Source organism: Streptomonospora sediminis (assembly GCF_054778995.1).
In genome coordinates this window covers 1-49,609 of the sequence record NZ_BAAGYZ010000134.1, presented here as the reverse complement: position 1 = coordinate 49,609, position 49,609 = coordinate 1, and the positions used below count along the sequence as shown (strand labels likewise).

At 71.9% G+C, this 49,609-nt stretch carries 40 protein-coding genes and 1 pseudogene; 23 read left to right on the top strand and 18 right to left on the bottom strand.

All coding sequences use genetic code 11. The features are described 5' to 3' along the window. Nucleotides 1–552 precede the first annotated feature (552 nt). A complete protein-coding gene (locus ACYVD5_RS26115; RefSeq protein ID WP_461003804.1) occupies nucleotides 553–2,385 on the top strand; it encodes a hypothetical protein in 1,833 nt (610 codons plus the stop codon). A gap of 191 nt (nucleotides 2,386–2,576) precedes the next feature. Here the strand turns inward: ACYVD5_RS26115 and ACYVD5_RS26110 are convergent, their stop codons facing one another. Together ACYVD5_RS26110 and ACYVD5_RS26105 are read right to left on the bottom strand one after the other, a co-directional pair. Then, complete coding sequence (locus ACYVD5_RS26110; protein ID WP_461003803.1) at nucleotides 2,577–4,298, bottom strand: hypothetical protein; 1,722 nt, start codon at nucleotides 4,296–4,298, stop codon at nucleotides 2,577–2,579. Then, a complete protein-coding gene (locus ACYVD5_RS26105) occupies nucleotides 4,291–5,010 on the bottom strand; it encodes an ATP-binding cassette domain-containing protein (protein ID WP_461003802.1) in 720 nt (239 codons plus the stop codon). The genes ACYVD5_RS26110 and ACYVD5_RS26105 overlap by 8 nt, the downstream gene beginning before the upstream one ends. A 204-nt stretch (nucleotides 5,011–5,214) precedes the next feature. On the opposite strand from ACYVD5_RS26105, the gene ACYVD5_RS26100 reads away from it, so the two are divergent. Further along, a complete protein-coding gene (locus ACYVD5_RS26100) occupies nucleotides 5,215–6,792 on the top strand; it encodes an SMI1/KNR4 family protein (RefSeq protein ID WP_461003801.1) in 1,578 nt (525 codons plus the stop codon). A gap of 117 nt (nucleotides 6,793–6,909) precedes the next feature. Here the strand turns inward: ACYVD5_RS26100 and ACYVD5_RS26095 are convergent, their stop codons facing one another. Together ACYVD5_RS26095 and ACYVD5_RS26090 are read right to left on the bottom strand one after the other, a co-directional pair. Further along, nucleotides 6,910–8,166, bottom strand: a complete 1,257-nt coding sequence (locus ACYVD5_RS26095; protein WP_461003800.1) for a cytochrome P450 — start codon at nucleotides 8,164–8,166, stop codon at nucleotides 6,910–6,912. Between the two features lie 77 nt (nucleotides 8,167–8,243). After that, nucleotides 8,244–8,783, bottom strand: coding sequence for a GbsR/MarR family transcriptional regulator (locus tag ACYVD5_RS26090; RefSeq protein ID WP_461003799.1), 540 nt, complete (start codon nucleotides 8,781–8,783; stop codon nucleotides 8,244–8,246). Nucleotides 8,784–9,029: 246 nt separating this feature from the next. Here ACYVD5_RS26090 and ACYVD5_RS26085 point away from each other — a divergent pair, with 246 nt between their 5' ends. After that, on the top strand, nucleotides 9,030–9,497 hold the full coding sequence (locus ACYVD5_RS26085; protein ID WP_461003798.1) for an NUDIX hydrolase: 468 nt from the start codon (nucleotides 9,030–9,032) through the stop codon (nucleotides 9,495–9,497). A 184-nt stretch (nucleotides 9,498–9,681) separates the two neighbouring features. Next, nucleotides 9,682–10,497 carry a class I SAM-dependent methyltransferase gene (locus ACYVD5_RS26080; RefSeq protein ID WP_461003797.1) on the top strand — a complete coding sequence of 272 codons (816 nt, stop codon included), beginning with the start codon at nucleotides 9,682–9,684 and terminating at the stop codon, nucleotides 10,495–10,497. A gap of 167 nt (nucleotides 10,498–10,664) precedes the next feature. Here ACYVD5_RS26080 and ACYVD5_RS26075 read toward each other — a convergent pair whose 3' ends face one another. Next, nucleotides 10,665–11,441, bottom strand: coding sequence for a DUF2306 domain-containing protein (locus ACYVD5_RS26075; RefSeq protein ID WP_461003796.1), 777 nt, complete (start codon nucleotides 11,439–11,441; stop codon nucleotides 10,665–10,667). Between the two features lie 90 nt (nucleotides 11,442–11,531). On the opposite strand from ACYVD5_RS26075, the gene ACYVD5_RS26070 reads away from it, so the two are divergent. Beyond that, nucleotides 11,532–12,185, top strand: a complete 654-nt coding sequence (locus ACYVD5_RS26070) for a MerR family transcriptional regulator (protein ID WP_461003795.1) — start codon at nucleotides 11,532–11,534, stop codon at nucleotides 12,183–12,185. Nucleotides 12,186–12,229: 44 nt separating this feature from the next. Here the strand turns inward: ACYVD5_RS26070 and ACYVD5_RS26065 are convergent, their stop codons facing one another. Continuing rightward, the gene (locus ACYVD5_RS26065) at nucleotides 12,230–12,475 is read right to left on the bottom strand and encodes a hypothetical protein (RefSeq protein WP_461003794.1); all 246 of its coding nucleotides are present in this window, start codon (nucleotides 12,473–12,475) and stop codon (nucleotides 12,230–12,232) included. Between ACYVD5_RS26065 and ACYVD5_RS26060 the strand changes: the two genes are divergently transcribed. Next, nucleotides 12,474–13,274 carry a helix-turn-helix domain-containing protein gene (locus tag ACYVD5_RS26060; RefSeq protein WP_461003793.1) on the top strand — a complete coding sequence of 267 codons (801 nt, stop codon included), beginning with the start codon at nucleotides 12,474–12,476 and terminating at the stop codon, nucleotides 13,272–13,274. The two genes, ACYVD5_RS26065 and ACYVD5_RS26060, sit on opposite strands and share 2 nt — an antisense overlap. Before the next feature lie 110 nt (nucleotides 13,275–13,384). On the opposite strand, the gene ACYVD5_RS26055 is transcribed toward ACYVD5_RS26060, so the two are convergent. Then, complete coding sequence (locus ACYVD5_RS26055; RefSeq protein ID WP_461003792.1) at nucleotides 13,385–14,209, bottom strand: FadR/GntR family transcriptional regulator; 825 nt, start codon at nucleotides 14,207–14,209, stop codon at nucleotides 13,385–13,387. A gap of 462 nt (nucleotides 14,210–14,671) precedes the next feature. Between ACYVD5_RS26055 and ACYVD5_RS26050 the strand changes: the two genes are divergently transcribed. Continuing rightward, complete coding sequence (locus ACYVD5_RS26050) at nucleotides 14,672–15,808, top strand: trans-sulfuration enzyme family protein (protein WP_461003791.1); 1,137 nt, start codon at nucleotides 14,672–14,674, stop codon at nucleotides 15,806–15,808. A 32-nt stretch (nucleotides 15,809–15,840) separates the two neighbouring features. Beyond that, nucleotides 15,841–17,442 (top strand): Na+/H+ antiporter NhaC, encoded by a 1,602-nt coding sequence (nhaC, locus tag ACYVD5_RS26045; protein ID WP_461003790.1) that lies wholly within the window; start codon nucleotides 15,841–15,843, stop codon nucleotides 17,440–17,442. Nucleotides 17,443–17,481: 39 nt separating this feature from the next. Here nhaC and ACYVD5_RS26040 read toward each other — a convergent pair whose 3' ends face one another. Further along, nucleotides 17,482–18,660 carry a low temperature requirement protein A gene (locus tag ACYVD5_RS26040; RefSeq protein WP_461003789.1) on the bottom strand — a complete coding sequence of 393 codons (1,179 nt, stop codon included), beginning with the start codon at nucleotides 18,658–18,660 and terminating at the stop codon, nucleotides 17,482–17,484. Between the two features lie 622 nt (nucleotides 18,661–19,282). Between ACYVD5_RS26040 and ACYVD5_RS26035 the strand changes: the two genes are divergently transcribed. Then, nucleotides 19,283–22,369, top strand: coding sequence for a glycosyl hydrolase (locus ACYVD5_RS26035; protein ID WP_461003788.1), 3,087 nt, complete (start codon nucleotides 19,283–19,285; stop codon nucleotides 22,367–22,369). A 71-nt stretch (nucleotides 22,370–22,440) separates the two neighbouring features. Here ACYVD5_RS26035 and ACYVD5_RS26030 read toward each other — a convergent pair. Then, a pseudogene (locus ACYVD5_RS26030) lies at nucleotides 22,441–22,665 on the bottom strand (helix-turn-helix domain-containing protein); the annotation flags it as partial. A gap of 119 nt (nucleotides 22,666–22,784) precedes the next feature. Here ACYVD5_RS26030 and ACYVD5_RS26025 point away from each other — a divergent pair. From ACYVD5_RS26025 to ACYVD5_RS26010, 4 genes are all read left to right on the top strand, one after another. After that, complete coding sequence (locus tag ACYVD5_RS26025) at nucleotides 22,785–23,585, top strand: hypothetical protein (protein ID WP_461003805.1); 801 nt, start codon at nucleotides 22,785–22,787, stop codon at nucleotides 23,583–23,585. A 381-nt stretch (nucleotides 23,586–23,966) separates the two neighbouring features. After that, nucleotides 23,967–24,374 carry a peptidase inhibitor family I36 protein gene (locus ACYVD5_RS26020; RefSeq protein ID WP_461003787.1) on the top strand — a complete coding sequence of 136 codons (408 nt, stop codon included), beginning with the start codon at nucleotides 23,967–23,969 and terminating at the stop codon, nucleotides 24,372–24,374. A gap of 81 nt (nucleotides 24,375–24,455) precedes the next feature. Beyond that, nucleotides 24,456–25,319 carry a hypothetical protein gene (locus ACYVD5_RS26015; RefSeq protein ID WP_461003786.1) on the top strand — a complete coding sequence of 288 codons (864 nt, stop codon included), beginning with the start codon at nucleotides 24,456–24,458 and terminating at the stop codon, nucleotides 25,317–25,319. A 376-nt stretch (nucleotides 25,320–25,695) separates the two neighbouring features. Then, nucleotides 25,696–26,601, top strand: coding sequence for an NADP-dependent oxidoreductase (locus tag ACYVD5_RS26010; protein ID WP_461003785.1), 906 nt, complete (start codon nucleotides 25,696–25,698; stop codon nucleotides 26,599–26,601). Nucleotides 26,602–26,690: 89 nt separating this feature from the next. On the opposite strand, the gene ACYVD5_RS26005 is transcribed toward ACYVD5_RS26010, so the two are convergent. Both ACYVD5_RS26005 and ACYVD5_RS26000 read right to left on the bottom strand, forming a co-directional pair. Then, complete coding sequence (locus ACYVD5_RS26005; RefSeq protein WP_461003784.1) at nucleotides 26,691–27,242, bottom strand: GNAT family N-acetyltransferase; 552 nt, start codon at nucleotides 27,240–27,242, stop codon at nucleotides 26,691–26,693. A 99-nt stretch (nucleotides 27,243–27,341) separates the two neighbouring features. Next, the gene (locus ACYVD5_RS26000) at nucleotides 27,342–28,331 is read right to left on the bottom strand and encodes a sugar-binding transcriptional regulator (RefSeq protein WP_461003783.1); all 990 of its coding nucleotides are present in this window, start codon (nucleotides 28,329–28,331) and stop codon (nucleotides 27,342–27,344) included. 138 nt (nucleotides 28,332–28,469) lie between these two features. Here ACYVD5_RS26000 and ACYVD5_RS25995 point away from each other — a divergent pair, with 138 nt between their 5' ends. The 9 genes from ACYVD5_RS25995 (at nucleotide 28,470) to ACYVD5_RS25955 (ending at nucleotide 39,604) form a co-directional block, all read left to right on the top strand. Continuing rightward, nucleotides 28,470–29,891, top strand: a complete 1,422-nt coding sequence (locus tag ACYVD5_RS25995) for an MFS transporter (RefSeq protein ID WP_461003782.1) — start codon at nucleotides 28,470–28,472, stop codon at nucleotides 29,889–29,891. Continuing rightward, a complete protein-coding gene (locus ACYVD5_RS25990) occupies nucleotides 29,884–31,350 on the top strand; it encodes a sulfatase family protein (protein WP_461003781.1) in 1,467 nt (488 codons plus the stop codon). The genes ACYVD5_RS25995 and ACYVD5_RS25990 overlap by 8 nt, the downstream gene beginning before the upstream one ends. 24 nt (nucleotides 31,351–31,374) lie before the next feature. Then, nucleotides 31,375–32,388 (top strand): formylglycine-generating enzyme family protein, encoded by a 1,014-nt coding sequence (locus ACYVD5_RS25985; protein WP_461003780.1) that lies wholly within the window; start codon nucleotides 31,375–31,377, stop codon nucleotides 32,386–32,388. Nucleotides 32,389–32,860: 472 nt separating this feature from the next. Then, the gene (locus ACYVD5_RS25980) at nucleotides 32,861–33,802 is read left to right on the top strand and encodes a sulfotransferase family protein (protein WP_461003779.1); all 942 of its coding nucleotides are present in this window, start codon (nucleotides 32,861–32,863) and stop codon (nucleotides 33,800–33,802) included. A 251-nt stretch (nucleotides 33,803–34,053) separates the two neighbouring features. Continuing rightward, complete coding sequence (locus tag ACYVD5_RS25975) at nucleotides 34,054–34,410, top strand: hypothetical protein (protein ID WP_461003778.1); 357 nt, start codon at nucleotides 34,054–34,056, stop codon at nucleotides 34,408–34,410. 573 nt (nucleotides 34,411–34,983) lie between these two features. Further along, nucleotides 34,984–36,492, top strand: a complete 1,509-nt coding sequence (locus ACYVD5_RS25970; RefSeq protein ID WP_461003777.1) for a sodium:solute symporter family protein — start codon at nucleotides 34,984–34,986, stop codon at nucleotides 36,490–36,492. Nucleotides 36,493–36,579: 87 nt separating this feature from the next. After that, nucleotides 36,580–38,004: a UbiD family decarboxylase gene (locus tag ACYVD5_RS25965; RefSeq protein WP_461003776.1), complete on the top strand. Its 1,425-nt coding sequence runs from the start codon at nucleotides 36,580–36,582 to the stop codon at nucleotides 38,002–38,004. Between the two features lie 36 nt (nucleotides 38,005–38,040). Next, nucleotides 38,041–38,994 carry a LysR family transcriptional regulator gene (locus ACYVD5_RS25960; protein ID WP_461003775.1) on the top strand — a complete coding sequence of 318 codons (954 nt, stop codon included), beginning with the start codon at nucleotides 38,041–38,043 and terminating at the stop codon, nucleotides 38,992–38,994. Further along, nucleotides 38,981–39,604: a UbiX family flavin prenyltransferase gene (locus ACYVD5_RS25955; protein WP_461003774.1), complete on the top strand. Its 624-nt coding sequence runs from the start codon at nucleotides 38,981–38,983 to the stop codon at nucleotides 39,602–39,604. Before ACYVD5_RS25960 ends, ACYVD5_RS25955 begins: the two co-directional genes overlap by 14 nt. A gap of 82 nt (nucleotides 39,605–39,686) precedes the next feature. Here the strand turns inward: ACYVD5_RS25955 and ACYVD5_RS25950 are convergent, their stop codons facing one another. The 6 genes from ACYVD5_RS25950 to ACYVD5_RS25925 form a co-directional block, all read right to left on the bottom strand. After that, on the bottom strand, nucleotides 39,687–41,084 hold the full coding sequence (locus tag ACYVD5_RS25950; RefSeq protein ID WP_461003773.1) for a benzoate/H(+) symporter BenE family transporter: 1,398 nt from the start codon (nucleotides 41,082–41,084) through the stop codon (nucleotides 39,687–39,689). Beyond that, nucleotides 41,081–42,400, bottom strand: a complete 1,320-nt coding sequence (locus tag ACYVD5_RS25945) for a 2Fe-2S iron-sulfur cluster-binding protein (protein WP_461003772.1) — start codon at nucleotides 42,398–42,400, stop codon at nucleotides 41,081–41,083. Before ACYVD5_RS25945 ends, ACYVD5_RS25950 begins: the two co-directional genes overlap by 4 nt. Continuing rightward, the gene (locus ACYVD5_RS25940; RefSeq protein WP_461003771.1) at nucleotides 42,397–43,326 is read right to left on the bottom strand and encodes an FAD binding domain-containing protein; all 930 of its coding nucleotides are present in this window, start codon (nucleotides 43,324–43,326) and stop codon (nucleotides 42,397–42,399) included. Before ACYVD5_RS25940 ends, ACYVD5_RS25945 begins: the two co-directional genes overlap by 4 nt. A gap of 9 nt (nucleotides 43,327–43,335) precedes the next feature. Beyond that, nucleotides 43,336–44,115, bottom strand: a complete 780-nt coding sequence (locus ACYVD5_RS25935; RefSeq protein WP_461003770.1) for an enoyl-CoA hydratase/isomerase family protein — start codon at nucleotides 44,113–44,115, stop codon at nucleotides 43,336–43,338. A gap of 65 nt (nucleotides 44,116–44,180) precedes the next feature. Next, nucleotides 44,181–46,670 (bottom strand): xanthine dehydrogenase family protein molybdopterin-binding subunit, encoded by a 2,490-nt coding sequence (locus ACYVD5_RS25930; protein WP_461003769.1) that lies wholly within the window; start codon nucleotides 46,668–46,670, stop codon nucleotides 44,181–44,183. A 3-nt stretch (nucleotides 46,671–46,673) separates the two neighbouring features. Next, on the bottom strand, nucleotides 46,674–48,251 hold the full coding sequence (locus ACYVD5_RS25925) for a class I adenylate-forming enzyme family protein (protein WP_461003768.1): 1,578 nt from the start codon (nucleotides 48,249–48,251) through the stop codon (nucleotides 46,674–46,676). 86 nt (nucleotides 48,252–48,337) lie between these two features. Here ACYVD5_RS25925 and ACYVD5_RS25920 point away from each other — a divergent pair, with 86 nt between their 5' ends. Beyond that, a complete protein-coding gene (locus tag ACYVD5_RS25920; protein WP_461003767.1) occupies nucleotides 48,338–48,967 on the top strand; it encodes a PadR family transcriptional regulator in 630 nt (209 codons plus the stop codon). Nucleotides 48,968–49,043: 76 nt separating this feature from the next. On the opposite strand, the gene ACYVD5_RS25915 is transcribed toward ACYVD5_RS25920, so the two are convergent. Continuing rightward, entirely contained in the window at nucleotides 49,044–49,442 is a 399-nt protein-coding gene (locus tag ACYVD5_RS25915; RefSeq protein ID WP_461003766.1) for a VOC family protein, read from the bottom strand. Nucleotides 49,443–49,609: the final 167 nt, after the last annotated feature.

Here is a 49,609-nt window from a genome sequence, read left to right as displayed (position 1 = left end):
GATCTTCGGCGCCCTTCGCCATGCCCGCAGCCGGTTCGGGAAACTCCCATCAACGATCTAGCCCCCTCGTTCGCTGATGGCGGCGGCTCTCCTTGGCCCGCCGCACCCCTCCCTCTCACCCCCGCCGTGCGCGCCCGGCCGGCCGCTGTCGTTCGGCGGGAGGGGTCCGGTGGCCGCGGGGCTGCGGTGGTCCTGGATATGGTCAAGGTACGGGTGAGAGTGCGGGAGGTGGCCCAGCGTTGGGTTTCAGGAGGCCGCGCGCGCGAAGGCGGCCGCGGCGCCGCTCCGCGGGGTTGCGCGGCAGGCGGAAACGGAGGGCCGCGCTGAACGGCCCGCGTGATCCGCGCCATCCGGCGTGCCGGCCAGACCCGAACGGCGGCTTCCAACAGCGGTGACCGCGCTCGCCGGGAACGGGCCCCGATGCCGCGGCTCCGGCAACGGACCCCCGATCCTGACCGGAGAGCGGCGGCCGGCCGATCCGGACGCGCACACCGGTTCGCGCCGGGCCTGGAACTCGCATTTCCCAACCTCGTCCCCCCGATAGGTGAAGTGATGACCGACTTCGCAGAGTTCTACGAGTTCGATACCGCGGTGCTCGCCGCCGACGAACGCGGTGACCCCGCGGCGGCCTGCGAGCTGGTGCTCGCGGCCGGCGACTTCCGGCGGACGGTGCGGCACCTGCGCACACTGCCCGAAGACGCCCGCCGCCGGCTGGCGCACACCTGCGTCGAGCTGTACAAGACCGCCGAATCCCAAGAGCACCGGGACCGCATCCGCGCCATGCACGCCGGACTGCTGGCGCGCCGCGTGGACCTGCTGGAAACCGACGGGTTCGAGGCATCCGTGCTGGCCACCATGCACAGCGGCGAAAGGGCGTACAACGAGAAGCGGGAGGCCATGGAGGGCGTGCTCGCGTCCGCGGAGTTCCCGCGGCTGGTCGAGCGCCTTCGGGCGTTTCACCCGGAGCACCGCAGGCCGCTCGCTGACCATGTGCTGCAAGGTCTCTACGAGCGCAGTCAGGAGCCGCAGCAGCGGGAACGGATCCTATGGCTGAGCACGGCGCTCGCGGATCGGCCGGAATTGATTGTGCACAGGAAACGGCACCAGGTGCAGGATCTGGTGCGGGAGGCGGTCGAGGGCGGCGCCCCCGCAGCAAACGCAGCGGTATTCGAGAGTTCTTCCCTCACCCGGGTGGCGAGAAGGCTGGTGAGGCTGCCCCGCGATGTCCGCCTCCGGCTGGACCGCCACTGCGCAGGGATGCTGGAGGCGGCGGATACCCAGGAGCGGCGCGAATCGGTCATCTGGATGCGCGCCGCGCTGACCTCGGGCCCGCTGAAGTACTTCGGCTACGACGAACTGGAGCCCATGCTGTCGGCCGCCGCCGAACGCGGTGACGCGGCGGCGGCATGCGAGGCGGTGGTTGCGGATACCGACTTCGCCGGAGTCCTCAACGAGCTTGCGCGCCTACCGAAAGGTGTCCGGCGTTCGCTGGTCGAGGCCTGCGTTGACCTGCACGGATCGGACGCCGACGCTGACCGGCGTTTCCGGATTCTGCGGATGCACGCGTTCCTGGCACGGTCGCTGGGCAAACCCGACGACCGCCTGGCGGCCGCGCGCCAGGAGGCGCTGCGGTTCGACCCCGGGGACACGCTCCGGCGGTGGCGCAGCATCGACATGGTGTGGGTGGAGCTGAGCTGCGGCCGGGATCTCCCGGGTGGTCTCCGCACCGAACTGCGGCGCGAGCGCTACGAAGGCGGCTCCTGGATAACCAAGGACCTGCGGAAGATGGGTGCGCTGCTCACCGGCCAGCACCCGGTACTCAACCCGGGCGAGCCGTGGTCCGACCAAGCCCTCGCCGACCTGGCGCACCTGCCCGCCGTATGGACCGACCTGGTACGGCACACGCTCACGGCGGCAATGGCCCGGCCCAATACCGCCTGGGAGACGAAGGCGCGCACGCTGCTCGCCGAAGTCGATGGGGAAGAGTTCCGCGACCTGGCGCTGAGCTGGCTCGCCGCGATCCAGGACCCGCGCAAGCTGCCCGCCGCCACGCGCCGTCCGCCGGGCTACGACGCGTACAACCACCAAGCCGCCCGCGGCCTGGTGTGGCTGGTGTCGTTCCTGCCCGAGCACCCGCATACGGCGCACGGCCTGAGCGCGCTGCTGGAGAAGGCGGTGCAGGACGTGCCGGACATCGGGCCGGGCATGCCCAAGCTCGCCAACGCGTGCGCGATGGCGCTGTGCACGCTGGAGGGCAAGGAGGCGCTCGCAGAGGCAGCCCGGCTCGCGGCGCAGGTGGCCTACAAGCCGACGCGCAAGCTCCTTGAGGAAGGGCTCAACGCGCGCGCCCAAGCACTGGGGGTCAGCCGCGCCGACCTCGGGTAAGCGGCGGCGCACGGGTGCCGGTGCGCCGCCGGATCGCGCGGGCGGCCCACCGGCACCGGGGGCCGCCCGGCCCGCGCAGGCAGGCGCAGTCCGGTATCCCCTCGACCGACCGTCCACAGCCTCGGGAAACCGGCCGCTCAGGCGGCCGACCGCCTTGCCGGTCAGCGCCGGCCGGAGCCGGTCAACGCCGGTCAGACCGCGCCGGCCAGCGCTCCGCGCGCCCGGTGCTGCGCCCACCAGGCCAAGCAGCCCGCGCCGGCGAGCAGCCAACCCGCCGCGGCCCACGGCCCCGCCAGTGCACCCGCCGCGACGGGCCAGGCCAGAGCCACCAGCCCGGCCAGGCCCGCCGCGTGCCACAGGAGCATCTGCATCGGGGCGCTGTTGCCGAACGGTGTGTCGTAGCCCACCATGAGGTGGGCGGGCAGCGTCCCCCGGTACAGGCCCACGAGTGCGGCGGCCACCGCGGCGGGAACCAGGAGCACGGCGCGGATCGCGGCCCCGCCGTCCGCGCCCCACGCGGCCGCGGCGCCGGCACCCGCCACCGCGGTCACTGCGGCGAGCAGGACCGCGGGCACGAGCCCGTGCAGCAGGCCCAGCACACCCGCTGTGTGCGGGAAGTACCGCGCAAGCCGCGGATCGGTGACCTCGGCCCGGGCCGCTCCCAAGAGCTGCGCTGCGGCGAAGTAGTGCAGCGCCGGAACCGCAGCGCTCAACACCAGGGCGACCGCGGGCACCGGTTCGATCGGCAGGTGCGCCACCAGGACCGCGACCGCGGAGAGCAGGCAGGCGCGCAGCAGCGGGACCGGCGACCGCAGGGCGTGGAGCGCGTCGCGCCAGGGCACGGTCAGCCACGCCCGCCGCGGCGGGGGCAGCCGGATCCGGTAGCGGCCGCCCGTGTGCGCGCCGCCGAACGCCGTGTGCAGCCAGTTGGCGTCGATCAGCCAGAAACCGCTGCGCACGCCCGCTGCCGTAGCTGCGTGTGCGCGGAGCCGCCACCGGGGGATCTGCGGGACGGTGCGCATCGACCAAGCGAGCGTGCCCGCTGCCGCCGCGGCGAGCGGCAGCAGCGCCGGCCACGGCGCCGCGGCCCCCGGTACGGCCGGCGGCAGCACGGCCTGCGGCGCCCACCCCCAGGGCCCGGACCACAGGGCGAGGCCGGTCGCGAACGCGGGCGCCGGATCGGCCCACGCCTGGGCGCCCGCACCGCACAGCACGAGCAGCGCCAGGTAGTACACCGGGCGCAGGAAGCGCAGCGGCCCTGCGCCGTACACGGTGGCGGCGGCGCCCAGTGCGGCGGTCAGCACCCCGGTAAGTGCTCCGGCCAGTGCCGCTCGCCCCAGGGCCGCGACCGCGGGTGCGGCGCCGGCGGGCGCGGGGACCGCGCTCTGCCACAGGCCGATGAGCAGGACGAGCCCGAGCGCGGAGCCCAGGGCGGCCCGCGCCGCCACCGCGCGCCACAGCGCAGGTCGCAGTACCGCCGATCGGCTGATGGGCAGGGTGAGGACCCAGTCGACGGCGGCGGGTTCGATGCGCACGGCTCCGCGGACCGTGGCGTCGTAGACCGCGCTCCACAGCACGACCAGCAGTGCGGCGGTGGCCCAGAACGGGAGGGCCGCCATCGCATCCGGTGCCCACTCCGGCAGGGCGGCGGCGGAGCGCAGCGTCTGGAGGACCGCCGTGATGAGCGGTACCAGCACCAGGGCCCCGCCGAAGACCGCCAGGTAGACCGCGTATGCGATGTCGCCCTTGCGCTGCCGCAGCCGGGCGCGGCGCCGGTTCCGGAGCAGGTCCAAGACTGCTGCGGTGCGCCGGTGCAGGTCGGGCGCCGCCGGGTCGGCTCCGGCGGCTCGGGCGGTGGCTCCGGTGGCACCGGTGGTTCCGGTGGCGGCGGACTGCGGCGTTGGGCTACGCATCGCCGCCCCTGTCGCCGGCGGCGCCGCCTGCGCCGCCGCCCTGGCCGCTCCCGCCGTTCTGCTGCCTGCCGTCCTCCAGGGTGACGGTCCGGTCGGCCAGCCGCTCGGCAAGGGAACCGTGGTGGGTCGCCAGTAACAGGACGCCCCCGTCGTCCTTGATTGCGTGCAGGGTTTCACCCAGCCACGAGCGGGCGGCGCGGTCGAGGTGGCTCTCCGGCTCGTCGAGGACGAACACGCGCCGGGCCGGCGGCAGCAGCATGGCCGCGATCGCGAGCAGCTGCTGCTGGCCCTTGCTCAGGGTGCGGGGGTTCGCGTCGGCGTGGGCGCCGAGGCGGCACTGGTCAAGTGTCGCCGCGATCCGGGCGCTGCCCCCGCGCCCGAGTCCGTGCCCCGCGGCCACCAGCTCCAGGTGTTCGCGCACGCTGAGGTCGGGGAAGCAGCTGAAATCTTCGAGCACGAACACGGAGCGCCGGAACCCGGGGTCGGTTGCGCGGGGCTCCGCGCCGAGCACGGTGACCATGCCCGCGGTCGGCCGGTCCGCGCCGGCGGCGATGCGCAGCATGGTCGATTTGCCCGACCCGTTGGCGCCCACCAGCGCGACGCACTCGCCGGCAGCAACGTGCAGGTCGACCGGGCCGATGGCGTGGGCCGGGCTGTAGGCGCGCACAACACTGTGGAAACGCACCGCGGGCTGGAGGTCAGGGGACGGCACCGGGCGGATCCTTACTTGGCGGCCGGACGGTCGGCGGGTCGGGGCGCGGGGAGGGCCGGGCGCGGGGCCGCGGTGGGGTACCCCGTACCCGGCGGCTCCTCCACTCTGCCAGCACTCGTTCAGCCGCGCCCGCCGACACCGGAACTGTCTTTGGACGCTGCCAGGCTTAGCGGCGATACCGGCAGAAACAGGAGAAGACGGGACATGATCGAGCAGGAAGCGCGCCGACTCGCCGAGGTGGTCGCCGCGAACGCGCCGGAGGGCTGGGAGCTGGCTCGGACGTCCGGGGACGCGGGCGGGTTTGGAGACGGTGTATCGAAGATCTCCACCTGGCCGGGCGGCCGGGTCGGCCGCGGTCGGATCCCCCCTGACTTGACCGCGCAGGGGAAAACGGTCCTGGAGGAGTTGCAGCGGTTCCCCGGCTGGCACACCCCCTGGTTCGAGTTCTCGTGCCGGCCGTCCGGAGACTTCGAGATGGTCGCGGCCTCCGACTCGTTCATCGGGCTGAGCAACGGCGAGGGCGGCTTCCAGGCGCTGTTGGACCGCGGCCACCTGCCGCCTCAGCCGGGTTCGCGGCAGGAGGGGGGCACCGCCGCCCCGGCGGGCGACCCGCGGTTGGCTGCGGCGCGGTTCCGCGAATACCTCGACCGCCGCGCCGCGATCTTGGATGAGCCCGACTCCCTGCCGCAGCCGGCCGCACCGGCGGCGATCGATGAGGCCGAACGCCGCATCGGCTGCACCCTGCCGGCCGACCTGCGGGCGCTGTACTCAATCGCCGACGGCGACGACCCGCAGAGCGACGACCTCGAACGCGGCGCGCTGTTCGGCGGCCTGTGGATGTCGCTGGACGAACTGGTGGCCGCCCACGAACTCCTCCGCGAGCCGGGCTGGTTCGAATGGGACCTCTCCTGGTTCTCGGCCGTATCCGACCCCCACCCGCCTGAGACGATCCGGCGCTGCACCATGCATCCGGCCTGGATCCCCTTTGCCGATAACGAGGACTTCACCTACCTGGCGGTCGACATGTCGCCGGCCCGCAACGGCCGGCCCGGCCAGGTCATCCGCATCGGTTACCCCTACAACGACGAGCCGGTCTACATCGCCGACTCGGTCACCGCGCTGCTCGCCCACTACCTGGACCATCTGGACCGCGAAACCTACAAGCAATCCGGCGACCTCCACTTCCCCGACCCCGAGCTCGAATCCCCAGGCCCCCGGCAGGTCGGCAGCGCATTTGGCACCGCGGCCTCGCCGGCCACCCAGGAGGTCGTCATCGGCCCCGGCGACGAGCCGGTGCGCGACCTGTCGGCACTCGCTGCCGCCGTGAACCTGCGCACGCTGACCAGCGCCCACCCCGTCGCCGATCTGGCGCCGCTGCGGACGCTGCCGGTGGAGTGCGTGCGTGTCACGCTGGACGGCGGCGATCTGACCCCGCTGGAGGGCCACCGCCAGCTCGCCAGTTTGCAACTGGGCACCGCCGGCCCGACCGGCATCGCGCCGCTGCGCAGTGTCGGCGGTCTGCACGGTCTGGACCTCTCCCGAGCCGATGTCCCCGATCTGCACGTGCTGGCCGGCCTGCCCCGGCTGCGCTACCTGAAGTTGACCGCGCGGCAGTGGACCACCCTGCTGGACGAGGCCGGCACGCCGCCCGGCCTGGCGGTCGCCGCCCTGGCCGAGCGGAACGCACGGTTGGCTGACGCCCGGGCCTGGGCAACGCGGGTCGGGCTGGACCCCGCCGATTCCGTGCGCATCACCGGCACCTTCGGTTCCGGCGGCGGTTGAACCACCGCGCCGGGAGTGGCCGGGTCGGCGCCCGGTGCAGGAAACGCGGTGGCCGGGCCGCCTCCTGCACCGGCGGCCCTCCGAGCCGCGCCGGCGGCTCTTATCCCGTCGGCTCTGCTACCAGGTCACCGGGAGTTCGAGCACACCGTGGATGCTGGCTCCCGTGCGCAGCGGCACCTCGCCGGGCTCGACTGCGAGCCGCAGCGCCGGGAACCGCTTGAGCAGCGCCGGGTAGGCGACGCGCATTTCCACGCGGGCGAGCTGCTGGCCCAGGCACTGGTGGATGCCGTGGCCGAACGCCAAGTGGCCGGTTGCCGACCGGTGCAGGTCGAGGCTGTCGGGGCCGGGGAACTTCTTAGGGTCGCGGTTGGCGGCCTGGACCGAGAACGTGACGCTCTTGCCGGCCCGGATGAGGTGGCCGCCGATCTCGACGTCCTCCAGGGCGGCGCGGACGTCGGATGGGACGATGCTGAGGTAGCGCAGCAGTTCTTCGACCGCTTGGTCGATGAGGCCGGGATCGTCGCGCAGCGCGGCGAGCTGGTCGGGGTGCTGCAGCAGGGCGAAGGTGCCCAGGCCGATCATGTTGGCGGTGGTGTCCAGGCCCGCGCCGAGCAGCACGACGCCGAGGTTGATCAGCTCTTCCTCGGCGAGGTCGCTGCCGGCGAGGTCGGCCAGCAGGTCGTCGGTCGGCTCGGCCCGTTTGGCCCGCACCAGCCCGCCCAGGTACTCGTGCAGGGCGTTCCACGCGTCCACGGTGTGCTCGCCAGGGGCGTCGCCGGTGATGATCTCGGCGTTGCGCTGGAAAAGTTCGCGTTCGGAGTATGGCACGCCGAGCAGTTCGCACATCATGACGGCCGGGATGGGGCGGGCGTAGGCGGTGACCAGGTCGGTCGGCGGGCCTTGGCGGGCCATGGCGTCGAGGTGTTCGGCGGCGATCTCCTCGACCCGGTCGGCCAGTTGGCGCATGCGGCGCACGGTGAACTTGCCGGCCAGCATCTTGCGGAAGCGGGTGTGTTCGGGCGGGTCGATCCCGGTGAGTTCGGCGGGCGGCGCCGGAGGGATTTCGACGGACGCCAGCTCGGGGAACGGGTAGTGCTTGAGCTCGTAGCGCGAGCTGAAGCGCTGGTCGGACAGTATCGCCCGGACCGCGGCGTGACCGGTGGCCAGCCATCCCTCGTGGCCGTCGGGGTAGGTCATCCGGCGCAGCGGAGCCTCGTCGCGCAGCGCCGCAAACCGCTCGGGCGGGTCGAAGGGGCAATCGGTGGGCCGCGAGATGGGCAGCTCCTGCACCGGCGGGAGTTGGGTCGGCGATCCGGGATCCGGGGCGGGGGGTGCCGCGGCAGGATCGGTGGCGCTGTTGTCCGTGGGGGGCATCGGGACCTCCGAATGCGGGAATGCGGTGGTTGGTCGGCTTGCGCGGCAGCGGTTGCAGACCCGATCCGGCCGCTCGTTCAGCCGCGGTGGGAGCGCCCGCCGCCTGGCGGGTGCCGGTCGGTCTTCTGGCGGTCGGGCAGCTTGTTCTCCGCGCGCAGGGCGGCGCGGCGGGCCTGCCACTCCTGTTCGAGTACGGGTACGCGTTCGACCAGGAACTCGGCCAGCGCGGCCATTTCCAGCAGCGCGGCCCGGCGTTCGGCCGGGGCGTCCTTGAGCATGTCGAGGCCCTCGTAGGCGAGGTCGCGCTGCTCCTGGTACTCGGCGATGTCGAACCCTTGGGCCTGGCGCGAGGAGTAGTCGAGCCGGACCCGGTCCATCCGCTCGCCCGCTGCGCGGGTGCGGCGGATGGAGCCCTGCTGTTCCAGCACTTTCACCCCGCCCGTGACCGCGCTGCGGCTGGCCATGAGCGCCTCGGCGAGCTCGTTGATGGTCTGGGCCGGCGGGTCGCAGATCGCGAGATAGCCGTAGAGCCGGCCGACCATCGGCGGGAAGGCGAAACGGCGGACGTAGAAGCGGCCCATGTGGTCGGCGAAGGTGAGCTCGTCGTCGGTCGGCATGGCATCGACGGTAGCCAGATGACTGGGATAACACAAATTTGTGTTATTTGAATCGCATGGTGCCCGAGATGCGGCGGCCGGGGCCGCGCCGAGCCGCGGGCGCGCCACCGGATGTCGCCGCACTCGTCGAACAGTGGCGCGCCACGCGCTGAGACCCGGCCCGGCGTGCCGTTCCGGCCGTGCGGGCGGCAGGCTGGTGGGAGTCCGAGAACCGGGAGCACCACCGAGCAGAGGAGCGCAGCCCGCATGGGCAGGACCGAGTACTACCGCGACCCCCGCGCGCCGGAGGCCAACACGCTCATCCCCGCCAGCAACCTTCTGGTGGCCGGTGCGCAGGGAGCCATCCTGCTCCAGCGCCGCCGCGACACCGGGCAGTGGGCGCTGCCGGGCGGCGCCCAGGACATCGGCGAAACCCCGGCCCAGTGCGCCGTACGCGAGTGCGAGGAGGAAACCGGGGTGGTCGCCGAGGTCACGGGGCTCCTCGGGGTCTTCTCCGACCCCAGGCACATCGTCGCCTACACCGACGGCGAGATCCGGCAGCAGTTCGAGGTCGCCTACATCGGCCGCCCAACCGGCGGGGCGCCGCGGGTCAACGACGAGGCCGACGGGGTCGAGTGGGTCCTGCCCGAGGAACTGCACGCCTTCGACATCCACCCGAGCATGCACCACCAGATCGGCCGCTACCTGCGCGGCGAATACCCCTACCTCGGGTGACCCGGGCAAGCGGTGCGGTCCGGGCGCGGGGCGCGCAGCGGCGGCAAGCCGCACCAACACCGGCCACCCGGCCTGCGGGCAGCCCCTGGGGCCCGCGCCCCGCCGGGCCCTTCGGCTCCGCGGCCCGTTCCGCACCCGGGCGCGAGCGCAGACAGGGGCGCCGGGCAATGGCAGGATCGGGCGCATGAACGCCGACAGGTCCCCCGGCACCGCCGGCCGCACCACGGCCGGGAACGTCGCCGGCAGCGACGGCCGCTCTACCGCCACCTCCCGCCAACGGCTCTACGACCTGCAGCAACCCCGATTCGACCTGCCCGCCATCGCCATCGGTGCGCTGGCCGGACACCACCGGACCGTGCTCGACCTCGGTTGCGGCGAGGGCGAGTACCTGCACCGCCTGCGCAGTGAACGCCCGGCTGCGACCACCATCGGGATCGACGCCGAACCGGGCATGGTCGACGACCTGCCCGGGCCGGTCCTCTGCGCGGACGCGGCGGTGCTCCCGGTAAAAAACGCGTGCGTCGACGCGGTGCTGGCGATGCACCTGCTCTACCACCTGCCCGATGTGGACTCCGCGCTCGCCGAGATCGGCCGGGTCCTCACCCCCGGCGGCATCCTGATCGCGTCGACCAACGCCGAGGACGACAAACAGGAACTGGACGACCTCTGGCAGGCCGCGGCAGGCGATGTCCTGGGCGCCGGGCAGGTTCCGCACCGCACCCGGCTCTCCGACAGGTTCCCGCTCGACACCGGCGCCGACCGGCTGCGCGAGGACTTCGCCGACGTCGAGGTCCAGGAGCTGACCGGCAGCATCGAGGTCGGCGAGCCCGCCCTCGTGCTCGACCACCTCGGCTCCTACCGGGCCTGGGCGGCCCAGGCCGGCGTCCCCTTCGGCGCCATCCTGCGGCGCGCCCGCGAACGCCTGGAACAGGCCATCGAGACCGCGGGGACGTTCACCATCACCACCCGGCAGGGGGTCATCTTCGCCCAGCGGCCGTAAAGCGGGCCGCCGCCACCGGCGGGACCGGCCGGGCTCCGCGGACGGGAGGCGCCGCCGGGCACCGCGTTCCAGCGGGAGCGCGGCAGGAGCCCCGGCCGGTACCGGGCGGGGCTCCGGCTGCCCGGTGGGGCGGGTAGGTCCCGGCCGCCGTTGCCGTCCGCATCTGTTCACGCCCGCGCGCGCCCCTTCGCCGCCCGGCTGCGGATCCACCACTCGATGAGCAGGACGTTGGGCACCCAGCACATCCAGGCCGCGGTCGAATACGCCACCGCGAAGAGCGCCGCGGAGTCGCCGCCGTAGACCGGCTCCAGCAGGGGCAGCTGCGCGGCGATGAGCAGGCCGAGCCATGCCCGCAGGGTGAACCCGGCAAAGGTCGCCGCGAAGTTGCGGCGCATCCAGCGTTCATGTGCGCCGAAGTCGCGGCGGCGCACAGCGGCGTAGCCGTAAGCCGCGCTGACGAGCCAGAAGACGCTGAGCATCGCGAAGCCGGCTCCCGCCACCCAACCCCGGGTGGTCAGCAGCGCGACACCGAACCCGGTGATGCCGGATGGCACGACCCCGGCGAGCAGGTAGAGCCGCCCGATCAGCCGGTGGGCCCGCGGCGCCCGCCGCCGGATCGGTGCGTAGAACTGCAGCGGCCCGAGCAGCAGTGCAAGGCCACCGGTGAGGATGTGCGCCATCAGCAGCGGGAAGTGGAACGGCACATCGGGCCGGATGCCGACCTTGGAGGCCGCCGCGTCGAACCCCAGGTAGGGGACGACGGCCGAGAGGGTGCCGAGGCTGAGCACGGTTACCACGCCCAGCGCGATCCGCCGCCGCGTGCGCTGCCGCCGGCGGCGGCCGTCGTCGGGTTTCGCGCCGTTCGGCTTCGGAGGGCTCGATTCGTTCTGGGGGGTCGGAGGGTTCGGGGGGTCTGCCGCCTCGGGGCGCTGCTCCACAGTCATACCGATATGGTAGCTATCGATAGTTGAACTATCAATACATGGGCTACCGGTCTGGTAGCGGCACCGTGCCGACTGGGGTACAAAAGGCCCGTGCGTATCAGCGAGCTGAGCAGGCAGTCCGGCGTCCCGGTGCCGACGGTCAAGTACTACGTCCGCGAGGGGCTGCTTCCGGCGGGTGAGCGCACTCACACCAACCAGGTGCGCTACTCCGACTCCCACCTGCGGCGGCTCCGCCTGGTGCGGACCATGGTCGACATCGGCGGGTTGCCCATCAGCACGGTCCGCGAGGTGATGGCCGAGGTCGACTCCCCGGACCGCGAACTCGGCGGTGTTCTCGGGATCCTGTCGCGGACCTTCGCCGAACGCGCCGGTTCCGGGACCGGCACGCCCGACGGCCCGGCCCTGGACGAGGCCGGCGAACTACTGCACCGGCACGGCTATGCGCACGACCCCGCAATCCCCTACGTCCGCGACATAGCCGACATCATGGCGACGTTCCGCCGCCTCGGGCACGGCGCCCAGCTCGACCGGTTCATGGACGTGTACGCGTCCGCCGCCATGCGGGTGGCCGAGGTCGACCTGGCCTCCATCTCCGACCTCCCCGACCGGCAGAGCACCGCCGAGGCGATGATCGTCGGGACCGTCCTCGGCGACGCCCTGTTCGCCTCGCTGCGCCGCCTGGGACAGTCCACGATCTCGTTGCGGACGTTCCCGGAAGACGGCGACGGCGGCGGGGCCGGCTGAGCCGACGAGTCGGCCCCTGCCGCGGGTGGCGGCGGCCGTGCGGCTCAGGCGTTGCCGGCATGGTGCTGGCCGAAGCCTTCAGGCGGGCGGTCCAGGAAGACGCAGACGGAGGTGGTGCGGCCGTCCGGGGCGAGCGTGATGATGTCGGTGCCGGCGGCGAAGAACCCGCCCCGGTCGGCAGCCGCAAGGCAGTGGCCGCGCCCTTGGAAGGTTCGCCCCGGCGGTGGCCGCCCGTCGATGACCCGGGAGGTTATTGCCGCGCCTGCGGCGGTGCGGGAGTGTGGCCGCATGACGGTCACCACCGAGCCGGTCGGGGCGCAGCTCCGGCGTTGGCGGGAGTTGCGGCGGCGCTCCCAAATGGATGTGTCGCTGGCGGCCGAGGTCTCCACGCGCCACCTGAGCTATCTGGAGACCGGGCGGGCCAACCCCAGCCGCGAAATGATCGCCCGGCTGTGCGAGGAGCTGGAGGTCCCGCTCCGGGAACGCAACTCGCTCTACCTCGCGGCCGGTTTCGCACCCGCGCACTCCGAGCGGCCGTTCGCCGACCTGGGCGCCGCCGGTGATGCGATCCGCTCGGTGCTGGCCGGCCAGGAACCCAACCCGTCGCTGGCCGTGAACGCGTGCTGGGACCTGCTGGCGGCGAACCGGGCGATGTCGGCCTTCCTGAGTTCGGTACCGGCGGAGCTGACCGCGTCCGGGCTCAACGTGCTGCGGGCGACCCTGCACCCCAACGGGTTGGCGCCGCAGATCCGCAACCTGGACGAGTGGCGCGGCCACGTGCTGCGCCGGGTGCGCCGCCAGCTCGACCGCACCGCCACACCGGGGCTGGCCGAGCTGCTGGCCGAGCTGGAGAGCTACCCCGGCGCCGGGTCCCGCTCGCAGGCCGAGCGCGCGCACGCCGACCAAGCACCGGTCAACGATGTCGCCGTGCCGATGCGCATGGCGACCGGGTACGGCGACCTCGCGCTGCTCTACACGACCACGGTGTTCGGCGCGCCGCGGGATGTGACGCTGGACGAGATCGGGATCGAGACGTTCTACCCGGCCGACCCGGCAACGGCCGAGCTGCTGCGCCGCCTCGGCGAGTGATGCCCGGGCGACCGGGCGGTCCCGATCCGGGGCCGGGCCGTCCCGGACCGCGCCGGAGGGGCGCCCCCGGCCGCCGAACGCCGCGGGCGCCGCGGGCCCGGTACCCGCGGTCAGCCGCCGGCGGTGCCGCTCGGTGCTTCCGCGCCGCCGGGGCCCGGTCGGGTCTCGATCTCGCGCAGCGTGACCTGGAGGTGGTACTCCATCGCCTCGACCGCGCGGGCGGGGTCGCCGCTGAGGACCGCTTCGAGGACCTCTTCGTGCTCGGTTGCGGAGACGGCGGGGTCCTCGGCGGTGGCGAGGAAGCGGCGGTGACTCTGCTCGCGGCTGCCCGCGAGGGACTGTTCGAGCGCGTCGAGTATCTGGGCCAGGCTGCCGTTGCCGGAGGCCGCCGCCAGCGCCTGGTGGAACTCGAAGTCGGTGCGCACCCGCGTGGGCACGTCGAGGGGGTCGGCGCGCATCTCGGCGATGGACCGGCGCGCGCGGGCGATGTGCGGGCGGGTCTGCTCCTCGTCGGGACCGGAGATCCGCTGCGCCGCCAACCGGGCGCCGTGGACCTCCAGCGCCTTGCGGATCTCGGTGAACTCCATCAGCGTCCGGCGGTCGCGCAGCACTGACAGCGCCACGAAGCTCTCGACCGGCAGCGCGTTCGGCGAGGCGATGACCGCCGGCTTGCCTTGGCGCCGGTGCACCAGGCCCTTGGTCTCCAGGGTTTTCATGGCTTCGCGGAGCACCACCCGGCTGACGCCGAACCGTTCGGCCAGCTCGTTCTCAGGGGGCAGTTGCTGGCCGGGCTTGGCGCCGGGGCCCACGCACAGCTCTTCGACAAAGGCGACGACCTGCGCCGTCAGCGAGTTCGGCCGAGCGCGCTGCGCCCGGGGCCGGTCGGCGGTGCCCGCGGACTCCGGCTCCGATGGCTCCGGAGACGCTGCTCCCATCGTCTTCGCCTCGCCCTTCCCAGTGTGTCGCTTGGGTCCTTGCACGGATGTCCGGCGCCATCAGCCTACAGACCGCCCGCGCAGCCGCCCCTGCGGGCGAAGGCCCCGGCCACCGCACGCCCGCAACGGCGCGGGTGCGGGTGCGGCCACCCAGCGCAGTTCCGCGATGACTCCGGAGATCGGCAGGAACCCACCCATTGACTGCTTAGCAGCTTGTATTACAAGATAGCTCGATCGGGACACATTCCGCGTCGTCCCAGGTCGCAATGTATGCCGCCGTGCGACTGAGCGCCGGATCCACCGGCGCAACGCCCCGGCGCACGCTCACGCACCCCGGCGGCACCGCCCGCCGCAGGCGAGCGGCCTACCCCCCACGCATCCCCCAGCACGCACCGCCAGTCACCCACCTCGGCCGCAACGGAACAAGGGAGCACGGTGAACAGGACCGACAGAGAAATTTGCATGGGCGCGTGGGACGGTCCGGGCAGCGAAGAGGGCGCGGTGGCTCCCCCGGTGTTCCAGACCAGCCTGTTCACCAAGCCGTCGTTCCGGTCGTTCATCGAGCAGCAGGCCGAAGAGGACGAGAAGTTCGTCTACAGCCGCGGCGCCAACCCCACGGTGGCGTTCCTGGAACAGCGGCTCGCTCTACTGGAGGGCGGCGCCGCCGCCAAGTGCTTCGCCTCGGGTATGGGCGCGATCAGCGCCGTGCTGGCCACCCAGCTGCGGCAGGGCGACCACGTGCTGTTCGTCAACAACGTCTACGGCCCCACCCTCGAACTGGCCGAGCAGCTGCGCAACTTCGGGATCGAGCACACAGCGATCGCCGACAACACCACCGACATCGAGGACCACATCCGGGAGAACACGGCGCTGATCTACGTCGAGAGCCCCGGCACGATGCTGATGCAGGTGCTGGATCTCGCCGAGATCGCGCGGATCGCCCGGCGGCACGGGATCCGGACCGCGGTGGACAACACGTGGTCGACCCCGCTGTTCCAGAAGCCGATGGCGGCCGGGATCGACATCGTCATCCATTCGCTGACCAAGTACATCGGCGGGCACAGCGACGTCGTCGGCGGCGCGGTGGTCGGCTCGAAGCCGTTCATCCGCGACCTCTTCTACCGGGCGTACCAGCTGTTCGGGTCGGTGATGTCCGCGCTCGAAGCGTCGCTGGTCCTGCGCGGGCTGCGCACGCTGCCGGTGCGGATGGAGGAGCACCAGCGCAACGCCAAGCGGGTGATCGACTTCCTGGCCGAGCGCCCCGAGGTGGCAGCGGTCCACCACCCCTATTACGACCACCGGCCCGACGATCCGGTCATCGCCGGCCAGTTCAGCGGGTTCTCCGGGCTGCTCTCGTTCGACCTGAAGGACGGCACGTTCGACCGGGTCGCCGGGTTCATCGACAGCCTGGAGGTTTTCCGGATCGGGACCAGTTGGGGCGGCTACGAAAGCCTCGCCACCTCGCCGCTGCGTCCGGGAAACGCGGCAGCACTAAAGGCGAAGGGTCTTTCGGCCGGGATGATCCGCCTGTCCGTGGGACTTGAAGGCGCGGAAAACCAGATCGAGGATCTCGAAAGGGCATTCGACAAGCTGCAGTAAGGACAGGTCAGCGCGGCACCGAGAGGAATCACATGGCCACCCCCCACGAGGAAACCGAATCCGAGCACGGAACCGGGGCTGAGACCGGGACCGGGCAAGCCACCGGGTCCGGCAGCGGGAACGGAACAGGGAGCGGGACCGGGACCGGGACAGGAGCCGGAACCGACACGCCGCCCCAGCCGAGCCTGGCGATCGCCTGCATACCGGTGGCCGTCACCGTGGCGATCTTCGTCGGCGGAATCGGCATCATGCAGTACCCCGCCGAACTGATGGTCATTTTCGCGGGGGTGGTATTCACTCTCTTCGCCGTCTGGCACGGCCGCAGCCTGAACCATGTCCTCACCGGCATGGGCGAAAAGATCAAACGCGCGCTGCCCGCCATTCTGATCCTGCTTAGTATCGGCATGCTCATCGGGTCCTGGATGATCGCCGGCACCATTCCGCTGATGGTGTATTACGGCCTGGAACTCATCAACCCGGCTTACCTTTACGTCCTGGCCTTCATCGTCACCGCGATCGTCGCGACGTTCACCGGCACCTCGTGGGGCGCCGCGGGCACGATCGGCGTGGCACTGCTGGGCGTGGCCGCGACGATGGACGTCTCGCTGGCGATCACCGCGGGAGCCGTGGTCTCGGGCGCCTACTTCGGCGACAAGCTGTCCCCGCTGTCCGACACCACCAACATGAGCGCGCTCGCAGCAGGCGCCGACCTGTACGAGCACATCCGGCACATGCTCTACACGGCGCTGCCGTCGTCGGTGCTGGCGATCGTCGTCTTCCTGGTTGCGGGCTCCTCGATCGACGCGGCATCGGTCGACCTCGGCGTCCTCAACGGCACCATCACCGAGTTGAACGACCACTTCGCGCTGACTCCGGTCCTGCTGCTGCCGGCGGTGGTCGTACTGGCGGGCTCGATCATGAAGAAGCCGCCGCTGGTGGTCCTGTTCGTGTCGTCGCTGACGGCGCTGGTGCTGGCGTACTTCGTCCAGGGCTTCCCCGTGGCCGACCTGTTCGCCGCCTCGGTCTCCGGGTTCACGCTGGACATGCTGCCCAACGGCGGCGACGTGTCCGAGACGCTGACGAGCCTGCTGGAGCGCGGCGGGCTGCAGTCGATGTACAACTCCGCCTTCTTCGTGTTCTGCGCGTTCTTCTTCGCCTCGGCGATGGAAAGCTCCAACGTGCTGCGGGTCCTGCTCGGCCGGGTGATCCGGAAGCTGAAGTCCACCGGCGGCCTGGTGGCGACCACGCTGCTGTCCGGGTTCGCCATCATCAACGGCACGTCCAACGCCCTGGTGACGTACTTCCTCGTCAACGACCTGTACGGGGAGTCCTTCCGGCGGCGGAACCTGCACCCGGTCAACCTCTCCCGCAGCATGGAGGACTCGGTGACGATCACCGAGGTGCTGATGCCGTGGACGGTCTCCGGTGTCTTCTTCGCGACCACGCTCGGAGTGGGCAACTTCGAGTTCCTGCCGTGGGCGGTGTTCAACTGGAGCGGGTTCCTGTTCTCGGCCCTGCTCGCGTTCCTGGCGCCGCTGACCCGGTACTTCGGTGTCCGCCGGATCGAGCGGCCGGGCGACACCGCTCAGCCGGGCGGGCCCGGCGAGCGGCCGAGCGAGCAGCCCGCGCCCTGACCCGGGCCCGTTTCCGGTTCGTTTTCCGACTCCGGTTCTTCACGTGCCCGTTCCCGCGCCGCTCGCAGCGCGGGAACGGGCCGTGGAAACGGCGAGCGAGAGCGTCACCAGCAGGACCAGCAGACCGAGCACGGCCATCGGCAGCTGCGCGTGCCAGACGATCCCCACCGCCCCGATAACGACCAGCACCGCGGCGGCGATGAAACGCCCGCGGGCGATCCGGCCGAACCGCGACCGCAGGAACAGCACGTTGCCCGCCAGGTAGATCAGCGGACCGCCGACGGTCACCAGGACGATCGCGGCGCTCAGGTGGTCATGGGTGAGCCGCAGCTCCAGGGACACGGCGACCACGATGGCGCCGAGCACCATCAGGGCGTGGGCGTAGGCGAACGCGGACCGCAGCGCACCGGTGTGGCCCTGGCCGCCCGCCACATCGTGGCCGGCCAGCGCGAAGTAGTTCCACCACAGCACCAGCAGCGAGACGAAGCCCAGCAGCAGGCTGCCGAGGGTGGCGAGGTCCGGGGTCCCTTCCGCGGCCAGGGCGTTGCCCATGAGCAGGATCGACTCGCCCAGGGCGATGATGAACACCAGCCGGTTGCGTTCCGCGAGGTGGTCGGGGTCGGTGTCCCACCGCTCCATCGGCGCGCTGACGACGCCGGGAATCCGGAAGTTGAGCAGCGGCGCGGCGTAGTCGATCACGACCGCCGGCAGCCACACCCACAGCCGCAGTTCCGCCGGCAGCAGCGCACCGGCGATCCAGGCCACCCCCGCCAGGGCGGACCAGGTCAGCAGGGCCGTGTAGTTCGACGCAAGCTCCCGGCCGCGGAACGCGGCGATCATGAAGACCGGCCGCAGGATGCCCATGAAGACGAAGCAGCCCGCGAACAGCAGTCCCGACTCGCCGAACGCGTCGGGGATGGCAACGGCCATGCCGAGCGAGGCCAGCATCAGCACGGCGTTGAGCAGCAGCACCCGGGTGTTGGTCGGGTTCAGCCAGTTCATCGCCCACGCCGTGTAGTTCCAACCCCACCAGACCGCGGCGAAGACGACCGCGGTCTCGGCGAACCCTTGCCAGCTCAGGTGCTCCAGCAGCACATGGGAGAGCTGGATGATCGCGAAAACGTAGACGAGGTCGAAGAAGAGCTCGATGGGGCCGACTTCGGAGCGGCGGTCGCCGGCGCGGGCGATGCCGCGCCACGGTGCGGGTTGGGTGGGCATGGCTCGTCCAGGATCCATCCATCTTCGGGGGCGCGCCGGGCGGCCCCGGACCCCGCATCCCGGGGCGTGCCGGCCGACCGGTAAGCGGGCTCCGCGGCCGCTCAGGGCGGGTGCGGGCTGGGGCGATGTTAATCCCGGGCGGTGCGCGCGGTCACGCGCGGCTCGCACACCGCCCGCCCGCACGCGGCGCGGCCGACCGCGGCCGCTGGGGCGGGGTTCGGCGGCGTGCGGGGCGGGGCCGTGCGGCGTTCCGAGCGAGGGATGGAGCAAATCCGGAGCGACGGAGCGGAGCCCCGCGGCCACGGATCGAGTAAAACGTTCACATTGCCATAGGGCGCCGCCGCGCATCGGTGGCGATTCGTTTCCGCCGCTCACTCCCTGGGAGCACCGGCACGGTTGGCCGCATCCGGCCAAGTTGTGGATCACCTGTTGATCAACTCGACCCTTGATCAGTAACCTCACTGAAACGTTTTAATCACGTGACGCCGATCACGTGATCCGCACCGCAAGCGCCATCAGCAGGCGCAATCAGCGCGCCGCGCCGATGCGCACCCATCGATCCCATGATCCCCCCATCCCCCACGTGAGCACCCCGCCGCACCGCGGCGTGGGAAGGAGCACGATGCCGAGCCACGACACCCCGGACCGCGGCGGTTCCACCAGCAGCGGACCCGCCAATAGCAGCGGCGCCGCGGACGCGGACGCCCGCCCGCAGCTCTCCCGCCGGCTCTTCATCGGCGCCGGCGCCGCGGCCGGCACGGCCGCCGCCCTGCAACCCGCCGTCGGGCTGCCCGGCGCCGCAGCCGCACCCGCCGACTCCCGGCTCGCAGCGGGCCTGGCCGACCCCGCCCGTGCCGTGCAGGCGAAGTTCCGCTGGTGGTGGCCGCACGGCATGGTCGAACCCGCCGAGATCCGCCGGGAGATCGACCAGATCGCCGACGCCGGGTTCGGCGGCGTCGAGATCGCCGATGTGCACCACAGCGTGGACGAACCGCTGGACCCCGAAAACACCGGCTGGGGCACCGAGCGCTGGCGCGACGCGCTGGAGGCCGCGCTGTCGCGGGCCGAGCGGCGCGGAGTGGTCGTCGACATCACCATCGGCCCCGCGTGGCCCGCTGCGGTGCCCACGGTCACGCCCCAGGACGCCGCCGCCATGCGCGAGCTGGCCCACGGCGTGCGGTTCCTCGCTGCCGGCGAGGAGATCAGCGGCGCTCTCCCCGAACCCGCGACCGCCCCCGCCGATGGGGTCACCGAACGCTCCCTGTTCGCCGTCCAGGCGGTGCGGCTCGCCGACGGAGCCGACCCGCAGGACAGCCCGTGCTCCCTGGTCGCCGACAGCCTCGTCGACCTGACCTCCGAGGCCTACGGCGAGGAGCTGTCCTGGACCGCCCCGGGCGAGGGCGGCGCCACGTGGGCGCTGATCGCCTACTGGGAACGCGGCAGCGGGCAGCGCCCCGAAGCCGGGCCGCACACCGAACCGGTGTCCTACGTCGTCGACCACTTCAGCGCGGCCGGCACGCGCGCTGTCACCGACTTCTGGGACGAGCACATCCTGACCCCCCGCATCCGCGCCCTGCTGGAGGGCCCGGCCGGCGGCGCGCTGTTCGAGGACTCCATCGAGATGGAGACCGACGCCACGCTGTGGACCCCCGGCCTGCCCGCCGAATTCGAGGAGCACACCGGCTACGACCCGCTCCCCTACCTGCCGGTCCTGGTCCGCGCCGACGAGGACAAGGTGTTCAGCTTCGGTTCGCCCACCGACCGCCGCGCCACCGACGACTTCAACGACGTCCTCTCGCAGCTTTACATCGACCACCACCTCAAGCCGCTCAAGAAGTGGGCGCACCGGCTCGGGCTGCGCTACCGCATCCAGCCCTACGGCCTGGAGACCGACGCCATGGCCAAGGCCGCCGTGGTGGACATCCCCGAGGGGGAGTCGCTGGGCTTCAACAACCTGGACGACTTCCGTTCGCTGGCCGGCGGGCGCGATCTCGGCGGCAACACGGTGCTCTCCAGCGAGGCCGGCGCGGTCTACGGCGGCTCCTACAGCACCACCTGGCGCGAGACCGCGCGCACCGTCTCCCGCGAGTACACCGCCGGGGTCAACCAGGCGGTGCTGCACGGGTTCTCCTACGCCGACGCGCCCGGTGCCCGCTGGCCCGGCTTTGCCGCGTTCACGCCCTACGACGGCGGTGTGGGCTACAGCGAGTCGTGGGGGCCGCGCCTGCCCACCTGGCAGCACGCCGCCGATGTCGCCGGGTTCCTCGCCCGTTCCCAGCACGGCCTGCAGTGGGGCACATCCACCGCCGATGTCGCCTTCCTGCGGCAGAAGGGCTACGCCGGCTCCGGGTTCGGCGCCGCCTACTTCAGCAAGGAAGGGGTGCGCATCGGCTGGACCCACCAGTTCGTCAGCCCCCGGCTGCTGGAGATCACCGACCCCGATGTCGAGGACGGCGTGCTCGCCCCCGACGGCCCCGCTTACAACCTGCTGGTCTTCGAGGGCGACGCGTTCAGCGGGCGCGTGCCCACCCTGCCGCTGGAGACCGCCCGGCGGTTGCTCCGCTACGCAAAGCGCGGCCTGCGGATCGTCGTCGTAAGCGACTGGAGCTCGCCGCAGCAGCCGGGGGTGGACCAGGACGGCGCCGCCGAACTGGCCGAAACCGTGCAGGCGCTGCTCGGCCAACCCACCGTGCACCGGGTGGCCGCCCGCGAGGACATCGCCGAAGGTATCGCCGCGCTCGGCGCCGCGCCGGGCGTGCGCTACGCACAGGACTCGCCGCTGCTGCACGCGCGGCGCCGCTCCCGGCACTTGGACCTGTACCACCTGGCCAACGGATCCGACGACACCGCCGTCGACCACGATGTCACCTTCAGCACCGGGATCCGGCACGCCTACCCGTTCGCCATCGACCTGTGGACGGGTGGGATCACCCCGCTCCCGCTCCACCGCGCCGAGGACGGCGGGATCCGGCTGCGCGTGCGCCTGGCGCCCGGCGCGGCAACGGCGGTCGCCATCGCCCGGCCGCAGTGGGCAAAGGGCGCGGGCAAGGGCGGCGGCAAGGGCGGGCACGGGATCGCGCCCGGCCAACTGCGCAAGCTCCGCTTCGACAGCACCGATGCCGACTCCGTGCACATCGCCGGCGGCACCGCGAAGGTGCGGGCCGCTTCGCCCGGTTCCTACACCACCACCGGCGCGGACGGCCGGACGGTCACCACCGCCATCGACAGCGTCGGCGACAAGCGGGAACTGACCCGCTGGCGCCTGGAAGTGGAGGACTGGCGGCCCGGCGGCTCGGCCACCGAGACCGAGGTCCGCACACACGAGCTGGACCTCGACGGCCTGGCGCCCTGGACCGAACTCGACGGTCTCGCCGACGTCTCCGGGATCGGCCGCTACACCGCAACCGTCGAGCTGGGCAAGGGCTGGACGGGCGGCCACGGCGCCTACCTGGACCTGGGCCGGGTCACCGACCTGTTCCGGGTGAGCGTGAACGGCAAGGACCTGCCGCCGGCCGACCAGCTCGACCCCGTCGTGGACCTCGGCGACCGCCTGCACAGCGGCACGAACACCATCGAGGTCGAGGTCAGCACCACGCTCATCAACCGCATGCGCGCATTCCGCCCCGACGTCTACGGCGACGCGGCCCGCCAGGAGTGCGGACTGCTGGGCCCGGTGCGGCTGCTGCCCTACGGCCAGGCCGACCTGTGACCCAGCGGTGAACCGCCCCGCTCGCCCGGCGTATCGGGCCCGGGCGAGCGGGGCGGGGCGGCGGTCGGCGGCTACAGCGGGCCGGGGGCGGCCACGGCCGGCGCGGGGCCGGGCACCGCCCGGCGGTGTTCGGTGGGGGCCGTGCCGTAAGCGGTACGGAAGGCCCGGGTGAACGTCGCCGGGTGCTTGAACCCCCAGCGGTAGGCGATCTCGCTGACGGCGAGTCCGGCTTGGGCCGGGTCGGCGAGGTCGCGGCGGGCACGCTCCAACCGCTGGGCCTTGATCCACGCGGCGACGAGGTGCCCTGCTCGGTGAACAGGCTGTGCAGATAGCGGAGTGAGATGTTGAGGGCGGCCGCGACCGCGGCCGGGTCCAGTCCGGGATCGTGCAACCGGGCCGCGATGAACTCCCGCGCGTGCCGCAGCAACCGGAGGCGCCGCCCGTTTCCCGGCGGCGTCCCCGGTTCGGACCCGTCGGGCTGCTCCGCAAGCAGCGCAGAAACCAGGGCGGCCACCACCGCGCCGAGCCGGGGGCCGTCCTCGGGCAGCAGTTGGTCCTGCTCGGCAAAGAGCCCGGTGAGGAAGCCGGCGAACAGCGCCCCCATTCCCTCGCGGGCGGACATCGGCGCGCGGCCGGCTCGGCCGGTGTCCTTCCCGGCGTCGGCGACGAGCCGTTTCGGTACCGAGACCGCCATCCATCCGCTGAATCCGTGCTCCACGGTGAGACGGATATCCGCGGTCCGGGAGCAGTCGCTGCGATGGATCCGGCCCGGACGCTGCCTGCTCTGCCGATCGGCCCGACCGGCGGACATGCGGCCGTGCACCATGCGGGCATGCTGATACCGGCCCGGTGCGCGAAGGCCGGCGAATTCCTGAGTCCGCCGCATGGCCGACGCCTGGAAGACCGCCTGCTGCACATGGACCTGGCCCAGCGCGATACTCCGCCGACGAGCACCCATGGCTTTCACCGCCTCATCGCCCCACTGCTCGACGCGCTCCCCGGAGTCCTCCCCGAACCGCTCCGCCGACCGCTGCGCACCCTGTTCATTTCGGCTGTTGCACGTCGAATCGATCATCACCGTGTCTCCCGGAATACGAGGACGGATTGGTTCGCGAGGTCAGCGGTGTGCTTCCCGCTGCACCGGATAGCCGGGAACGGAACCACCGATTACGCGGTTGATCGGCTGCACTCGCCGCCGCGCCCCCTTCCCATTTGACGAGGGTAATGCAGCGCATCGTTGGCCGATGGAACGGGTCCGCCGGGCGCGAACCACCGGCAGATCCGCTGACCAGGACCCAAACGTGCGGAGCGGTTAGGAATTGGTCGCGCCCCTCGCCCGGAACGGCACACCGGAGCCGGTCGCCCGCCCCGGCACAATCCAGTGGCCGAATACGGCCATTGCGTTCGGAAACTTCCGCCCTGCGGTTTCCCGCGCAGTGCGCGCTGCGTCAAGAAACCATGCACGCGCAGCCAATGACACGGGGGCGCGGGCCTCGGCATGCTTGCAGAGCGCTCGGCCCGGGTCCGCCAGGAGGTTCCCCGGGCCGGACGGGCAGGCAATCTTGAAAACACCGAGTGGCTTACCTGGAGGAATGCAATGTTGGCAACGGTTCGCAGGGCCGGAATCGCGGCGGCCATCACTTTCGCGGTGGCGGGCACGGCATCCGGAGTCGCATTTGCCGAGAACGACTACAACTGCAGGTACACGCAGGACGAGTTCTGCCTATACGAGAATTACGACTTTAATGATGACTCGACAAACCATGTGCGGCAATGGACTACAAACGACGATGAGTACCACAATAATAACTGGTACAATTCTAATGACGAACTCGACAACGAGGCGAGTTCGGTGTGGAACAGGACCGGCTGCGACGTAACTCTCTACCAGCACACCAGTTACAGCGGATCGCATACCACATACGAAGACGGGGAACGCGACGGGAATCTTAAGAACGACGCCGTCGGCGACAACCGCGCGAGCTCACACAAAATCCGCTGCTAAAACAACAATTGACGCATCGCCCCCCGGTGCGGGACGGCGCACCGGGGTGTTCAATTTGTTCTTACGTTCCTGGCGGACTCAATGAAAAAACATACCAGGATATCCATCATCGCGGCGGCGGTCCTGCTATCCGCAGGTGCAGTCGGCTACTACGCCGTTTCAAAAGGGGCGGCGGCTCCGGAAGCGGCGGAACAGGCCGCTGCTCCCACCGTGGAACTGCCCCTGGATTCCTACCGGCCCACCGCAGCAGAGGAGGTCACCTACGACCGGGCATTCGACCTGCTCGCCCAGCGGTGCGTCGCCGATGCCGGATTCTCCTGGCCCGTGCGCGACGAGCCACCGCTTCCCGAGAACCGACACCTCCGCAGGTACGGCGTGATCGATCCGAACGACGCGCAGAAGTACGGGTATCACCTGGCACCTACCAAAACCCCGGACCAAAAATCCGACAAGGCCGCGCCGACACCAGAGGCCGAGGCAGCCTTCTACGGCCCCGTGGACTCCCCGGAGGAAGGTTGCGCCGCCAAAGCAGAGCGGCGACTCGACCGCGGGGCCGGCGGGGCCGACGGCAAACTGCTCGCCGAACTCGACTGGACGTCACTGGATATCTCCGAAACCCATCCCGATGTCATAGAAGCGAAAAACGCCTGGCAGGAGTGCATGTCCGCCCGCGGCCACTCCTACGCAACGCCCCGCAAGGCCATCGAGGACGAGTCCTGGAACCTGGATTCCCCCTCCCCCACCGCCGCGGAACGGGCCGTGGCCGTGGCCGATGTCGAGTGCAAGTACGAGGTCGGCATGGTCGAGACGTGGGTGCAGGCGGAACACGAGATCCAGCGCGAGATGATCGCCGAGCACACTAGCGAGCTGGAAGCCCTGCAGCACGCCAACGAGGTCCGCCACGGCAACGCCGAGGCCGTACTGGCCGAATCCGGCGAAGCCTAGTAAGCCCTGTTTAGGAAGTGTGTGTTAGCGGCACCGAGGGCGGGGGCGGCCCGGGTCGATGGGTGGGCGGCCCCTCGCGTGCGCCCGTTATGTCGGGTTGCCGTGGATGATCATGCAGAAATGACCGTCTCAGCGTTGAAATCTGGGCATTGCTGCAGGGTCGGTGCGCCGCCCGCCCCCGCCGCCTGCGGTGGGACCGGTGGCCGCGCGCCCCGACCGCGATGGGTGAGCAGTGCCACAGCAGTCGGGCGGCCCTTTCGACTTGAACCTGACGCCCACGTCAGGTTCTAGCCTGGAGAGCGTCGGCACTCGCCGAACATGCGTCCCACTGACCTCATGAACGGCCTGCTCCGGCCGTGTGGAAAGGCGAAACCTCATGCGCGCAGTCCGTTATCACGAGTACGGCGGTGTGGAGACTCTCGTGGTCGAGCAGGTACCGGATCCGCATCCCGGTCCCGGGGAGGTCCGTATCCGCGTGGCGGCGGCCAGTGTCAATCCCGTCGACTGGAAGGTGCGTTCCGGCGCGGTGCGCGAATTTCTTCCCGTGGACCTGCCCGCGATCCCCGGGCGCGACGCCGCCGGCGTGGTCGACGCGACCGGCGAGGGTGTGCAGGGGGTGAGCGTCGGCGACCGCGTCTTCGGGCTGGGCGGCGTCACCGGCGCGACCGCGGAACTGGCCGTACTCTCGGCCTGGGCGCACGCGCCCACAGCGTGGACCGACGAGCAGGCCGCCGGCGCGGGCCTGGCATCGGTGACCGCGCTGGGCGGGCTGAAGGCGCTCGGTCCCCTGCAGGGGCGCACCCTGCTCATCGAAGGCGCCGCCGGGGGCGTGGGCAGCGCTGCGGTCGAGTTCGCGGTGGCTGCGGGCGCCACCGTGATCGGGACGGCCGGCGAGCGCAACCACGAGTTCCTCACTTCCCTCGGCGCGGTTCCCACGACCTACGGCTCCGGCCTTGCGGAACGCCTCGCCGCTCTGGCTCCGGACGGGGTTGATATCGCGCTCGACACCGCGGCCTCCGGGTCGCTGCCCGACCTCGTCGCGATCGCGGGCGGCGCCGACCGCGTGGCGACGGTCGCCGACCACGCCAACGGGCACCGCCTGGGTGTGTACGTCGCCAACGCGGAGAACGACTTCGCGCTCCTCGCCGAAGCGGCCGAATTCGGCGGGGAAGGCCGCTACACACCGCGCATCGAGCGGAACTACCCGCTCGAACAGATCGCGGACGCGCACAAGGACTCCGAGCGCGGCCACACGCGCGGCAAGATCGTGGTCCGCACCTGAGCGTGTCCACCGTGCGGGCTTGCCCCGGCTCCGGCCGCGGGCGGCCCGCACCTGCAGCACAGCACTGCGAGCCGGCCACCGCGGCACAGCTACCGGAGGTCCGCCCGGTAGAGCACGTGCGGGCGCAGCGGGTGGCCGGGCGGCAGGTTGGGGTGGTCGAAGTCGTCGCCGGGGTCGCGGGTCATGTGCAGGCGCTGCATCACCGCGATGGACCGCAAGTTGCCGGGGACGGTGAAGGAGACGACCTCCCCCAGTTCGAGGGTGTCGGCTGCAAAGGCGATGGCGGCGCCGGCCGCCTCGGTCGCGAATCCGTTGCCCCAGGCCGAGCGGACCAGCCGCCAGGCCACCTCGACGGCAGGGGTGAAGTGCGCGTCGAAATTCGTGTGCGCAAGGCCGACGCAGCCGAGGAAGGTGCCGTCCTCCCGTGACTCCACGGCCCAGATGCCCCAGCCCTGCTCGTCGACCAGGCCGCCCATGCGGCGCGCCGCGGCGTCGCTGGCGTCGCGGCTGAGCAGGCCCGGAAAGTGCCGCCGCACCTCCGGATCGGCATTCAACGCGGCGAACGGCGCCAGGTCGGACGGCTGCCAGGGCCGCAGCAGCAGCCGACTGGTGCGGAGGCTCACCGGTTCCGTCGGCTTCATCGGACCGTCCTCGATTCATCGCCGCGGTGTGGGCGTTCCAGGCTATGTGCGGGCCCCGCCGGCCGTCCCGCTGCTGGTCGGGTCGCCGCCCGCCCCCGATCACCCCTCCGGCTGTTCGAGCAGGGCCGATGCGAGTTCGCTGTCGACGACCAGCGTGTGCACGAGCCCCGCGCGGACGGCGGCGCGGGTGGCTGCGGCGCGGAAGGCTCCGTGGCTGGAAACGAGGAGATGGCCGACCGACTGCAGTTCCTCGGCGGTCACGCCGATCACCCGGTCGTGGAACGGGGCCGCGACGATGCGGCCGCCGGCGTCGAAGAGGCGGCCGGAGATCTCGCCGCACACGCCGGCCGCCGCGATCTCCTCCTGCTCCTCGGGGGAGAGCAGGTCGTGGACCGCCGATGCGGACGGGTGCCAGGCGCCCACCGACAGCACGGCGAGGTCCAGGGCGCGGCCCCGTTCGAGCACGTCGGCGATCTCGGGCTGGCGCCGCAGGCCGGCCGCTGTGTCGGCGTCGGCGACGGCCAGGGGGGCGTAGATGGTGTGCGCGTCGCCGCCGGCCACCTGGGCCAGGCGCCGGGTGATCTCGACCGAGCCCGGCATGCCGGACGGCGGGTAGATGGCTCCGGCCAGTTGGACCACCGAGCACGGGCGCAGTTGCGGGAGCGCGTCGGTCATGGCGACGGTGGTGCTGCTCCAGGCCACCCCGAGTACGTTGCCCGCCTGCACCGCCGCGGCGAGTTCTTCGGCGAGGGCGCGGCCGACGTACTCGACGGCCATGTGCGGCGATGCGGGGGCCGAGGCGACCACGACGACCTTGTGCAGGCCCAGCCGGTCCTGCAGCGCCGCCGCCAGTTCGCGGTCGCGGCGCCCGGGCGCGCCGATCTCGATGCGGACCAAGCCGTCGCGGCGGGCGTCCTGCAGCAGGCGGGCGACCTGGAAGCGGCTCAGCCCGAACGACTTCGCGATGGCGACCTTGGACTGGTCGCGGTGGTAATAGCGCCGGGCGACGGCGATCTGCACTGCGACGTCGTCGCCGGATTCGAGCGCCCTGCGCTCGGTTTCGGAGAGGTCGCCGCCTCCTGCCGCCACGGGTATCGACTCCCTCTCCGCCGCTGCGTTCCGTGTCTCCCGACTGCGTTCTTCCCGCCAAATCTTGACACGGCGAAACGGTGTGCCGCAGCATGTGTGCCACATCATACTCTCATCTGAGCATAGACAATCGCTCAAATGAGCACTCAGCACACGGGAGTGTTGTCCATGGGCACCGCCGATCGCCGCGCCGCCAAGACCAGTGCGCCGCGCGCCCTCATCGCATCCGCCTCCGGGGCATTCCTGGAGTGGTACGACTTCTACCTGTTCGGTATCGCGGCCTCGCTCGTCTTCCCGCAGCTCTTCTTCCCCGACTCCTCCGAGACCGCGGCGTTCCTGGAGTCCTTCGGCGCGTTCGCCGCCGGGTTCGTGATGCGCCCGATCGGCGCCGTGCTGTTCGGCCACTTCGGCGACCGGATCGGCCGCCGCCGCATGCTGCTGATCACGATCCTGCTGATGGGCGGCTGCACCTTCCTGATCGGGTTGCTGCCGTCGCACAACACGATCGGCGCGGCCGCACCGCTGCTGCTGGTGTTCCTGCGGCTGCTGCAGGGCCTGGGCATCGGCGGCGAGTTCGGCGGCGGCGCGCTGGTCGCGCTGGAGAACGCGCCCACCGGCCGGCGCGGCGCCATGGGCAGCATCCACCAGATGGGCACCCCGTCCGGGCTGCTGGTGGCCACCGGCGTGTTCTCGCTGGTGCAGCTGCTGCCGGAACCCGACCTGCAGTCCTGGGGCTGGCGCATCCCGTTCCTGCTCAGCGGTGCGTTCCTGCTCGTCGCCTACTACATCCGCCGGAGCCTGTCCGAGACCGAGGTCTTCAGCAAGGAGGGCGACCGGCCCCGCCCGCTGCCCGTGTGGTCGCTGCTGCGCGAGCACCCGAAGAACATCCTGCTGGCGACCGGCGCCCGCATGGCCGACGCGGTGACCTTCAACGTGATCAACGTGTTCGGCATCGCCTACGCCACCACCCACCTCGGCCTGAGCAGCGCGATGATGCTGAACGGGTTCACCATCGCCGCGGCGGTGGAGATCGCCACGATCCCGATCATCGGCCACATCTCCGACCGGGTCGGCAGACGGCCCGTCTACATGTTCGGGATCGCCATCTGCCTGATCACCGCGTTCGCCTACTTCCCGCTGCTCGCCACCGGCAGCACGCTCGTGGTCTGGACGACCATCGTGGTCGCGCTGGCGGTGGGCACCGGCAGCATGTTCGCCATCCAGGGCACCCTGTTCGCCGAGATGTTCGGCACCCGCACGCGCTACACCGGGCTCGGCGTGGTCTACCAGTCCTCCGCCCTCATCGGCGGCGCCCCCACCCCGGTGATCGCGACCGCGCTCGCGGCGGCGTTCGGGCAGTCCTACTGGCCGGTGGCGGTCTACATGGGGGCGATATGCCTGCTCAGCCTGATCTGTGTCGCCTTTGCTACCGAGACCCACCGCACCGGCCTGGTCGCCGCGGCCCGCGACGAGGCGGCGGCCGATACAGCGCCCCCGTCCAACACGTCCCCAACCGCACAACCACCGGCACCGGAAGGCGGCCCGCACACCAATGACTGACGGCAGGACCGACGCCATGACCGACGAGACCCGGCCCAACATCGTCTTCGTGATCACCGACCAGCAGCGCTTCGACACCATCGCCGCACTCGGCCACGAGCACGTCGACACCCCCAACCTGGACCGGCTGGCCCGCGAGGGGACGTCGTTCACCCGCACCTATGTGACCGCGCCGTCCTGCTCGCCGTCGCGGGCGAGCCTGTTCACCGGCGTCTACCCGCACTCCCTGGGCGTGCTGCGCAACGAGGAGCAGTGGCGGCACTCCTGGGTGGAGCTGCTCGCCGACTCGGGCTACCGCTGCGTGAACGTCGGCAAAATGCACACCCACCCGTGGGAGACGCCCCTCGGGTTCCACGAACGCACCGTCGTGGAGAACAAGGACCGCGACCACCCCAGCGTCCCGTTCTTCCACGACCAGTTGGACAAGGCGTTCTGGATCCGCGGCGAGACCAAACCGACCCGCACCACCTACCGCGAGCGGGACGACTACGGCGACCGGCTCGGCGCGTTCGAGTGGGAACTCGACGAGGACCTGCACCCGGACGTCTTCGTCGGCGCCGGCGCCCGCTGGTGGCTGGACACCTACCCCGGCCGCGAACCGTTCTTCCTGCAGGTCGGGTTCCCCGGCCCGCACCCGCCCTACGACCCGGTGCCGCGCCACCTGGACGCCTACCGGAACCGCGACATGCCCGGCCCCGTGCGCAGCGCCGCGGACATCGCCGACCAGCCCGCGGCACTGCAGCAGCTGCGCCGCGAGCACCAGGAGACCGACCACGACGCGGTCGTGCACCTGCCCGAGCCTACGGAGGAGCAGTCGCTCCGGCAGCGGCGGCACTACCACGCGAACGTCACCATGATCGACGAGCAGCTCGGCCTGCTGCTGGACGCCTTGGAGCGGCGGGGCGCGCTGGACAACACCGTCATCGTCTTCACCTCCGACCACGGCGACTGCCTCGGCGACCACGGCCACAGCCAGAAGTGGACCATGTACGAGGGCAGCGTGCGCGTGCCGGCGATCGTCTGGGGCCCGGGCCGGGTGCAGGCCGGCCGACAGGTCGACGGGCTCACCTCGATGATGGACCTCGGCCCCACGGTCCTGGAGCTCGCCGGTGCCACCCCGCCGGAGTGGATGGAAGCCCGATCGCTGCTGCCCGCGCTGCGCGGCGAACCCGATCCGGGCCGCCCGCTCGTGTTCGCCGAGCACGCCGGCGACCACATCCTCAAGGGCACCGAGCTGATGACGATGGTGCGCGATGAGCGGTGGAAGCTCGTGGAGTTCGTTGACTCCGAGGAGGGCCAGCTCTTCGACCTCACCGCGGACCCCGGCGAGCTGGAAAATCTGTGGGACTCCCCCGCCGCGGAGCCGGCTGCCGCAAAACAGCGGCTGCGCGGGGAACTCGCGCGGTGGCGCGCCCGCAGCGCGCTGCACACCGCCGACATGCAACGGGCACACAGGTGACACGGGGTGGTAAGCAGTTGGTTTATGGAATCCGACATCGAACACGAACCGGCGCAGAGTGGTTGCTGCGCCCCGTCGCGGGCCGCATCGCCGGCAGCGGCCCGCGACGGGGCCGCTGCGGCGGATGCCGCCGGCGCGCCGGACGCTGCGGCGGGCACCGCTGAAGGGCAGGGGTACGCAGAGCGCGACCGTGCGCTGGCGCGCATGGCCGCGCTGCCCGGCGGCGCCTTCCTGATGGGCACCGACGACTCCCAGGGGTTCCCCGCCGACGGCGAGGGTCCGGTGCGGCAGGTGGTGGTCTCCCCGTTCGCCATCGACCCGATGGCCGTGACCAACGCGCGCTTCGCCGAGTTCGCCGCCGCCACCGGCTACGTCACCGAGGCCGAGCGTTTCGGCTGGTCCTACGTTTTTGCGTCCTTCCTGCCCGCAGCGCTGCGCCGGGAGTCGCCGCGCCCCGAGGCCGCCCCGTGGTGGTGCGGGGTCCAGGGCGCCTACTGGGCCGCACCCGAAGGGCCGGGCAGCGGCGTCGGCGACCGCGCCGACCACCCCGTTGTGCACGTCTCGGTCGCCGACGCCGCCGCCTTCTGCACCTGGGCGGGCCTGCGCCTGCCCACTGAGGCCGAATGGGAGTACGCCGCCCGGGGCGGCCTGGAGCAGGCCACCTATGCCTGGGGCAACGAACTCACCCCCGATGGCGAGCACCGCTGCAACATTTGGCAGGGCATGTTCCCGACCAAGAACACCGCCGACGACGGCTACCGCGGGACCGCCCCCGCCGACGCGTTCCCGCCCAACGGATACGGCCTGTACAACATGGCCGGCAACGTCTGGGAGTGGTGCGCCGACTGGTGGACCACCGACCACCCGACCGCAACGCAGCACGATCCCACCGGCCCCGGCACGGGCCCCGGACGCGTCATGCGCGGGGGGTCGTACCTGTGCCACCACTCCTACTGCAACCGGTACCGGGTCGCCGCGCGCACGAACAACACCCCCGACAGCACGAGCGGCAACACCGGCTTCCGCTGCGCCCGCTGAAGGTGCCGGCCGCGGCGGCGGGGGTGTGCGGGTCGCGCTCCGCCACCGGCGATCATGGCGTTATGCCCTAAATCAGCGCGGTGGTTCGGGCGTGGTTGCACGATGGCCGCGTACATCCCCCGGTTTCGGCACAACGGACACGCGCGCGCCTTCCCGGACCCGCCGCCGTTGGTGCCGCTTTTCCGTGCAGATCACCCGCCGCCCGGCAGGCCGCAAGGCCGCACAGCCGACCGCTGCCGCTGCCGCTGGATGGCACCGCAGCATGCAGCGCCCGCCATCACTCTCTTGTGACGCATGCAACCTGCGTTTGGTTACGTCCGTTATATTCCTTTTGCTGGATCGTAACCATTTACCCATAACTTACACATACATTCTCAGGGGTTGCCCAGGATCGCCGCGACATGCCCCTAGCCGTCGCCCGGCCGGCCTGCAACACGGGTTTGCGCACCGCGACACGAACGACGGAGGGTTCATGGGAGCCGTAGGCACCGGCATCAAGCGCAGAGTACGGCTGCTGGGCGAGGCGCTGCGCCCGCCGCGGTCCGCTGCTGCAGCGGCGCCCGCACCCACCGCGACCCCGAAACCGGTCCCCGCCGGCAGTACCGCCCCAGCCGCCGGCGCGGCCAAGACCGCCGCGGGGCGCAAACCGCCCAAGCGGACGGTCGCCTTCGAGTACACCGTGCCGCCCGCCCCGCGGCACGTCGAATCCCCGGTGTTCGTGCTCAGCCCGGTGCGTTCGGGCTCCACACTCCTGCGGATGCTGCTCAACAGCCACTCCCGCATCCGCGCCCCGCACGAGCTGCACCTGCGGACCCTCGAAGTGACCCTGACCGAGGGCTTCTCGGCCGACTCCATGGCCGAACTCGGCCTGGACCGGCTGGAGATCGAGCACGTGCTGTGGGACCGGCTCCTGCACATGGAGCTGGAGCACAGCGGCAAGGACGTCATCGTCGACAAGACCCCGGGCAACGTGTGGGTGTGGGAGCGCCTGCACCACGCGTGGCCGAAGGCGAAGTTCATCTTCCTGCTGCGCCACCCCGAAGGCATCGTGTCGTCGCTGGCCAACCGCAAGCACAACACCGGCACCCGCGAGCAGCTCGAAGCCAACGTGCTGAAGTACGTGAAGCCGCTGGAGAAAGCCCGCAATACGCTGGACGGCCACTTCCTGCGCTACGAGGACCTCACCGCCGACCCCGAGACCGCAACCCGCGACCTCTGCTCCTACCTGGAAGTGGAGTGGGAGCCGGAAATGCTCGACTACGGGGAGCAGGAGCACGGGCGCTTCGCCCCCAACCTCGGCGACCGCAGCGCCAACATCAAGTCCGGCCGCATCCAGGCCGCCCGCGAACTGGAGACCACCGACCAGCTTTCGCCGGAACTCACCCGCTTCGCGTCCCTGTGGGGATACTCCTGAGGACACCCGCCGCCGGAGGGCGGTGCCCGCGCCCGGCGCTGCGCCGGCCCGGGCACCGGGTACGTTCCTGCTCCGCCCTGCTCCCGGGCACCGATTCCGCGTTTGGGGCGCCGCCACTTCGGTACGCCTTGGGGTGAGCGTGCGGACGCGCGCCCGCTGCCGGCGGCGAGCCGTGCAGCGGATCCGGCGGAGGCGGCCCCTGCCGCCCCACCGCCGAGCGCGCCGGCACGCGTAGGCGAAAGGGAGCGGGCATGCGCGCGAGTGGCGGCGACTCGGACACAGAACTGCGGATCCAACTGGTCGCCGGGCTCGCCCTCGGTGCGTTCGCCGCAGAAGCGCTGGTGACCGCCCTATTGCGCGGTGAAGTCGGGTTGACCGTGGGCGGAGCCGTGGCGGCCGTGCTCGCGGTGGCGCTGGTCGCGCTGGCAGTGGCCGGGCTGCGGAGGCACCGCGACTCGGCGGAACGGCAGGCGGCCGCGGACGACTCGGACGCCGGGGGGTCCGCGGGCGCCGCGGACTCCGGGGACACTGCGGGCTCGGCGGGCTCGGCGGGCCCCGCGGACCCCGGCGCGCATACCCGGCCGCGCCGCACCGACGGACAGGCCTGATCCCGAGCGCCTTGCGGGCCGGCCCGCAAGGCGCGTGCCGCCGCGCCCCCGAACGGCCAAGTGACCGAGCCGCCGACGTGCGCGCTCGCCCGCGCGTGCCCGGTCCTGGGCGGAGCGCGGCCGTGCCCCGACCCGTTGACACCGGTCTGCGGTCCGCCGTAGGTTTGTGAGCCATACCAACCATCTGAACCATACGGTTCGGTGCGCATCATTTGGTCGGCATCCGAGCCGGTCCGGGCCGACCGCCGGCCGCGCGACCCGGCACCCGCCCCTACACCGGGGACGCCGCGCGCCGCCCGCCAATGCGGCCCAAAACGCCCGCAGGTGCCCCGGAAGCGCGAATCCGCGGGAGCGGCGAGAACCGCACAGCAACCGCTCCGGCACCGCTCCGCAATTCTTTTCCGCAGCCACGGAAAGTCAGTTGAAAACCGCGTCGAGCACGCACGGAAAACGTATCTCAATCCACTATGAGCCCTATACGCCGATACTATTGGACGCCGATACCGCGTTCCACCTAGTTTGGTCTGGCCAGGTCACAGTGACGGAGGTCACAAGCCAGCCCTAGGAGGATCCGTGGACTCGACATGGCTGATCGTAGCGGTCATAGTGCTCTATCTGGCCGTAATGGCGGTCATCAGTTTCACCTCCGCGCGGTCGGCGAAGACCCCGAAAAGCTTCGCCGACGGCGGCCGCGTATTCCCGGCGGTATTCATCGGATTCCTGCTCGGGTCGGAGTTCATCGGCACCTCCGCCACCATCGGAACAGCCCAGGAAGCCTATTCATCGGGAATCTCCTCGGCGTGGAACATCGCCTCGCTGGGCGCCGGGTTCATACTTTTCTCGTTACTGCTGGCGCGCAAGTTCAGCGACCTGGGCGAGAACACCATCTCCGGCGCGCTGTCCCGCGCCTACGGCGAGCGGGTGCGCACCGCGACCTCGGTCATCATGGTCTGCGCGCTGCTGATCGTTTCGGTGGCCACCTATTCCGGCGGCGGCGCGGTCCTCGCCAGCCTGCTGGGGATCGACCGGGTGTGGGCCATCGGGATCGTCGGGGTGCTCGCCACCGTCTACGTCAGCGTGGGCGGCATGCGGTCGGTCGTCTACACCAACCTGGTGCACGCCCTGACCATGTTCGCCGGGATCGTGCTGCTCGCCGTGATCGGCACCGGCCGCGCCGGCGGCCTCGGTGAACTGCGCGCGGCCCTGCCCGAACAGATGTTCGCCTTCGACGGTGTCGGCTGGGCGCAGATCATGGCGTGGATGATCGCCGGAGTCGGCGCCACCTTCGCGACCCAGTACGTCGTGCAGGCCATCACCACGGTCGGCGACCGGCGCAAGGCCCAGACCGCGAGCACCTACGCCGCGGTGTTCTTGCTGCCCTACGGCGTGCTGGCGGCGCTGGTGGGCATGTGCAGCGCCGTGCTCTACCCCGGCATCGACAGCATCCGCGCGATCCCCGCCCTGGCGGTCGACCTCGACCCGCTGCTGTCCGGCCTGGTGATCGCGGGGCTGTCGGGCGCGATGTTCGGCACGATCGCCGCCCTCACCGTCGGCGCGTCGACTCTGCTGCTCAAGGACTTCTACCAGCCCTATTTCAACCGCGAGCGGTCCCCCGCCAAGGACCTGGTGTTCATCCGCACGGCCACCGCGGTCGCCGGCCTGCTGCCCATCACCCTCGCGCTGTTCGCCTCCGACATCCTGGCCGTCACGTTCCTCGCCAAGTCGCTGCGCGCGGCACTGGCCGTGCTCGTGGTGCTGATGTTCTACGCGCCGCGGTTCGGTACCCGGGGCGGCGCGTTCTGGAGCATCCTCATCGCGCTGCCCGCGACGCTGGGCTGGTACCTGGTCGGCGAACCCTACGGCATCGACAACGCCTACATCGCGGTCGCGACGCCGCTGGTGGTCATGGCGGTGAGCGGCCTGCTCCCCCGGCGCCGCGCCGGCGCCAAGCACACGGCCGGCTCCGCCGCCGACGAACCGGCGGCCGAGCCGGAGCCGGCCCCCGCCCAGCAGGACGCGCCCGCACCGGGAGCGGGGACCGCCCACCGGCCGGCCCCCGCACCGGACGACCCCGCACCGTGAGGCCCGGCCCGGCCGCAGGGCCGGGGACCCGCAGGCATGGCACGGCGCTGCACGGCACCGCTACGGACACAAGGAAGGGCCCGCACGATGCACGTACCGACCACGCCCGAACCGGTGGGCGCCGACCTGCGCGCCTGGCTGGACCGGCTGGCCGCCACCGACCGGCTCACCCGCATCCGCCCCGGCGCCGACCTGCGCTTCGGGGTGGCCGGTGTCGCCAACCGGCTCGACGGCACCAGCGCGACCGTCTTCGACCGGCCCGGCGGCCACCCGGTCCCGGTGATCTCGGGCCTGCTGTCGCGGCGCGCCTGGATGGCCGAGGCCATGGGCACCGACGAGCACCACCTGGTCGAACGGTTCCAGGAGGCCTGCCGGTCGCCCGTGCCCTGGCGCGAAACCACCGAGGCGCCGTGCCAGCAGACCGTGCACGACCGGGTCGACCTGCGCGAACTGCTGCCCGTGCCCACCCACAACGAGCACGACCACGGCGCCTACATCACTGCCGGGCTGCTGATCACCCGCCAACCCGGGACCGGCGTGCAGAACGTCTCCATCCACCGGTTGCAGGTCAGCGGCCCCGACCGGTTGGGCGCCCTGCTGCTGCCGCGCCACGCCCACGCGTTCTTTGCCGAGCAGGAGGCCGCAGGCGCCGACCTGGACGTGGCCGTCGCCATCGGCACCGACCCGCTGACGCTCATGGCATCGCAGGCGGTGGTGCCCATCGGCCACGACGAACTGGAGATCTCCGGTGCGCTGCGCGGCGCGCCGCTGCCGGTGGCCAAGTGCCGCACGAACGAGGTGCGGGTGCCCGCAGGCGCGGAGATCGTGTTGGAGGGCCGCCTGCTGGCGGGGGTCCGCGAACCCGAAGGACCGTTCGGCGAGTTCCCCCAGTACTACGGCGAGCGCGCCGAACGCCACGTCATCGAGGTTTCGGCGGTCACCACGCGGCGGCGGCCGCTGTACCACACCATCGTCGGCGGCGGCCTGGAACACCTGCTGCTGGGCGGGATCCCGCGCGAGGGGTCGCTGCTGTCGCACCTGCGGCGCAGTTTCCCCTGTGTGCGCGCCGTGCACCTGAGCCCCGGCGGCGTCTGCCGCTACCACCTGTACGTGCAGGTGGCCGACCCCGCGCCCGGCGAGGTCACCAACCTGATCCTCGCGGCGCTGTCGAGCCACTACGACATCAAGCACGCCACCGCGGTGGACACCGATGTAGACCTTTTCCGCCCCGAAGAGGTGGAATGGGCGGTGGCGACCCGGTTCCAGGCCGACCGCGACCTCGTGGTCGTCGGCGGCGCCCAGGGCTCCAAGCTCGACCCCTCAACCGCCGAGGGTGTCGGCGCGAAGATGGGCCTCGACGCGACCGTCCCGCCGGGCTCGGCCGGGATGCGCTTCACCCGCATCCGCGTCCCGGGCGAGGACGACCACGACATCGCCGCACTCACCCACCCGGAACCGGACTGGCGCGGGCCCGCTGCGGGCGGCGGCGCCGGTCCCGCGGCCGCCGAGTGACGGCGCCGCCCGGCCCGCTTCGTGAAGGAGGCCGTTGTGGAATTGCGGCAGTTGACCTATTTCGTGTGCCTGTACCGCGAGGGCACGGTGACACGCGCGGCCCAGCGGTTGAACATCGTCCAACCGGCGGTGTCCTCCCAGATCGCCAAGTTGGAGAGCGAACTCGGCCAGGTGCTGTTCGAGCGCGGCCCCAAGGGCATGACCCCCACCCGGGCCGGCGAGGAGGCCTACCGGCTGTTCGCGCCGGTGCTCGACGAGATCTCCGCCGCCCGCCGCACGCTGATCGGCGAGCGCGGCAAGGTCGCCGGCCGGGTCAGCGTGGGGCTGATCGCCTCGGCCACCAGCGACGCGCTGTCGCACACGCTCGCCTACTTCGTGGCGCACCATCCCGAGGTCGAGGTGTATGTGACCTCGGGTTACAGCATGGAGCTGGTCGAGAAGGTGCGCGCGGGCGAGCTCGACTGCGCCGTCATCAACCAGAACTTCAGCCAGGATGACCTGCACAGCCGCGAGATCGTCAACGAGGAGCTGGTCGTCACCGCGGCGGCGGACACGGTGCTGCCCGCGCCCTCGCCGGTGCCGCTGCACGCCCTGAGCGGGCTGCGGCTGGTGCTGCCGTCGCGGCGGCACGGGCTGCGCATCGCGATCGAGGACGTGCTGGGCGGCCACGCGGTCGAGGTCCGGCCGCGGCTGGAGGTCGACGACATGGGTGTCATCGCCGATCTGGTCGGGCGCACCGACCACGTCTCGGTGCTGCCCGCGGCCCTGGTGCAGCGCGGCCTGCGGGAGGGGGCGCTGCGGGTCCACCCGCTGGCGCCGCCGGGGATCTTCCGGCGGATGATCTGCGTGCGCGACCGCCGCCGCCCGGTGTCGGCGGCCGAGTTCGCGTTCATCGACGTGCTCGCGCGGCGCCTGGCCGAGCTGACCGACGCGACAACCTCGGTCTCGCTGGCCGGGCCGGCAACGGAGGACGACGATGTCCGGCACTGACCGCCCCGACCGGCTGATCGTGGGCATCACCGGCGCCTCGGGCATGGTCTACGGGATCAGGATGCTGCAGCTGCTGCGGGACACCCCGGTGCAGACCCATCTGGTGGTCACCAAATCCGCCCGGATGACGCTCGCCTACGAGACCGACATGTCCTTCACCGACCTGTGCGCCCTGGCCGATGTGCACCACACCAACGCCGATCTGGGCGCCGCGATCTCCAGCGGGTCGTTCCGCACCACGGGCATGGTCGTGGCGCCGTGCTCGGTCAAGTCGATGTCGGAGATCGCCTCGGGGGTCACTTCGACACTGCTCACCCGCGCCGCCGACGTGGTGCTCAAGGAGCAGCGCAAGCTGGTGCTGATGGTCCGCGAAACCCCGCTGCACCGCAACCACCTGCGCACGATGGCCGAGCTCAGCGAGTTGGGCGCGGTGATAGCGCCGCCGGTGCCGGCGTTCTACGCGCGCCCGGCGTCGCTGGCGGAGATGGTCGACCACACCGTGGGCCGGGTACTCGACCTGTTCGGCATCGAGGTGGGCGCGGTGCACCGGTGGGGCGGGACCGCGGGCGGCGCTGCGGACGGTGCCGCCGAGGGCCGCGGCACCGGCTGAACGGGTTCGCGGGTGCGGGCGCGCGTGCCCGCACCCGCAAGCACCGGTCGTCCGGGTGACCTGGGCCGACCGGCCGGCCGCGCTACTCCGTCCGCTCGGCGGACTGCGCAGGCACCCCGGGGTCCGGGGCCCCGTCCTTGCCGTCTGCGTCCGCTGTTTTCTCCGAGTCCTCCGCGTCCTCCGCGTCCTCCGCGTTCTCGCCCTCCGGCTGCTGCTGGGCGCGGTTGCGGAAATGGCCGGTCTCCAGGACCAGCGACACCACCACACCGCCCACCAGCGCCCAGAACGGCGCGGAGATACCGAACGCCGTCACACCGCTCATCGCGATCGCCAGCGCAAAGAACGCGCCGATCTGGAACCGCCCGCTGGAGAACGACCGCTGCAGCGCGTTCACCAGCACCGCCACCATTGCCAACCCCGCCACCGCGGAGATCAGCTGCGGGGGCAGCGCGGTGACCAGCCCCACGGCCGCACCGGCGAGCACGCCGAACGCAACGAACAGCACACCGTTGAGCACGGCCGCGACGTAGCGGCCCGCTCGCTTCCCGCTTTCCGGCGACGCGCAGATGGCGGTCATCGGGCCGGCGATGTTGGCGCTGTGCGCGCCGAACGGGGCCGCCAGCAGCCCCATGACACCGCTGGTGATGGTCATGGCGTTCATCGGCGGCCGGTACCTCTCGGTGATCAGCACCCCGATGGCCTGCGCGTTCTCCGCGCCGACGACCAGGACCGCCAACGGCACGGCCACCGCAAGCACCGCCCCGGCGTCGAAGACGGGCAGGACCGGCTGCGGCGCGGTCAGCGCCACGTCCGACGCCGGCGCGCCGAAGGCACCGGTCGCCGCGGCCGCGATCGCGCCGCACACCAGCGCGGCGATCACCCCGGGGATACGGGGCAGAAACCGGGTGGACAGCAGGAAGCCCGCGACCGCCGCCGCCACGATCCAGGGCGCCTCGCTCCCGGCGTCGAGCACCCCGATCGCGAAGTCGATGAGTGCACCGGCGATCATCGCCATGATGATGGGCAGCGGCAGCCACGACATCACCCGCCGGACCGCGCCGCTGAGCCCCAGGACCAGCACGAGCAGGCCGGCCACCACGTAGGCGCCGACCATCTCGGCGAGCGAGTGCGCGCCCAGCGCGTCCACGGCCAGCACGGCGCCGGGGATGCTGTAGGCGCCGACGATGGGTTGGCGGTAGTAGGTGGCCAGCACCAGGCTGACCAGCCCGCCGAACACGTAGACACCGAAGATCCAGCTTGCCGTCTGCGCGGGGCCGAGCCCGTTGGCGGCGGCGCCGTCGATGATGATCAGCGCCGGCCCGGTGCAGCCGAAGATGGCGGCGACCAGGGCGCTGCTCGCGGCGGCCACCGACAGATTGCCGCCGAACGCGCGCGGGCCGCGCCGCCCCGGCGGGCCCGGCTCGATGAGGCGCCGGCGGTTGGCGCGCGGCGCCTGCGCGCCCGCTGCTGCTGCGGTCATGGCCGTCCTCCCTTCCCGCGGTGCGCGGGGCCGTCTGTGTCGCCTGCCGCGCCCGATCCGGTGCGGCGCGCGGTGATGCGGGCGATCAGGGCCCGCACCCGGCCGCGCAGCGCATGGACCATCAGGCCCAGCGCGCTGGGTGCCGACGCCGCGCGGACCGGGGCGCCGCCGGTGGCCGCGGCCTGTTCCAGCGCCTCGGTGAACTGCTCGAACATGCGGCGGCTGATGTCGCCCGCCAGGGCCCGGCCGAACTGGGCGATGCGGCCGGTGAGGTAGACGTCGGCGACGGCGCGCAGCCGCATACCGGTCTCGGTGGGTTCGGCGGTCAGCACCACGTCGCCCTGGGTGCGGGCACCGCCGGTATCCTGACCCTGGGCGACGACGTGCAGCCGCCCGCGGTCGCGGTCGCTTTCCAGTACGTGGGCCACACCGGTGAACGAGAGCTTCACGGGCCCGGCCGCCACCCGGGCGCGCCCGGCGTAGCGGTCGGGGCCGAGTTCGCCGGTGAGTTCGGCGCCCGGCAGGCAGCGCGCAAGGGTGTGCACGTCCTCCAGCACCCGCCACAGCCGGTCCTCGGTGACCGCCGGTTCGCTGGTGATCTCGACGGACACGGTCGGGTCGGAGTCCGGCAGTTCGATGGCGGTATCGCTGTCGGCGGCGGGTGCCGCGGCGGCCTGGTCGGTGCCCGGTGCGCCGGGCAGCGGGCCCGAGCCTGCGCCGCCGCGCCCGGTCAGCACCCGCTGAGCGCAGTTCGTCGGGGCGGGCGGGCCGTCGGGGTGCTCGTGGGCGGTCTCGGCGACCGCGGTGACGATGTTGCGGTAGCCGGTGCACCGGCAGATGACCCCGGACAGTTTTTCGGGCAGGTCCTCTTCGGCGACTCCGGGCTCGTGGGAGAGCAGGTCGTATGAGCTCATCAGGAACCCGGGCGTGCAGAAACCGCACTGCAGGGCGTGGTTGCGGCCGAACGCGGCCTGCAGCGGGTGCAGGTCGTTGGGGCGGCCCAGGCCTTCGACGGTCACCACTTCGGACCCGTCGAGCTGGCAGGCCAGCAGCAGGCAGGCGCGCGCCGCGTCGCCGTCGACCAGCACCGTGCACATGCCGCAGACCCCGTGTTCGCAGCCGGTGTGGGTGCCGGTCAGGCCCAGGCGTTCCCGCAGCGCGTCCAGCAGGGTCAGCCGGGCCGGGACCCGCAGGTCGACGGCCGTTCCGTTGACGGTCATGCGGACATCGACATCGTCGCCCGCCGCTGCGCGGACGGGGCGGGGCCCGGGGGCGGCGCCCGCCGCTGCGGCGGGGTCGGATTCGGCGATACTCATGTGCGCACCTCCGCGGGGCCGCGCACGGCGCGGCGGTAGGCCCTGACCAGTTCGCGGGCTGCCAGGGTGGCGAACAGGCGTTTGCGGTAGCCCGGTGAACCGTGGGAGTCGCCGGCGGTGTCGACCACGTCGGCGGCCAGTTCGCCCATCGGCTCGGCCAGCCGGGCGGCGGCCTGAGTCTCGGTGCCCGCGCCGGGGTCGGCGGCGGCCAGTGCCGCGGCGGTGTCGCGGGTGACCGGGCGGTCGGATACCCCGAAGGCGGTGACCTTGGCCGCGGCGGGTGCGGGTCCGGCACCGCTGCCGGACTCCGCGCCCGGCGCCGACACGTGCACGGCGACCCCGGCCAGCGCGAAGTCGCCGTGTCTGCGGGCGACCTCGGCGAACCCGAAGCCGTCGCCGGCGGCGGCGCGCGGCAGCCGCACCGAACGCAGCACTTCGGCGGGGCCGAGCGCGGTGGTCATGGCGCCGGTGAAGAAGTCGCGCGCGGCAACGTCGCGGTCCCCGTTGGGGCCGGCGATGGTGAGCACACCGTCCAGGCAGCACGCGACCGCGGGGAGTTCGGCGGCCGGGTCGGCGTGGGCGAGGCTGCCGCACACGGTGCCCCTGCTGCGCAGTTCGCGGTGGCCCACCCACGGCAGGGCCATGCCCAGCAGCGGGACGCCGGCGCCGCGCGGCTCGCGCTCCAGCCTGCGCTGGCGCGCGGTCGCGCCGATGCGCAGGTACCCGTCCTCCTCGGTCACTTCGGCGAGCTCGGCGATCGCATTGACGTCGACGAGGGTCTCGGGCCGGGCCAGCCGCATCGCCAGCACCGGCATCAGCGACTGCCCTCCGGCGATGACCTTGCCGCCGCCGTCAGCGGTGGCCAGCTCGGCCACCGCATCGGCAACGCGGCCGGGGCGGACGTAGTCGAACGGAGCCGGTTTCATGGCCGCGGCTCACCTCCCTTGGAAACGCGGTGCCCGCTTCTCGTTGAAAGCGGCCACCCCTTCGGCGAAGTCGCTGCTGGAGCGCAGCATCGCGTAGGCCTTGCGCTCCAGTTCGATACCGCTGTACAGCGGGGCGTCGGTGCCCTTGTCCAGCACCTCCTTGGCGGTGCGGGCCGCCATCGGCGAGAAACCGAGCAGTTTGGCCACCAGGTCCTCGGTGGCGTCCTGCAGCGCCTGGGCGTCGGGGTGCAGTTCGGCGACCAGGCCCCAGTCGGCGGCCTGCTGCCCGGTGATGCGCTCGGCGGTGAGGATGTGGTACTTGGCGCGCGAGAGCCCGATCAGCCGCGCGAGGCGCTGAGTGCCGCCCGAACCCGGGATCATGCCCAGGCGCATCTCGGGCAGCGCGAAGCGGCTGCGTTCGGTGGCCAGCCGGATGTCGCAGGACAGGGCCAGTTCCAGGCCCACGCCGAAGCAGTAGCCGTCGACCGCGCACACGACCGGTTTGCCGCTGCGGGCGGGTGCGGTGACGTTGTGTCCGAGGTCGGTGAAGTCGACCGGGTCGACCTCCATGAACCCGGCGATGTCGCCGCCCGAGGAGAAGTGGTCGCCTTCGGCCTGGACGACGACCGCCTGGACCCGGTCGTCGGCGTCGATCTCGGCGAACCGGTCGGCCATGACCTGGCGGGTTTCCCAGGTGATGATGTTGTACTGGCCGTGGTCCAGGGTCAGGTAGGCCACCCGGCCGTCGTGGCCGTGGTGCAGCCGGATCTCGCCTCCGGTGAGCGGCATGGCGTGGTTTCCCTTCTGGTGGGTGCCGGTGGTTCCGGCGGGCGGGTCTGGGCGAGCGCGGCTGGCTAGCGGTCGACCGGGGCGGCGGGGTCGGCCTCCAGCAGCCGGTGCACGACATCGCCGTGCAGCGGCAGGGAGTCGATCCGCACGCCGTGCGGCGACAGCGCGTCGGCGACCGCGTTGGCAATGGCGGCGGGCAGGCTCATGCTGCTGCCTTCACCGCACCCTTTGGCGCCCAGCCGGGTCAGCGGCGACGGGGTCTGCATGTGGTCGCTGTGCAGCCGGTAGCCGGCTTCGGCGCTGGTGGGGCACAGGTAGTCCATGAACGTGGCCGCCGTGGGCTGGCCGGCGTCGGTGTAGCGCAGCTCCTCGTAGAGCGCGCCGCCGAGGCCGTGGGCGAGCGCGCCGTGCACCTGGCCTTCGAGCATGACGGGGTCGATGATGGTTCCGGCGTCGTGCACGGTGTAGACGTCGGTCAGCTCGATCTGCCGGGTCTCGGGGTCGATGCGCACCACCGCCAGCTCGGCGACGAACCCGTAGCACAGGCTGGAGTTGATGCGGTCGTCGCGGCCGGCGGCCTTCGACTCGGGCGGGGTGAACGCCGCTTCCTCGTAGAGGCGGGCCGAGACTCCCTCGGGCAGGGCGCCGGGGTCCCAGTGCACCAGCCCGGCGGCGTGGCGGAACTCCACCGCCTGCTCGGGTTCGGCGCGCACCCGCACCTGCCCGCCGGCCAGCTCCAGGTCGTCGGGGTCGGCCTCCAGCAGCACCGCGCCCGCCGCGCGCACGGTGGCGGCGACCCGCTCGGCCGCCTCCACGAGTGCGCTGCTCAGCAGCGGGGCGAAACGCGACGAGTAGCTGCCGGAACTCACCGTCCACGGCGTGGTGGCCGTGTCCATTTCCACCATCGGGCGCACCCGGTCCAGCGGCAGCCCCAGCCGGTCGGCGACGACCTTGCGGGCGGCGGTGGCGTGGCCCTGGCCCTGCGGCACCGTGCCCAGCAGCACCGAGACGGTGCCGTTGACGTCGACGCTGACGCGCACGTGCTCGGTCGACCCGGATTTGCCGCGTCCGCGCTGCTCGGCGGGTGTCGCCAGCCCCACGTAGCCGATGTTGGTGGCCGAAGGGTCGACGATCGCGGCCATCCCGATACCGAGGTACTCCCCGTTCTCCCGGGCCTGGCGGCGGCGCTCGCACAGCGCCTGGTAGTCGGCGTTCTTCAGCAGCAGCTCAAAGGCGCCGGGGTAGTCGCCGGAGTCGTAGACGCCGCCTGTGGGCGTGGCGTAGGGCAGCGCGTCGGCGGGCAGCAGGTTGCGGCGGCGCATCTCGGCCGGGTCGACACCCAGCTGCGCGGCGGTCTCGTCGACCAGCCGCTCCAACCCGAAGTAGAGCTGCTGGCCGCCGAACCCGCGGTTCAGCCCGGTCGGGGTCTTGTTGGTGACCACGGCGCGGGAGCGCAGGTGCACCGCCTCGATGCCGTAGGCGCCGGTGATGTTGCCGAAGCAGCGGTACAGGGTGCTGGGTTCGGGCGGCCGCAGGTAGGCGCCGACGTTGTCGACCAGGTCGACGCGCAGCGCCCGGATGCGGGCGTCGGCGCCGACCGCGGCCTCGAAGACCATGTCGCGGTCCGAACCCGCCGAACTGGCCAGCAGGTGCTCGCCCCGGTCCTCGGTCCAGCGCACCGGGTGGCCGGCGTGCCTGCTGGCCAGCGCCAGCAGCGCGACGTAGGGGTAGATGCCGGCCTTGATGCCGAAGCTGCCCCCGTTGTCGGCGGGCACGACCAGCCGGATGCGCGAGGCCGGCACGCCGATCGCGCCGGCGAGGACCGGAACCATGGAGAACGGGCCGTGGAAGTTCGCCCAGGCGGTGACGGCGGGACCGTCGGCCTCATCGCGCCATTCGGCGATGACCGAGTAGCACTCCATGGGGGTCGAGGAGTAGCGCGGGAACGAGTACTCGCGGCGCACGACGTGCTCGGCGCGGGCGAACTCCCCGTCGACGTCGCCGAAGGTGAACTCGCGGTCGGTGGCGACGTTGGTTCCGGCCGCCTCGTGCAGCAGCGGCGCGCCGGCGGCCATGGCCGGGGCGGTGTCGACAACTGCGGGCAGCGGCTCGTAGTCGATGTCGACCAGTTCGGCGGCGTCCTCTGCGGCGTAGCGGTCGGCGGCCACCACGATCGCGACGGGTTCGCCCACGAACCGGACCTTGTCGGTGCCGGTCGGGTAGTAGTCCATGGGCGTCTTCAGCGACAGCGGGAACGGCCGCAGCGCGGCGGTGACCTCGTCGGGGCCCACGACCGCGGCGACGCCCGGGTGCGCCCGCGCCCGGCTCAGGTCGGCGCCGCGGATGCGGGCGTGCGGGTGGTTGCTGCGCACGATCGCGGCGGTGAGCGTGCCCGGCAGCGGGTCGATGTCGTCCATGAACCGGCCCTGGCCGCACAGCAGCGGCGGGTCCTCCACGCGCGCGGTGGTCTGGTCGGCGGCCTGCGCGGGAGCGGTGGGTTCGGTGGCCCCGGTGGGCTGGTCGGCGGCCGGTGCCGCCGGGGTCTGTGCCGGCATTGTTCAGCGCCCCCTTTCGGTACTGGCCTCGGCCAGCGGCTGGAAGTCGCCCGCGGTGAGCCGGCGGCGCAGGATCTTGCCGACGGCGGACTTGGGGATCTCGGTGACCGCCACGACCCGCTTGGGGCGTTTGAGCGACGCCAGCCCCGAGGATTCGCGCAGGTAGCGGACGACCTCGTCGACGGCGCGCTGCGGCGGCGTACCGGCTGCGGCAACGAAGAACGCGGTGGCGGCCTGGCCCCAGCGGTCGTCGGGCAGGCCCACGACCGCGACGTCGGTGATCGTGGGGCAGCGGATCAGCGCGTCCTCGATCTCGTCGGGGTAGATGTTCTCGCCGCCGGAGTTGATCATGTCGTCCACCCGGCCGCTGACCCACAGGTCGCCGTCGGCGTCCTCAACGGCGAGGTCGCCGGGGAAGTACCAGCCGCCGCGGATGGTGGCGGCGTCGGCGTCGGGCCGCTGCCAGTACCCGCCGAACGCCTCGGGGTTGGCCATGCTGACCGCGATCTGCCCGGTCTCCCCCGGCTCCACCGTGTCGTCGGCGGAGGCCCCCGGAGTGGGGGAGACCAGGCGCACGCGGCCGAACACCCCGGCCCGCCCGGCCGATCCGGGCTTGGCCGCGACATCGGGGCCGATGGTGAACGTGTAGATCTCGGTGCTGCCGAAGTGGTTCACGAAGGAGCCGGGTTCCAGCGCCTCGGCGAGGCCCTGGGCCAGCGCCGGGGTCATCGCCGCGCCGGCGTAGGCCAGGTTGCGCACAGTGCGCGCCTCGTGCAGGCGGCCGGTGCGCAGCAGGCTCCAGTAGACGGTGGGCACCAGGTAGAGGGAGTCGATGCGCTCGGTGCGGATCAGCTCCAGGGACTCCTCTGCGTCGAACCGCACCTGCGGCACCCAGGTGCCCGCGCCGACGATGGCGGCCAGCAGCGTCCGCAGGCCCATGGTGTGGAACATCGGCATGGCGCCCAGGGTGCGGCTGAACGGGCCCAGGCGGGTCTGCAGCAGATGGGCGACTGCGGCGCTGTGCTCGGCGTGGTGGGTGCGCGGCACACCTTTGGGCCGCCCGGTGGTGCCCGAGGTGTAGAGCATGACGCTGTAGTCGCCGTCGCGCACCGCAACACCGAGAGGGCCGTCGGGCTGCGCGAGCGCCAGATGCTCGACCGTGCCCGCCGGCGGGTGTGCGCCCGGGGCTTCGCCGCCGCCGGAACGCAGGCGCGGAACCCCGGTTTTGGCGGCGGCACCGGCCGCATCGGCCGCGGCGTCGGTGGTGGCGTCGGTCACCAACAGGACCGGGCGCGCGTCGTCGAGGCAGTACGCCAGTTCGTCGGCGCCGAGGCGGAACGACAGCGGAACCGACACCGCCCCGAGCTTCTGGACGGCCAGGTGCAGGCTGGCGAGCGGCTCACTTCCGGACGTGAACAGCGCGACCCGGTCGCCGTGGCGTGCGCCGTGCGCTGCAAGGACGCGCGCGATCCGGTTCGTGCGGGCGTCCCATTCGCGATGGGTGAGCGGAGCTGGACCGCCCACCGCCCGCCGGTGCGGATAACGCTCGGCAGTCCAGCTCTGCACCGTTCCGAGGTCCATGACCCCCTCCTACAACTTCGCCCACAAACCGTATGAAACAGATCATACTTTTCAGATGATCGCCAACGTACGGTAAGCTCCGGAGAGTGTCAACACCGCGCCTTTCGACGACCTCCTATGTCGTGCTCGGGATGATCGCCATGCGCGGCCCCTCGACCTCCTACGACCTCAAGCGCGCGATCGGCCACTCGGTCGGCTACTTCTGGCACTTCCCGCATGCCCAGCTCTACTCCGAGCCCAAGCGGCTGGAGGACCTGGGACTACTGGAGTCCGAGGAAGAGGAATCGGGCCGGCGCCGCCGCACCTACTCGGTCACCGAGGCCGGCCGCACGGCGCTGCGGAGCTGGCTGGGCGAGCCCACTGAGCAGCACTTCGAACTCCGCGACATCGCCGAGATCAAACTCTTTTTCAACGAGTTCGCCGCTCCCCGCGACATCGCCCGGCTCGCCACCGACCAGCTGCGCCAGCACCGCGAACGCATCCGCGAGTACGAACAGATGCAGGAGCGCTTCGGCGGCCGCCCCGATGTCGCAGCCCGGATGGTCCCGCTGCGCCTGGGGCTGGAACTGGAACACGCGGCGCTCAACTTCTGGCAGACCATCAGCGCCGAAATCGAGGCCGGCAAGCCGCCCTTCGACACCGGCGCCGCACAGGAGGACCAGGACGCACCCCGGGACGGCGCCGAAAGCGGAAACGCGGGCGGGCTCCAGGGCTGACCAGCTTGAACCGCCCGGACCGCCCCGCCGGCGGCGCTCGGCGGGAACCCCGGGATGCCCAGGGCTCCCGCCGGTCTCAGCGGGCGAACTTCGCGATGGCCGCCGGGGTGACCGGGGTGAAGAAGTTGACGAGGTTGCCGTCGGGGTCGCGGAACAGCAGCGACCGGTTGCCCCAGGGCAGGGTGGTGGGCTCGTTGACGAACTCGGTGACGGTACCGGCCAGGTCCTCGTACACGCGATCGACGTCGTCGACGCGGAACTCGATGATCACGCTGCGGTTGTCGGCCGGTTGTGCAGACCCGGGCGCGAACAGCGGGACGGTGCGGGTGCTTCCGATCGCGAGCGTGGCGCCGGGGGCCGCAAGTTCGGCGAAGTCCTCAGTAGCCCAAGCCGCCGCCACCCCGGTGACCTGCTCGTAGAAGCCGACGAGGCGCGCGATGTCGCCGGTGATGACGCGGATCGAAGCGATGTCCATGGTGCTCTCCCCAATATCCGGTGCGGGTGTGCCGTGCAGGCATTGCGCACCGCACGCTAGGACGGATACTGGACAGAACCGGTCCACTATTCGCCACCGATCGCGTTAACCTCGATCTTTCGTGAGGCTGCGGCGTCGAAGTGAAGGACCCGGCCCTGTCTCACGAG

Coding starts and splice junctions, on each gene's coding strand:
- ACYVD5_RS26115 (WP_461003804.1), top strand. CDS start 553: ATGACCGACTTCGCAGAGTTCTACGAGTTCGATACCGCGGTGCTCGCC.
- ACYVD5_RS26110 (WP_461003803.1), bottom strand. CDS start 4,298: ATGCGTAGCCCAACGCCGCAGTCCGCCGCCACCGGAACCACCGGTGCC.
- ACYVD5_RS26100 (WP_461003801.1), top strand. CDS start 5,215: ATGATCGAGCAGGAAGCGCGCCGACTCGCCGAGGTGGTCGCCGCGAAC.
- ACYVD5_RS26095 (WP_461003800.1), bottom strand. CDS start 8,166: ATGCCCCCCACGGACAACAGCGCCACCGATCCTGCCGCGGCACCCCCC.
- ACYVD5_RS26090 (WP_461003799.1), bottom strand. CDS start 8,783: ATGCCGACCGACGACGAGCTCACCTTCGCCGACCACATGGGCCGCTTC.
- ACYVD5_RS26085 (WP_461003798.1), top strand. CDS start 9,030: ATGGGCAGGACCGAGTACTACCGCGACCCCCGCGCGCCGGAGGCCAAC.
- ACYVD5_RS26080 (WP_461003797.1), top strand. CDS start 9,682: ATGAACGCCGACAGGTCCCCCGGCACCGCCGGCCGCACCACGGCCGGG.
- ACYVD5_RS26075 (WP_461003796.1), bottom strand. CDS start 11,441: ATGACTGTGGAGCAGCGCCCCGAGGCGGCAGACCCCCCGAACCCTCCG.
- ACYVD5_RS26060 (WP_461003793.1), top strand. CDS start 12,474: ATGACGGTCACCACCGAGCCGGTCGGGGCGCAGCTCCGGCGTTGGCGG.
- ACYVD5_RS26065 (WP_461003794.1), bottom strand. CDS start 12,475: ATGCGGCCACACTCCCGCACCGCCGCAGGCGCGGCAATAACCTCCCGG.
- ACYVD5_RS26055 (WP_461003792.1), bottom strand. CDS start 14,209: ATGGGAGCAGCGTCTCCGGAGCCATCGGAGCCGGAGTCCGCGGGCACC.
- ACYVD5_RS26050 (WP_461003791.1), top strand. CDS start 14,672: ATGGGCGCGTGGGACGGTCCGGGCAGCGAAGAGGGCGCGGTGGCTCCC.
- nhaC (WP_461003790.1), top strand. CDS start 15,841: ATGGCCACCCCCCACGAGGAAACCGAATCCGAGCACGGAACCGGGGCT.
- ACYVD5_RS26040 (WP_461003789.1), bottom strand. CDS start 18,660: ATGCCCACCCAACCCGCACCGTGGCGCGGCATCGCCCGCGCCGGCGAC.
- ACYVD5_RS26035 (WP_461003788.1), top strand. CDS start 19,283: ATGCCGAGCCACGACACCCCGGACCGCGGCGGTTCCACCAGCAGCGGA.
- ACYVD5_RS26020 (WP_461003787.1), top strand. CDS start 23,967: ATGTTGGCAACGGTTCGCAGGGCCGGAATCGCGGCGGCCATCACTTTC.
- ACYVD5_RS26015 (WP_461003786.1), top strand. CDS start 24,456: ATGAAAAAACATACCAGGATATCCATCATCGCGGCGGCGGTCCTGCTA.
- ACYVD5_RS26010 (WP_461003785.1), top strand. CDS start 25,696: ATGCGCGCAGTCCGTTATCACGAGTACGGCGGTGTGGAGACTCTCGTG.
- ACYVD5_RS26005 (WP_461003784.1), bottom strand. CDS start 27,242: ATGAAGCCGACGGAACCGGTGAGCCTCCGCACCAGTCGGCTGCTGCTG.
- ACYVD5_RS25995 (WP_461003782.1), top strand. CDS start 28,470: ATGAGCACTCAGCACACGGGAGTGTTGTCCATGGGCACCGCCGATCGC.
- ACYVD5_RS25990 (WP_461003781.1), top strand. CDS start 29,884: ATGACTGACGGCAGGACCGACGCCATGACCGACGAGACCCGGCCCAAC.
- ACYVD5_RS25985 (WP_461003780.1), top strand. CDS start 31,375: ATGGAATCCGACATCGAACACGAACCGGCGCAGAGTGGTTGCTGCGCC.
- ACYVD5_RS25980 (WP_461003779.1), top strand. CDS start 32,861: ATGGGAGCCGTAGGCACCGGCATCAAGCGCAGAGTACGGCTGCTGGGC.
- ACYVD5_RS25975 (WP_461003778.1), top strand. CDS start 34,054: ATGCGCGCGAGTGGCGGCGACTCGGACACAGAACTGCGGATCCAACTG.
- ACYVD5_RS25965 (WP_461003776.1), top strand. CDS start 36,580: ATGCACGTACCGACCACGCCCGAACCGGTGGGCGCCGACCTGCGCGCC.
- ACYVD5_RS25955 (WP_461003774.1), top strand. CDS start 38,981: ATGTCCGGCACTGACCGCCCCGACCGGCTGATCGTGGGCATCACCGGC.
- ACYVD5_RS25950 (WP_461003773.1), bottom strand. CDS start 41,084: ATGACCGCAGCAGCAGCGGGCGCGCAGGCGCCGCGCGCCAACCGCCGG.
- ACYVD5_RS25945 (WP_461003772.1), bottom strand. CDS start 42,400: ATGAGTATCGCCGAATCCGACCCCGCCGCAGCGGCGGGCGCCGCCCCC.
- ACYVD5_RS25940 (WP_461003771.1), bottom strand. CDS start 43,326: ATGAAACCGGCTCCGTTCGACTACGTCCGCCCCGGCCGCGTTGCCGAT.
- ACYVD5_RS25935 (WP_461003770.1), bottom strand. CDS start 44,115: ATGCCGCTCACCGGAGGCGAGATCCGGCTGCACCACGGCCACGACGGC.
- ACYVD5_RS25930 (WP_461003769.1), bottom strand. CDS start 46,670: ATGCCGGCACAGACCCCGGCGGCACCGGCCGCCGACCAGCCCACCGGG.
- ACYVD5_RS25925 (WP_461003768.1), bottom strand. CDS start 48,251: ATGGACCTCGGAACGGTGCAGAGCTGGACTGCCGAGCGTTATCCGCAC.
- ACYVD5_RS25915 (WP_461003766.1), bottom strand. CDS start 49,442: ATGGACATCGCTTCGATCCGCGTCATCACCGGCGACATCGCGCGCCTC.